54 protein-coding genes and 1 tRNA gene (1 of these 55 running past the window's edge) are annotated in these 55,850 nt (G+C 73.6%); 19 read left to right on the top strand and 36 right to left on the bottom strand.

Annotation, left to right across the window (positions count from 1 at the left end):
- From ACFWBY_RS24030 to ACFWBY_RS24015, 4 genes are all read right to left on the bottom strand, one after another.
- Positions 1-308 carry the start of a DEAD/DEAH box helicase gene (locus tag ACFWBY_RS24030; RefSeq protein ID WP_385339535.1) on the bottom strand. 1,393 nt of this gene lie to the left of the window's left edge, so the window shows 308 of its 1,701 coding nt (coding positions 1-308); its start codon is at positions 306-308; its stop codon lies beyond the left edge, outside the window.
- 117 nt (positions 309-425) lie between these two features.
- A complete protein-coding gene (locus ACFWBY_RS24025; RefSeq protein WP_112447913.1) occupies positions 426-629 on the bottom strand; it encodes a cold-shock protein in 204 nt (67 codons plus the stop codon).
- A 390-nt stretch (positions 630-1,019) separates the two neighbouring features.
- On the bottom strand, positions 1,020-2,003 hold the full coding sequence (locus ACFWBY_RS24020) for an acyl-CoA dehydrogenase family protein (RefSeq protein WP_385339538.1): 984 nt from the start codon (positions 2,001-2,003) through the stop codon (positions 1,020-1,022).
- A complete protein-coding gene (locus ACFWBY_RS24015) occupies positions 2,003-3,148 on the bottom strand; it encodes an acyl-CoA dehydrogenase family protein (RefSeq protein ID WP_385339541.1) in 1,146 nt (381 codons plus the stop codon). The genes ACFWBY_RS24020 and ACFWBY_RS24015 overlap by 1 nt, the downstream gene beginning before the upstream one ends.
- A 163-nt stretch (positions 3,149-3,311) precedes the next feature.
- Between ACFWBY_RS24015 and ACFWBY_RS24010 the strand changes: the two genes are divergently transcribed.
- From ACFWBY_RS24010 to ACFWBY_RS24000, 3 genes are all read left to right on the top strand, one after another.
- Positions 3,312-4,097, top strand: a complete 786-nt coding sequence (locus ACFWBY_RS24010) for an SDR family oxidoreductase (RefSeq protein ID WP_385339544.1) — start codon at positions 3,312-3,314, stop codon at positions 4,095-4,097.
- A 70-nt stretch (positions 4,098-4,167) separates the two neighbouring features.
- Positions 4,168-4,755 (top strand): TetR/AcrR family transcriptional regulator, encoded by a 588-nt coding sequence (locus ACFWBY_RS24005; protein WP_385339604.1) that lies wholly within the window; start codon positions 4,168-4,170, stop codon positions 4,753-4,755.
- A gap of 17 nt (positions 4,756-4,772) precedes the next feature.
- Positions 4,773-5,930 carry an acetyl-CoA C-acetyltransferase gene (locus ACFWBY_RS24000; protein ID WP_385339547.1) on the top strand — a complete coding sequence of 386 codons (1,158 nt, stop codon included), beginning with the start codon at positions 4,773-4,775 and terminating at the stop codon, positions 5,928-5,930.
- A gap of 73 nt (positions 5,931-6,003) precedes the next feature.
- Here ACFWBY_RS24000 and ACFWBY_RS23995 read toward each other — a convergent pair whose 3' ends face one another.
- Positions 6,004-6,510: a hypothetical protein gene (locus ACFWBY_RS23995; protein WP_385339550.1), complete on the bottom strand. Its 507-nt coding sequence runs from the start codon at positions 6,508-6,510 to the stop codon at positions 6,004-6,006.
- Between the two features lie 67 nt (positions 6,511-6,577).
- Between ACFWBY_RS23995 and ACFWBY_RS23990 the strand changes: the two genes are divergently transcribed.
- A tRNA-Val gene (locus tag ACFWBY_RS23990) sits at positions 6,578-6,652 on the top strand.
- Positions 6,653-6,715: 63 nt separating this feature from the next.
- Here ACFWBY_RS23990 and ACFWBY_RS23985 read toward each other — a convergent pair.
- Entirely contained in the window at positions 6,716-7,447 is a 732-nt protein-coding gene (locus ACFWBY_RS23985; protein WP_385339553.1) for an SDR family NAD(P)-dependent oxidoreductase, read from the bottom strand.
- A 192-nt stretch (positions 7,448-7,639) separates the two neighbouring features.
- Between ACFWBY_RS23985 and ACFWBY_RS23980 the strand changes: the two genes are divergently transcribed.
- From ACFWBY_RS23980 to ACFWBY_RS23970, 3 genes are all read left to right on the top strand, one after another.
- A complete protein-coding gene (locus ACFWBY_RS23980) occupies positions 7,640-8,269 on the top strand; it encodes a PadR family transcriptional regulator (RefSeq protein ID WP_385339556.1) in 630 nt (209 codons plus the stop codon).
- Positions 8,270-8,352: 83 nt separating this feature from the next.
- Positions 8,353-9,087: a VWA domain-containing protein gene (locus ACFWBY_RS23975; RefSeq protein WP_385339559.1), complete on the top strand. Its 735-nt coding sequence runs from the start codon at positions 8,353-8,355 to the stop codon at positions 9,085-9,087.
- Positions 9,088-9,123: 36 nt separating this feature from the next.
- A complete protein-coding gene (locus ACFWBY_RS23970) occupies positions 9,124-9,648 on the top strand; it encodes a pyridoxamine 5'-phosphate oxidase family protein (RefSeq protein WP_385339562.1) in 525 nt (174 codons plus the stop codon).
- A gap of 29 nt (positions 9,649-9,677) precedes the next feature.
- Here the strand turns inward: ACFWBY_RS23970 and ACFWBY_RS23965 are convergent, their stop codons facing one another.
- The 6 genes from ACFWBY_RS23965 to ACFWBY_RS23940 all read right to left on the bottom strand — a co-directional run bounded on the left by ACFWBY_RS23965 (position 9,678) and on the right by ACFWBY_RS23940 (position 22,366).
- Entirely contained in the window at positions 9,678-11,003 is a 1,326-nt protein-coding gene (locus tag ACFWBY_RS23965) for a DUF1906 domain-containing protein (protein ID WP_385339565.1), read from the bottom strand.
- Positions 11,004-11,468: 465 nt separating this feature from the next.
- Positions 11,469-12,431, bottom strand: coding sequence for an FAD binding domain-containing protein (locus ACFWBY_RS23960; RefSeq protein ID WP_385339568.1), 963 nt, complete (start codon positions 12,429-12,431; stop codon positions 11,469-11,471).
- Positions 12,428-14,992, bottom strand: coding sequence for a molybdopterin-dependent oxidoreductase (locus ACFWBY_RS23955; RefSeq protein ID WP_385339571.1), 2,565 nt, complete (start codon positions 14,990-14,992; stop codon positions 12,428-12,430). The genes ACFWBY_RS23960 and ACFWBY_RS23955 overlap by 4 nt, the downstream gene beginning before the upstream one ends.
- 269 nt (positions 14,993-15,261) lie before the next feature.
- Positions 15,262-16,722: a glutamate synthase subunit beta gene (locus ACFWBY_RS23950; RefSeq protein ID WP_385339574.1), complete on the bottom strand. Its 1,461-nt coding sequence runs from the start codon at positions 16,720-16,722 to the stop codon at positions 15,262-15,264.
- Entirely contained in the window at positions 16,715-21,259 is a 4,545-nt protein-coding gene (gene gltB / locus ACFWBY_RS23945; protein ID WP_385339606.1) for a glutamate synthase large subunit, read from the bottom strand. The genes ACFWBY_RS23950 and gltB overlap by 8 nt, the downstream gene beginning before the upstream one ends.
- Before the next feature lie 375 nt (positions 21,260-21,634).
- Positions 21,635-22,366 carry a VIT1/CCC1 transporter family protein gene (locus tag ACFWBY_RS23940; RefSeq protein WP_385339577.1) on the bottom strand — a complete coding sequence of 244 codons (732 nt, stop codon included), beginning with the start codon at positions 22,364-22,366 and terminating at the stop codon, positions 21,635-21,637.
- Positions 22,367-22,634: 268 nt separating this feature from the next.
- On the opposite strand from ACFWBY_RS23940, the gene ACFWBY_RS23935 reads away from it, so the two are divergent.
- The 7 genes from ACFWBY_RS23935 to ACFWBY_RS23905 are packed head-to-tail and all read left to right on the top strand — an operon-like array spanning position 22,635 to position 30,941.
- The gene (locus tag ACFWBY_RS23935) at positions 22,635-23,621 is read left to right on the top strand and encodes an ADP-ribosylglycohydrolase family protein (protein ID WP_385339580.1); all 987 of its coding nucleotides are present in this window, start codon (positions 22,635-22,637) and stop codon (positions 23,619-23,621) included.
- Complete coding sequence (locus ACFWBY_RS23930; protein ID WP_385409697.1) at positions 23,618-25,186, top strand: ADP-ribosylglycohydrolase family protein; 1,569 nt, start codon at positions 23,618-23,620, stop codon at positions 25,184-25,186. Before ACFWBY_RS23935 ends, ACFWBY_RS23930 begins: the two co-directional genes overlap by 4 nt.
- A complete protein-coding gene (locus tag ACFWBY_RS23925) occupies positions 25,183-26,340 on the top strand; it encodes an ADP-ribosylglycohydrolase family protein (RefSeq protein WP_385339586.1) in 1,158 nt (385 codons plus the stop codon). The genes ACFWBY_RS23930 and ACFWBY_RS23925 overlap by 4 nt, the downstream gene beginning before the upstream one ends.
- Positions 26,337-27,983: an ADP-ribosylglycohydrolase family protein gene (locus tag ACFWBY_RS23920; RefSeq protein ID WP_385339589.1), complete on the top strand. Its 1,647-nt coding sequence runs from the start codon at positions 26,337-26,339 to the stop codon at positions 27,981-27,983. The genes ACFWBY_RS23925 and ACFWBY_RS23920 overlap by 4 nt, the downstream gene beginning before the upstream one ends.
- Positions 27,980-28,933 carry a ribokinase gene (gene rbsK / locus ACFWBY_RS23915; RefSeq protein ID WP_385339592.1) on the top strand — a complete coding sequence of 318 codons (954 nt, stop codon included), beginning with the start codon at positions 27,980-27,982 and terminating at the stop codon, positions 28,931-28,933. Before ACFWBY_RS23920 ends, rbsK begins: the two co-directional genes overlap by 4 nt.
- On the top strand, positions 28,930-30,123 hold the full coding sequence (locus tag ACFWBY_RS23910) for a CaiB/BaiF CoA transferase family protein (RefSeq protein ID WP_385339595.1): 1,194 nt from the start codon (positions 28,930-28,932) through the stop codon (positions 30,121-30,123). Before rbsK ends, ACFWBY_RS23910 begins: the two co-directional genes overlap by 4 nt.
- Positions 30,120-30,941 carry an HpcH/HpaI aldolase/citrate lyase family protein gene (locus tag ACFWBY_RS23905; protein WP_385339598.1) on the top strand — a complete coding sequence of 274 codons (822 nt, stop codon included), beginning with the start codon at positions 30,120-30,122 and terminating at the stop codon, positions 30,939-30,941. The genes ACFWBY_RS23910 and ACFWBY_RS23905 overlap by 4 nt, the downstream gene beginning before the upstream one ends.
- Positions 30,942-31,146: 205 nt before the next feature.
- On the opposite strand, the gene lgt is transcribed toward ACFWBY_RS23905, so the two are convergent.
- The 11 genes from lgt to hisI all read right to left on the bottom strand — a co-directional run bounded on the left by lgt (position 31,147) and on the right by hisI (position 40,470).
- Positions 31,147-32,244, bottom strand: coding sequence for a prolipoprotein diacylglyceryl transferase (gene lgt, locus ACFWBY_RS23900; protein WP_385342972.1), 1,098 nt, complete (start codon positions 32,242-32,244; stop codon positions 31,147-31,149).
- Positions 32,245-32,322: 78 nt separating this feature from the next.
- Positions 32,323-33,321, bottom strand: coding sequence for a DsbA family protein (locus ACFWBY_RS23895; protein WP_385342970.1), 999 nt, complete (start codon positions 33,319-33,321; stop codon positions 32,323-32,325).
- A gap of 132 nt (positions 33,322-33,453) precedes the next feature.
- A complete protein-coding gene (gene trpA / locus ACFWBY_RS23890) occupies positions 33,454-34,266 on the bottom strand; it encodes a tryptophan synthase subunit alpha (RefSeq protein WP_385342968.1) in 813 nt (270 codons plus the stop codon).
- Complete coding sequence (trpB, locus tag ACFWBY_RS23885) at positions 34,263-35,510, bottom strand: tryptophan synthase subunit beta (protein ID WP_385342967.1); 1,248 nt, start codon at positions 35,508-35,510, stop codon at positions 34,263-34,265. Before trpB ends, trpA begins: the two co-directional genes overlap by 4 nt.
- A 193-nt stretch (positions 35,511-35,703) precedes the next feature.
- A complete protein-coding gene (gene trpM / locus ACFWBY_RS23880) occupies positions 35,704-35,913 on the bottom strand; it encodes a tryptophan biosynthesis modulator TrpM (RefSeq protein ID WP_385342965.1) in 210 nt (69 codons plus the stop codon).
- Between the two features lie 7 nt (positions 35,914-35,920).
- Complete coding sequence (gene trpC, locus ACFWBY_RS23875) at positions 35,921-36,730, bottom strand: indole-3-glycerol phosphate synthase TrpC (RefSeq protein WP_385342963.1); 810 nt, start codon at positions 36,728-36,730, stop codon at positions 35,921-35,923.
- Between the two features lie 162 nt (positions 36,731-36,892).
- Positions 36,893-37,423: a DUF2752 domain-containing protein gene (locus tag ACFWBY_RS23870; protein WP_385342961.1), complete on the bottom strand. Its 531-nt coding sequence runs from the start codon at positions 37,421-37,423 to the stop codon at positions 36,893-36,895.
- Between the two features lie 51 nt (positions 37,424-37,474).
- Entirely contained in the window at positions 37,475-37,726 is a 252-nt protein-coding gene (locus ACFWBY_RS23865) for an HGxxPAAW family protein (protein WP_385342959.1), read from the bottom strand.
- 141 nt (positions 37,727-37,867) lie between these two features.
- Positions 37,868-38,545 (bottom strand): TIGR02234 family membrane protein, encoded by a 678-nt coding sequence (locus ACFWBY_RS23860; RefSeq protein WP_385342958.1) that lies wholly within the window; start codon positions 38,543-38,545, stop codon positions 37,868-37,870.
- Positions 38,546-38,559: 14 nt separating this feature from the next.
- Positions 38,560-40,065, bottom strand: coding sequence for an anthranilate synthase component I (locus ACFWBY_RS23855; protein ID WP_385342956.1), 1,506 nt, complete (start codon positions 40,063-40,065; stop codon positions 38,560-38,562).
- A gap of 15 nt (positions 40,066-40,080) precedes the next feature.
- On the bottom strand, positions 40,081-40,470 hold the full coding sequence (hisI, locus tag ACFWBY_RS23850) for a phosphoribosyl-AMP cyclohydrolase (protein ID WP_385342954.1): 390 nt from the start codon (positions 40,468-40,470) through the stop codon (positions 40,081-40,083).
- Positions 40,471-40,554: 84 nt separating this feature from the next.
- Here hisI and ACFWBY_RS23845 point away from each other — a divergent pair, with 84 nt between their 5' ends.
- Complete coding sequence (locus ACFWBY_RS23845; RefSeq protein ID WP_385342952.1) at positions 40,555-41,187, top strand: TIGR03085 family metal-binding protein; 633 nt, start codon at positions 40,555-40,557, stop codon at positions 41,185-41,187.
- A gap of 55 nt (positions 41,188-41,242) precedes the next feature.
- On the opposite strand, the gene ACFWBY_RS23840 is transcribed toward ACFWBY_RS23845, so the two are convergent.
- The 9 genes from ACFWBY_RS23840 to hisD are packed head-to-tail and all read right to left on the bottom strand — an operon-like array spanning position 41,243 to position 48,309.
- Positions 41,243-42,532 carry an MFS transporter gene (locus ACFWBY_RS23840; protein WP_385342950.1) on the bottom strand — a complete coding sequence of 430 codons (1,290 nt, stop codon included), beginning with the start codon at positions 42,530-42,532 and terminating at the stop codon, positions 41,243-41,245.
- 19 nt (positions 42,533-42,551) lie between these two features.
- The gene (hisF, locus tag ACFWBY_RS23835; RefSeq protein ID WP_385342948.1) at positions 42,552-43,307 is read right to left on the bottom strand and encodes an imidazole glycerol phosphate synthase subunit HisF; all 756 of its coding nucleotides are present in this window, start codon (positions 43,305-43,307) and stop codon (positions 42,552-42,554) included.
- The gene (locus ACFWBY_RS23830) at positions 43,304-43,732 is read right to left on the bottom strand and encodes a RidA family protein (protein WP_385342947.1); all 429 of its coding nucleotides are present in this window, start codon (positions 43,730-43,732) and stop codon (positions 43,304-43,306) included. The genes hisF and ACFWBY_RS23830 overlap by 4 nt, the downstream gene beginning before the upstream one ends.
- Positions 43,729-44,463 (bottom strand): bifunctional 1-(5-phosphoribosyl)-5-((5-phosphoribosylamino)methylideneamino)imidazole-4-carboxamide isomerase/phosphoribosylanthranilate isomerase PriA, encoded by a 735-nt coding sequence (gene priA, locus ACFWBY_RS23825; protein ID WP_385342945.1) that lies wholly within the window; start codon positions 44,461-44,463, stop codon positions 43,729-43,731. The genes ACFWBY_RS23830 and priA overlap by 4 nt, the downstream gene beginning before the upstream one ends.
- Complete coding sequence (gene hisH, locus ACFWBY_RS23820; RefSeq protein WP_385342975.1) at positions 44,463-45,104, bottom strand: imidazole glycerol phosphate synthase subunit HisH; 642 nt, start codon at positions 45,102-45,104, stop codon at positions 44,463-44,465. Before hisH ends, priA begins: the two co-directional genes overlap by 1 nt.
- Before the next feature lie 5 nt (positions 45,105-45,109).
- Positions 45,110-45,277: a hypothetical protein gene (locus ACFWBY_RS23815; RefSeq protein WP_385342943.1), complete on the bottom strand. Its 168-nt coding sequence runs from the start codon at positions 45,275-45,277 to the stop codon at positions 45,110-45,112.
- Position 45,278: 1 nt separating this feature from the next.
- Positions 45,279-45,872, bottom strand: coding sequence for an imidazoleglycerol-phosphate dehydratase HisB (hisB, locus tag ACFWBY_RS23810; RefSeq protein WP_385342941.1), 594 nt, complete (start codon positions 45,870-45,872; stop codon positions 45,279-45,281).
- Positions 45,869-46,990 carry a histidinol-phosphate transaminase gene (locus ACFWBY_RS23805; RefSeq protein ID WP_385342939.1) on the bottom strand — a complete coding sequence of 374 codons (1,122 nt, stop codon included), beginning with the start codon at positions 46,988-46,990 and terminating at the stop codon, positions 45,869-45,871. Before ACFWBY_RS23805 ends, hisB begins: the two co-directional genes overlap by 4 nt.
- Positions 46,987-48,309, bottom strand: a complete 1,323-nt coding sequence (gene hisD / locus ACFWBY_RS23800; RefSeq protein ID WP_385342938.1) for a histidinol dehydrogenase — start codon at positions 48,307-48,309, stop codon at positions 46,987-46,989. Before hisD ends, ACFWBY_RS23805 begins: the two co-directional genes overlap by 4 nt.
- A 147-nt stretch (positions 48,310-48,456) precedes the next feature.
- Between hisD and ACFWBY_RS23795 the strand changes: the two genes are divergently transcribed.
- The 3 genes from ACFWBY_RS23795 to ybaK all read left to right on the top strand — a co-directional run bounded on the left by ACFWBY_RS23795 (position 48,457) and on the right by ybaK (position 51,391).
- Entirely contained in the window at positions 48,457-50,058 is a 1,602-nt protein-coding gene (locus ACFWBY_RS23795) for an oxidoreductase (protein WP_385342936.1), read from the top strand.
- 96 nt (positions 50,059-50,154) lie between these two features.
- Complete coding sequence (locus ACFWBY_RS23790) at positions 50,155-50,892, top strand: LON peptidase substrate-binding domain-containing protein (RefSeq protein WP_385342934.1); 738 nt, start codon at positions 50,155-50,157, stop codon at positions 50,890-50,892.
- Positions 50,893-50,902: 10 nt separating this feature from the next.
- A complete protein-coding gene (ybaK, locus tag ACFWBY_RS23785) occupies positions 50,903-51,391 on the top strand; it encodes a Cys-tRNA(Pro) deacylase (protein ID WP_385342932.1) in 489 nt (162 codons plus the stop codon).
- Between the two features lie 27 nt (positions 51,392-51,418).
- Here ybaK and ACFWBY_RS23780 read toward each other — a convergent pair whose 3' ends face one another.
- From ACFWBY_RS23780 to ACFWBY_RS23765, 4 genes are all read right to left on the bottom strand, one after another.
- Positions 51,419-52,105: a hypothetical protein gene (locus ACFWBY_RS23780; protein WP_385342930.1), complete on the bottom strand. Its 687-nt coding sequence runs from the start codon at positions 52,103-52,105 to the stop codon at positions 51,419-51,421.
- A gap of 50 nt (positions 52,106-52,155) precedes the next feature.
- On the bottom strand, positions 52,156-52,911 hold the full coding sequence (locus ACFWBY_RS23775; RefSeq protein WP_385342974.1) for an ABC transporter permease: 756 nt from the start codon (positions 52,909-52,911) through the stop codon (positions 52,156-52,158).
- An 80-nt stretch (positions 52,912-52,991) separates the two neighbouring features.
- Positions 52,992-54,032: an ABC transporter ATP-binding protein gene (locus ACFWBY_RS23770; RefSeq protein WP_385342928.1), complete on the bottom strand. Its 1,041-nt coding sequence runs from the start codon at positions 54,030-54,032 to the stop codon at positions 52,992-52,994.
- 28 nt (positions 54,033-54,060) lie between these two features.
- Positions 54,061-55,413 (bottom strand): NYN domain-containing protein, encoded by a 1,353-nt coding sequence (locus ACFWBY_RS23765; protein ID WP_385342926.1) that lies wholly within the window; start codon positions 55,411-55,413, stop codon positions 54,061-54,063.
- A gap of 222 nt (positions 55,414-55,635) precedes the next feature.
- Here ACFWBY_RS23765 and ACFWBY_RS23760 point away from each other — a divergent pair, with 222 nt between their 5' ends.
- Positions 55,636-55,800: a hypothetical protein gene (locus ACFWBY_RS23760; RefSeq protein ID WP_385342924.1), complete on the top strand. Its 165-nt coding sequence runs from the start codon at positions 55,636-55,638 to the stop codon at positions 55,798-55,800.
- Positions 55,801-55,850 lie beyond the last annotated feature (50 nt).

Here is a 55,850-nt window from a genome sequence, read left to right as displayed (position 1 = left end):
CCGGTGCGGCCGCGGCCGAGCAGGTCGCGGCCGGCCAGCGAGTTCGGCAGGGTCGCGGCCTGGATCGGGAACGGCTCGGTGACGCCCTGGGCGGCGAGGGTCTTCAGCAGCGCCTCGGGCATGTCCATGTCCTCGAACGCGGCCACCGGCTCCAGGGCCGGGGTCAGCGGGTCGGGCATGGTGAATTCTTGGGGCCTGGCTACGGGGGCGGACTTCTGCCGTCCCGCACCAGCCTTCGGACGTCCCTGGGCCGCACCTCGGCCCCGGGTGGGGCGGCGGCTGGGTCGTGCGGAGCTGGAGCTGGTCATGCGAGAAAGCCCTCCTGAAACCGGCAGGTACTGCATACAAATGCTGCAAACGGGTCGAAACAGCAGACAAGCCGGGGCCCGCACCTACTCGGTGCGGACCCCGGCGTGCTGAATGCGTCAGGCAGGCAGGATGTTCTCGGCCTGCGGGCCCTTCTGGCCCTGGGTGACGTCGAAGGACACGCGCTGGCCCTCGTTGAGCTCACGGAAGCCCTGGGTGGCGATGTTCGAGTAGTGGGCGAAGACGTCCGGGCCGCCACCGTCCTGCTCGATGAAGCCGAAGCCCTTTTCCGAGTTGAACCACTTCACGGTGCCAAGTGCCATTTTTGAATCTCCTGAATAGGCGGCAAAGGGCCCCATCCGGAGATTCCGGCAAAACAATAAAAGCGCCTGTCGGAGCATTCCCGTCAGGCGCACATAAAGTTCATGGGTACCACAACTGCAACGAGCTCTAAGCTAGCACACGTCGGTCGGGGTGTGTCGCGGCGAGCGTGTGACCTCCGTCTTTCGCGGGTCCGGAGCGCGGTCCGCCCGCCCCCTCGGCGAGGGCCTGCCGGAACCCCGGAACCCTTGTCCCGCTTGAGTCGACGATGATCCGCAGCCCCTCCCGGGCGGCGCCCGCGACGTCCGGGCGGACCTCCTGCTCCCCGGTGTACGGATTCATCCGGACGGCGTAGCCCGGGGCGCACCGGGCGTCCGGGCCGCCTCCTTCACCTAGAGCCCGCGTCGCTGGAGCACCGCCGCCCGGCACTGCGAGGGCGTCCCCCACGCGTCGCGCAGCGGGCGGGCCTTGCGCAGCCACAGCGAGAGGTCGAGCTCCTCGGTGTAGCCGACCGCGCCGTGCAGCTGGAGCGCCGTCATGGCCGCCGCGTACGCCGCCTCGCCCGCGGTCAGCTTCGCCGCCGCGACCTCGTCCGGGGCGAGGGACAGTGCGGCCGCCCACAGCAGCGGCCGGGCGAACTCCAGGCCGATGAGGGTGTCGGCGAGCCGGTGCTTGACCGCCTGGAACCCGCCGATCGCGGTGCCGAACTGGGTGCGCTGCTTCGCGTAGTCCACCGTGCGTGCGAGCAGTGCCTCGCCGGTACCCAGGCACTGGGCCGCGGTCAGCAGCCGCGCCCAGTGCCCGGCGTCCCGCGCGGCCGCGGTGACGGCCGGGCCGGCCGCCAGCAGCTCGCCGCCACCGTCCGGCAGGGTCAGGCGCCGGGCGGGGTCGATGGAGGTGCGCGGCGGCGCGACGGCGGCGGACAGGCGCAGCTCCCCGGCCGGCGACACCGTGAAGAGGTGCGTGGCCGCGTCCCCGTCCAGGGCGTACGGCCCCCCGTCCGGCAGGGTCAGCGTGGCCGAGGACTCCCCCTCCGCAAGGGCGGGCAGGAACCGCTTGGCGAGCGTCTCGTCCCCGAGCCGGGCCAGGAGCACGGCGGCGGTCGCCGTCTCCACGACCGGGCCCGGCATCCCGGCCCGGCCCAACTCGACGAACCCGAGGGCCAGTTCCAGAGGGAGCGGGCCGGCTCCGCCGTAGGCCTCGTCCACCGCGAGCGCGAACAGGCCGCTTTGGGCGAGGCGCGTCCACAGCGCCCGGCCCGGAGCGTGGTCGCCCGCGCCCCAGGCCCGTACCGCCGCGGGGACGTCCGAGGCGCCGAGCAGGCGGTGCAGGGTGCGGGCGAAGTCCGTCTGCTCCTCGGTCGGCAGGAAGCGCATCAGCGGCGGCCCTTCGGGAGGCCGAGCAGCCGCTCGGCGATGATGTCGCGCTGGATCTCGTTGGTGCCCGCGTAGATGGGTCCGGCGAGGGAGAAGACCCACGGTTCGGCCCAGGCGCCGTCCGCGAGCTCCGCCTCGGGGCCGAGCAGGTCCAGGGCCGTCTCGTGCACGGCGATGTCGTATTGGGACCAGAACACCTTGTTCAGGCTGGACTCGGCGCCGATCGTCTCGCCGGCGGCGAAGCGGGAGGCGTTGGCCCAGGTGAACAGCTGGTAGGCGCGGGCGCCGACCACCGCGTCGGCGACCCGGTCGCGCAGCGCGGTGTCCGCCGGGTCGCCGGCGCCGTGCCACAGCTCGACGAGGCGGTCGGCGGCGGCGAGGAAGCGGCCCGGGGCGCGCAGGGTGAGTCCGCGTTCGTTGCCGGTGGTCGACATGGCGATGCGCCAGCCCTGCCCGGGCTCGCCGATCACGTCCGCGTCCGGGACGAAGACCTCGTCGAGGAAGAGCTCCGCGAAGGCGGGCTTGCCGTCGAGCCGGCCGATGGGCCGCACGGTGACGCCGGGGGCCCGCAGGTCGAACATCAGGTACGTGAGTCCCTGGTGCGGCTTGGGGGCGTGCGGGTCGGTGCGGAAGATGCCGAAGGCGCGGTCGGCGAAGGCGGCGCGGGAGGACCAGGTCTTCTGTCCGGAGAGCAGCCAGCCGCCGTCGGTGCGGACGGCCCTGGACCGGAGGGAGGCGAGGTCGGAGCCGGATTCCGGTTCGGACCAGGCCTGGGCCCAGATGGTCTCCCCGCTCGCCATGGAGGGCAGGACGCGGGCGCGCTGCTCGTCCGTCGCGTGGTCGAAGAGGGTGGGGGCGAGCAGGTTGATGCCGTTCTGGGAGACCCTGCCGGGCGCGCCCGCGGCCCAGTACTCCTCCTCGAAGACCAGCCAGTGCTCGATGCCGACGCCCCGGCCGCCGTGCTCCTCGGGCCAGGAGACCACCGACCAGCGATCGGCGTGCAGGAGCGCCTCCCACGCCCGGTGCGCGGTGAAGCCCTCCTCCGTCTCCAGGGAGGGCAGGGAGGTGGCGGGTACGTGGGCGGCCAGCCAGGCGCGCGCCTCGGCGCGGAAGGCCCGTACGTCCGGGGAGTGGTTCAGGTCCATCAGGTGTTCGCCTCCTTGATGGCGGGGCCCTTCACGGGCATCCGGCTTCCCCCCTTCAGAGGACAACCTTCCCTAACAAGTGTTTGGTAGGTTAACGTACGGCCATGAGCAGCGTCGAGGAGTTCCGCACGGGGCTTCGAAGTGGGCCGAAGGGGGTACCGGCGTGAACGCACCCGAGTACGTGTCCGGACACGGGCTGCTGGCCGGCCGGACGGCCGTCGTCACCGCCGCCGCCGGAGCCGGTATCGGCGGGGCCACCGCCCGCCGGTTCCTGGAGGAGGGCGCCCGCGTCCTCATCAGCGACGCCCACGCCCGGCGACTGAAGGAGAGCCAGGACGCGCTGGCCGCGGAGTTCGGCGCGGACCGCGTCGCCTCCCTGCCCTGCGACGTCACCGACGAGGAGCAGGTCCAGGCCCTCTTCGCGCTCGCCGAACGGACCCACGGCGGCCTCGACGTCGTCGTCAACAACGCGGGTCTCGGCGGGACGGCGCACCTCGTGGACATGACCGACGAGCAGTGGTCGCGGGTCCTCGACGTGACCCTGAACGGCACCTTCCGCTGCACGCGCGCCGCGATGCGCTCGATGCGGGCGGCCGGCACCGGACGGGGGGTCATCGTCAACAACTCCTCGGTCGTCGGCTGGCGCGCGCAGACGGGGCAGGCCCACTACGCCGCCGCCAAGGCGGCAGTGATGGCACTGACCCGCTGCGCGGCCCTGGAGGCGGCGGAGTTCGGCGTACGGATCAACGCGGTCGCGCCGAGCCTGGCCATGCACCCCCACCTGGTGAAGGTCACCAGCGAGGAGCTGCTCACCGAACTCACCTCCCGGGAGGCCTTCGGCCGCTACGCCGAGCCGTGGGAGGTCGCCAACGTCATCGTCTTCCTGGCCAGCGGCTACTCGTCGTACATGACGGGCGAGACCGTGTCGGTCAGCAGTCAGCACGCGTAAGCCGGTCCCGGCGTATGACCAGAATGGGAACGTGCCAACGAAGAAGCCGACACTCCAGAAGAAGCCCCAGATGACGGCGTCGCCCGAGCGCCGCCGCGAACTCCTCGACATCGCCGCCGAGGTCTTCGCCGCTCAGGGCTACAACGCCACCACCGTCCGCAAGATCGCCGACGCCGCCGGCATGCTCGCCGGCAGCCTCTACTACCACTTCGATTCCAAGGAATCGATGCTCGACGAGATCCTCTCCGCCTTCCTGACCGAGCTGTGGGAGGGGTACGACACCGTCCTCGCCGCCGGTCTCGGACCCCGCCAGACCATCGAGGCCCTCGTCACCGAATCGTTCCGGGAGATCGACCGGCACCGCGCCGCCGTCGCGATCTACCAGAAGGAATCCCGGCACCTGTCGGCCCAGCCGCGCTTCCACTACCTCTCCGACTCGCAGGTCAAGTTCGAGAAGGCATGGCTCGGGACGCTGGAGCGCGGGGTCGCCGCCGAGGTCTTCCGGGCCGACCTGGACATCCGCCTCACCTACCGCTTCGTACGCGACACGGTGTGGGTGGCGGCGTCCTGGTACCGGCCGGGCGGCCAGCACAGTCCCGAGGAGATCGCCCGCCAGTACCTCTCGATGGTGCTGGACGGCATCGCCACCCGCGCGTGAACACCTGAGGAGTTCTGATGCCCGAGGCCTACATAGTCGAAGCGGTGCGCACCCCCGTGGGCCGGCGCAAGGGAGGCCTGTCCGAGGTCCACCCGGCCGACCTGGGGGCGCACGTCCTCAAAGCCCTCGTCGAACGGTCCGGGATCGACCCGGCGGCCGTGGAGGACGTGGTGTTCGGCTGCCTCGACACGGTGGGACCGCAGGCGGGCGACATCGCGCGGACCGCCTGGCTGGCGGCCGGACTCCCCGAGGAGGTCCCGGGCGTCACCATCGACCGCCAGTGCGGATCGTCGCAGCAGGCGGTGCACTTCGCGGCGCAGGGCGTCATGTCCGGCACCCAGGACCTGGTGGTCGCGGGCGGCACCCAGAACATGTCGATGGTCCCGATCGCCTTCGCCTCGCGGCAGGCCGGGGAGCCGCTGGGCTTCACCGAGGGCCCGTACCTCGGTTCGGCGGGCTGGCGGGACCGGTACGGGGACTCCCCGATCAACCAGTTCTACGGCGCACAGCTGATCGCCGAGAAGTGGGGCATCACGCGCGAGGACATGGAGCGCTTCGCCCTGCGCTCCCACGAGCGGGCGCTGCGGGCCATCGACGAGGGCCGCTTCGAGCGGGAGACCGTGCCGTACGGCTCCGTGGCGGTGGACGAGGGTCCGCGCCGGGACACCACCCTGGAGAAGATGGCGCGCCTGAAGCCGGTCATGGAGGGCGGCACGATCACCGCGGCGGTCTCCTCGCAGGTCTCGGACGGCGCGGCGGCGATGCTGCTGGCCTCCGAGCGGGCGGTTCGGGAGCACGGCCTGCGCCCGCGCGCCCGCATCCACCACCTGTCGGTGCGCGGCGAGGACCCGATCCGCATGCTCTCGGCGCCCATCCCGGCCACGGCCTACGCCCTGAAGAAGACCGGCATGTCCCTCTCGGACATCGACCTGGTCGAGATCAACGAGGCCTTCGCCCCGGTGGTCCTGGCCTGGCTGAAGGAGACCGGCGCCGACCCGGAGCGGGTCAACGCCAATGGCGGCGCGATCGCGCTGGGCCACCCCCTGGGGGCGACGGGCGTCAAGTTGATGACGACGCTGCTGCACGAACTGGAACGCACCGGCGGCCGCTTCGGGCTGCAGACCATGTGCGAGGGCGGCGGACAGGCGAACGTCACCATCATCGAGCGGCTGTAGCCGGCGGGCCCGGGTCCTTTACCGGGGGCCGCTCCCCGGCCCCCGCGGTCCCGCGCGCCGGCGGGGTGGGGACTCAGCCCCGCCAGCGCCTGGACAGCCGGGTGAGGGAGACCGTCTGGGCCAGGACCAGGCCGCCGGTCAGCGCCTCCCAGTACACCGGCTCCGAGGGCCGCTCCCGCCCCCAGGTCCATGCCGGTCCGTGCGGGTCCACGAGGACCGGCCGTCCGGCCGGTCCTCCCGGCGGCATGCCCGTCGGGAGCGGCCCCAGGTCGCGGCCGGAATCCGTCCGCAGGTCCGGCCCGGCCTCGACGACCCGCTCGACCCTGCCGGAAGCGCGCAGCGCGTGGCCGTCCCAGGCGTTGGCGCCGCACAGCGCGATGAGCACCGCGCCGACCGCGAGCAGGGTCCGGTGTACGAAGCCGGCATCGGTGCCGTTCGGCAGCCCTGACACCAGGGCGAAGAGCGCCAGCATGACCGGCAGCCAGTGCGGCTGGGAGCCCCGCATGAGCAGCACGGCGGCGAACTCCGCGGAAAGGGCGAGGGAGTTGCGCACCAGCACACCCGGAACCGATATCGACATGAACACATCATGCCGGTGATATTCGCGTGCGCGGCCGCGGGGACGGCCCTTAAGATCCCGATCAAGGGCTGGGTCGTAGCACAGAGGCAGTGCGCCTACACGACATGGAGGAGGACGCCGGTTCGAATCCGGCCGCCCAGCCCCCTCGCTCCGCGCCGCACCACCGCGCCCGACCGCGTCCGGCGCCGGACCGCGAGCTCCGGACTCATCGCGCCGTCAGCCCTCCGTCGACGGTGAACTCCGCCCCCGTGATGTACGAGGACGCGTCCGAGCAGAGGAAGAGGACCAGCTCCGCGACCTCCTCGGGCCGCCCGATCCGCCCCAGCGGCACGTGCGACCAGTCCCGCCCGGCGACCGCCCCGCTGACCATCGGGGTGTCGATCGCCCCCGGATGCACCGAGTTGATCCTGATCCGGTCCCCGGCCAGGTCCAGCGCCGCCGACTTCGTCAGCCCGCGCAGCGCGAACTTGCTCGACCCGTAGGCCGCGTGGCCCGGGATGCCGGTCAGTCCGGCGGTCGAGGAGACGTTGACGATCGAGCCGCCTCCGCCGGCGCGCAGCAGCGGGGCCAGCGCCTGGATGCCGAGGAAGGGGCCGAGCAGGTTGACCCGCAGCAGGGTCTCGAAGTCTTCGAGGCCCTGCCGCTCGACGTGCGCCGTGCGCCATACCGCCGCGTTGTTGACGAGGGCCGAGACGGTGCCGAAGGCGCGCACGGCCTCGCGGACCACCTCCGCCCAGCTGTCGGCGTCGGCCACGTCGTGCCGGACGTAGAGCCCCCGGTCGCCGAGCGGGGCGGCGACCGCGCGGCCCTCCTCCTCCCGGATGTCGGTGACCACGACCCGCGCGCCGGCCCGCGCGCACATCCGCGCCTCGGCGGCGCCCTGACCGCGTCCGGCGCCGGTGATGACGACGACCTTGCCGTCGAGGGCGGCGGACACGGCTCAGCGCTCCCGTCGGGGGGTCGGGCCGACGGACCGGGCCTCGAAGGTCATCGAGAACTCCACGGAGATCCTCCAAGCCGTGTAGGAGCACGGCACGCGATGGGCGATGTGCTTCGAACAGGAATACTTCTAGCAGGCATGCCTTTTCAGGGGAAGGCCGCCTCGGAGACCGGTCGTAGACTGCGCTGCGTGGCGAACCAGGCGGCAGACGAGACGAACGAGCGCGCGCTCCCCGCGACCGGCTGGGCGGTGCTCGGGCTGCTGTCCTTCGGAGAGGAGCTCTCCGGCTACGACCTGAAGAAGTGGTCGGACCGGTCGCTGCGCTTCTTCTACTGGAGCCCGTCCTTCAGCCAGATCTACAGCGAGCTCAAGCGGCTGGAGAAGGTTGGCTACGCCTCCTCGCGGATGGTCGCCCAGGAGACCGGCACCCGCGACAAGCGGGTGTACCGGATCACCGGCGAAGGCATGGCGGCCGTACGGCAATGGGCGCGCGAAGCGCCCGTCGACCCGCCGGTCCTCAAGCACGGGCCGATGCTGCGGCTGTGGCTCGGCCACCTGCTGGAGCCGGAGCAGATGCGCGAAGTCCTCGTACAGCACCAGGAGTTCGCGGAGGAGATGCGCCGGCGCGCGGTGGCCGACGCGGACGCGGCCCAGGACGAGGCCTCATGGGCGTACCCGGCGCTCACCCTCAAGTGGGCGGAGCGCTACTACACCTCCGAGCGCGAGCTCGCGGCCGCCATGCTCGACGACATCGAGGCACTGGCCGCGGACCGGGACCCGGACGCCGGGGCCGGCGCCTCCGGCAAGCGCCGCCCCTAGGCCGGCGGAAGGAGAGCAGCGGCGCTCTCCCGGCGGGTCGGCGGGGCGGTCGGGCCGGCGGGTGCTGCCGTACCCTCGGGCCCATGACGGGGACGGGCAGTGCGGTAGACCTCCGCAAGATCGAGGAGAGCGCGCCGGCTCTGGTGAACCTCTACAAGGAGGCCGGGCACTCGCTGCGCAAACACGGCATGGCGGGCGGTCGCGCTGCGGTCTACCTGGTCCTGGACCACTCCGGGTCGATGCGCCCGTACTACGAGGACGGCAGCGTGCAGGCCCTCGCGGACAGGGTGCTGGGGCTCTCGGCGCACCTGGACGACAACGCCCGCGTGCCGGTCGTGTTCTTCTCCACGGAGGTCGACGCGGTGGAGGAGATCTCCCTCGCGGGCCACGAGGGGCGGGTCGCCGCGATTGCCGCCGGGCTCGGCCACATGGGCAAGACGGCCTACCACGCGGCGATGGACGCGGTGATCGACCACTACCTGGATTCGGGCACGGCCGCGCCCGCGCTCGTCGTCTTCCAGACCGACGGCGGGCCCGTCAACAAGCTCGCCGCCGAGAGGTACCTGTGCAAGGCGGCGCGGCTGCCGCTCTTCTGGCAGTTCGTCGGCTTCGGGAACACGCGCAGCTCACAGTTCGACTTCCTGCGACGGCTCGACGAACTGCCCGTCCCGGCCAAACGGGCCGTGGACAACGCCGGCTACTTCCACGCCGGTCTCGACCCCCGGACCGTCGCGGACGCGGAGCTCTACGACCGGCTGGTCGGGGAGTTCCCGGCGTGGCTGGCCGACGCCCGGGCGGCGGGCATCGTGCGCGCCTGAGCGACGCCCGTCGCCACCTCGCGCTTTGATGGACGCATGACGACGAACAACTGGGCCGCGTTCGAGAAGGCGGAGCCGGACTTCGCGGCGGCCGTCAAGGCTCGCTTCGCACAGTTCCCGCACCACGTCCTCGCGACCCTGCGCAAAGACGGCTCGCCCCGCGCGACCGGGCTGAATGTCGACATCCGCGGCGGTGAACTGTGGCTGGGCATGATGCCGGGCTCGATGAAGGGCAAGGACCTGCGGCGCGACCCGCGCTTCTCCCTGCACACGAATCCGGGCGAGGGCGAGACCATGCCCGACGGCGACGTACGGATCTCCGGGCGCGCCGTGGAGATCGTGGAACAGCCCGAGCTCCACCGGTACGCGGAGGAGACCGAGTCCCCGCACCCCTTCGACCTCTTCCGCTCCGACCTGACGGAGGTCGTCCACGTCGGCGTCGAGGGCAACGACCTCGTCGTGCGCTCGTGGACCCCGGAGCACGGCCTGCGCACCCAGCGCCGGGGCGATGACGACGAGCCGGTCCGCGAGGAGCCGGCGGCTGACGGGCTGACGGGCTGACGGGGGAACCGGCCGCCCCGGGGACCGTACTAGCCGAGGGCCGGGCGGCCCTTCTTGGGAGTCTGGACGCCGACGTCCACCCAGTTCCGGTCGATGTTGATCGTCACGTCGCCGTACGTGGCGTCGTGGTCCCCCCGGAACTGGTGGGCCCGGCGCGCCCCGGCCCACTGGCGGGTCCCCGCGGGCAGTCCGAGGTCTGCGTCGGTGACGGACGCCGCACCGTTCCAGCGGGCCACCCACAGCACGTCGGGCATGGCGTCGGGGGCCTGGGCGTAGTGGGCGCTCAGCGCCTTGGCCCCGGAGCTGGCCGCGACGTAGGCGGCCGCCCGGTAGCCCAGCTCGTGCAGGCGGACCGTCCAGGCGGTGAGGTAGGCGACGACCGGGGCGTCCCAGGTGGCCCGGTCCGTGTAGTTCTCCAGGTCGTTGTAGAGGACCGTGCCCTCGGCCAGCCCCAGGGACCCGGCCGCCTGGGCGGCGCCGTCGGCGGCGGCCATGCCCTGCTCGTTGGCCTCGGAGGGGTCGGTGGACAGGCCGGTGGACGCGCTGTGCCAGGGCTGGGGGCCGACCCAGATCGGCATCAGGTGCCAGCCCGCCCCGGTCTGCCGGCTCACCCACTCGGCGGTGAGCTGCGGCTGGGCGCAGGCGCGGGCGCGCCCGCCGATGTACACGCCGACCGCACCGAAGGGGGAATCGGCCCGCCATGCGTTCATGGCCTTCTGGGTGGGGGCGGTACAGGCGTCGAAGCCCTCGCCGGTGAAGGGCTCCTGGACGGCGCTGCGGGGACCCCCGCCGACGGCGACGGCCGGCTGGACGGCGGCCGGGCCGGGGCCCGGGGCCGCGGGCGGTGCGAGCGCGCGGGCCCGGGCGAGTACCCCCCGTACCGACTCGGGCGTGGTCCCGTAGGAGACGGTGGCCATCAGCCCGGCGCGGCGCAGGGCGTAGCGGATCTCGTTGCTGTCTCCGCGGACCTTGGGCAGGGGGTCGCCCCCGTCCCCGCCGACGGTCGGGATGTCGGCGCGCGGCGGGGCCCCGTCGAGGGGTTCCAGGTGCAGGGTGTCGGCGCGCGGGGCGGCCGCGCGGGCGGCCGCGCATTCGCCCTGGGTGCCGGCGTGCCCGAGGTAGAGGGTGGGGAGGTCGAGCCGCAGGCAGGCTTCCGGGTTCCGGTCGAGGTCGACGACCCGCCAGCCGGCGGGGACGGTGAGCCGCAGCCCGCGGTAGTCGACCGTAGGGCCGTCGTGGGCGCGGGCTCCGCCGGTCCCGCCGTCGCCGGCGGGGGCTTCGCCGGTTCCGAGGGGGACGGGGGCGAGCAGGGCGGCGCCCAGCAAGCAGCTCAACATCATCTGAGAGGGCAGCATGTGACCCACTGTTACCAGACGGCGGGGCGCCTCCTCGGAGGGGAGAAGCCCCGCGACTGGCCCGTCCGGCCCAGCGGCCGTCCCCGACCCGGCGCGGCCACCACCGTGCGGGCGCGCTCGGGCAGCGCCCCGGCCCGGGGCGGAACGCGCGCCGCGGCGCGGTCGCCGCGACGCCCGTACCAGTGCGGCCAGGACCCGCGGATCACGCGGGGAGTCCAGCCGGGCCACGGCGGGCCGGTCGTGCGCACCGAGCGGCGCGACGAGCGGGAGCAGGGACTCCCGCAGCCCCTTCGGCGGGCGTCACCCTGACGAGCGAATCGACCTCGGCCCCGTCGAGGCGGGCGGTGAGCTCGGCGATCCGCGGCTGCTGGTCACCTCCGACCACGGCGGCGGTGCCGAGGCCGTTTTCCAGAACGCCGGGCCGCTCGACGACGTCGGCGGCCCGGGTCGGCGTCGGCCGGCGACCTAACCGTCAGCGAGCGGGGCGGCGGCCTGTTCCAGGACCTCCAGGACCGTGTCGCGCAACAGCGTGGCCTTGTAGGCGGTCTGCGGCAGCGGCCGGCAGCGGGCGAGTACCGTCGCGGCCGCCGCGGCGAGGGCCGCGGGGGTGGCCTCCCGGCCGATCAGGGCGGCCTCGACCTCCGTCAGCCGCAGCGGAACCCGCGCCACCCCGCCCGCCGCGACGGCGGCGTGCGTGACGGTGGACCCGTCCAGGGCGAGCCGGGCGGTGGCCTCGACCAGGGGCCATTCGGCGTGGGCCCGGCTGGTGGCCCGGTGGCAGGCGGCGCGTTCGCCCGGCAGGGACGGCGGCAACAGGATCGCGGTGAGGATGCGGTCCGGCGCCAGCAGGTGATCGGCGTGGTGGAGCCGGTCGCCGTCCCCGTACAAGGCGGCCACGGTGCGCGGCGGTTCCCCGTGGATCTCGGCCTCGGCGTCGTAGGTGAGCAGGGCCATCGCGAGGGTCGACGGGTGCGGGGTGACGCAGGGGCCGTCGCCGCTGACCACGCCGAAGTGGTGGTCGCCCTCGCGCGCGGGGCAGCCGGCGCCGCCCTTCTGGAGGCAGCTGAAGTGTGGATTGCGGAAGTACCAACAGCGGTTGCGCTGGAGCAGGTTGCCGCCCAGGGTGCCGACGGTGCGGATCTGCGGGGTCGCCGCGGTCCCGGCCGACACCGCCAGGGCCGGCCAGCCGGCGCGCACCACCGGATCGGAGGCCAGCGCGGCGAGCGTGGTCAGGGCGCCGATCCGCAACCCGCCACCGGGCAGCGGTGTGCGGCCACGCAGGTCGCCGGCGGCGTCGAGGTCGGTGAACGGCCCCGGGGAGACGCCGCTGCGCTGTCGGGCGGTGGTGTCGGTGCCCCCGGCGCGCAGCTCGCCGCCGCGGGCCAGGACGGCGGCCGAGAGGTCGGTGAGAGTGGTCTCGGTGCTCACGTACCCAGTCCTTCCAGGAGCCGGTCGGGTCGGATGGGCATGTCGTAGGGTCGCCAACCGGTCGCGTCGTGTACCGCGTTGGCCAGGCAGGCCGCGGTGGGCAGGGTGGCGATCTCGCCGAGGCCGACACCGCCGCCGGGGACGTGTTCGAAGCCCTCCTGGTGGAAGTGGATGGTGATCTCGGGGGTGTCGCCGATGCCCGGGATGCGGTAGTCCTCCAGGTTGTCGGTCAGCACCCGACCCGTGGCCGGGTCGACGCGCCGCTCCTCGAACAGGGCGTAGCCGACGCCCTGGACGACGGCGCCCTCGCACTGGCTCCGGGCGAGGCGGTCCTCGTGGATGCGGCCCGCGGCGATACCGCTCCACACGCGCAGCGGGCGGATCCGGCCGAGCCGCGTGTCCACCTCGACCTCGGCGACCTGCACCGATCCGGTGAAGCCGCGGCCGATCGCCACGCCCCCCATGGTCAGGTTGAAGGGGGTCACGAAGCCCCGGCGGTCGCGGGGGCGCCGGCCCGTCACCCGTACGCCGTGCGCCCCGTCGAGCCGGGCGGCCACGTCACCGCCGCCGAGCGCGTCGCGCAGCCGGTCGGCGGCGTCCGCGGCGGCGGGCGCGAGGGAGGGCGTGGTGCGGCTGCCGCCGGAGGTGGGGCCGTGAACGGCATCACTTCGGCCGACCTCGGCGCGCACCCGGCCTTCCGGCACGCCGAGTCCTTCGGCGACGGCCCGGCGCAGCACGGTGCGCGAGCCCGTGCCCATGTCCTGCACGGCGCAGCGGGCGACGACGACCCCGTCCTCGACGGTGAGCTCGACCTCGGTGACGGGATCGAGGAAGTACAGCCAGTTGGCCGCCGCGACGCCGACGCCGCGGCGGAACCGCCCGGTGCCGCCACGGGGGCCGGACCAGACCGGAAGGGCGGCGGCCCGGTCGTACAGGGCGTGCCGCTTGGGGTTGCCGTCCCAGCGGCGGCGCAGTGCGATGGGGTCCCGGCCGAGCCGGTGGGCCATCTCGTCGACGGCCTGCTCCAGGGCCCAGCACATCGTGGGTCCGCCCGGGCCGCGGAACGGGGCGCCCGGAGGCCGGTGGGTGAGCGTGTCGAAGTCGCGGAGCCGGCGCGGGGCCTTGCCGTACATGAACCGGGCCAGCGCCGCCACGGTGCCGCCCACCGCGACCCCGCCGTCGGTGTCCACGTCCATGGCCAGCGCGCTCAGATCGCCCGCGGCGTCCGCGGCCATCGCCAGCCGGATCCGGGTGCCGGGCCGGTATCCGCCGTCGATGAGCTCCTCGTCCCGGTCCAGCACCACCCGCACCGGGGCGCCGTGCAGCCGGGCCAGCTCCGCCGCGGCGACGATGTCGGAGGTCAGCCCCATCTTGCAGCCGAAGCCGCCGCCCACGTGGACGGCCCGCGCCACCACCCGGTCGACGGGCACGCCGAAGCGTTCGGCGGCGAGCTCGGCCACCTGCTTGACCGACTGCGTGGAGACCTCGAGGTGGAGGGTGCCGTCGACCCACCGGGCCAGGCAGGCGTGCGGTTCGAGCGGGGTATGGGTCTGCGCGGCGGTCGTGAACACGCCCTCGACCACCCGCTCGGGGCTGCTGCCGCGGGCCTCGGTGATGCGGCGCACGGCCGTGGCGGGCCGCTTGCTCATGGCGGAGGGGCCCCGCAGGTTGCCGCGCCAGCGGGCGGGCACCAGCTGGGGGGTCTCGCCGGACCCGGGCGCCCGCTTGCGCGCCTCCTTGTCCTCGTAGACCAGCGGGCCCTCGCCGGCCCGGGCGCGGTTCGCGTCGAGGGCGGCCGGCAGTACCTCGTAGTCCACCCTGACCCGCGCCGCGGCCGCCCGCGCGGAGGCCCGGTCGGGCGCCGCGACTGCGGCCACCGGCTGGCCGACGTACCGCACCACGCCGTCGGGAGGCAGCAGCGGCACCAGAGGGAGGTCTCCGGCCTCCAGCGACCGTACGTGCGCGTGCGCGTGCGGCGAGCGGATGATCACCCCTTCCAGCAGCCCCTCGGCCCGCTGGTCGGTGGTGTACCTGGCCGATCCGTCGATCTTCTCGGGGGCCTCTGCGCGCGGGACCGCCTCCCCGCCGGCCGGCGCCGTGTCGTAGTCGCCCGCGCAGGCGGCGGCCACCGCGCTGAAGATCCCCTCGTACGCTCCGCAGCGGCACAGGTGGCCCGCCAGCGCGTCGGCCATCTGGTCCCGCCCCGGCCGGGTGCGGCCGTGCGCGGCCCGCCAGCGTTCGAAGAACGCCGCCGCCTCGACCACGAACCCGGGGGTGCAGTAGCCGCACTGGAGGGCGTCCTCGCCGGCGAAGGCCCGTCCCACCGGGTGGCCGGACAGGCCCTCCACCGTCGTCACCCGCCGACCGGCCAGCCGGGCCGCCGGCGTCAGGCACGACACCCGGGGCTCACCGTCGACCTGGATGGTGCAGGCCCCGCACACCCCGCCCGCGCAGACCAGTTTGGTGCCCGTCAGGCCCAACCGGTCGCGCACCACCTCGACGGCGGCCGGGTCGTCCTCCACGTCCACCGCGTACCGGGTGCCATTGACCTCGAACTCCACGAGACGTACTCCTCAGCGTGGGGTGGCGACCGCAGAGCCTCGCGCGCCCGCCTTCACCCCCCTTGATATCCCGCTCCCGCCCCCGGCGCAGTTCGGCACCCGTCCGGCACCGCCCGAAGGAGCACCGGACGCGCCTCACGCCCCCAAACGCCACCGCGCCCGCCACCCCTGGTCGGGGACGTGGCGGGCGCGGTGTCGGAGTGCCGCACTTCGTTGTGCGGACCGTATGAGGGGTCCTCCCGGAGGAGGGGTACTACCGGTACCGCGTGTTACACCGTGATCGAGCGGTCCGTCGGCTTGACCGGGTACGGGAGGGCGCTGGTGCCGGTCAGGAAGCGGTCCACGCCGCGGGCGGCCGAGCGGCCTTCCGCGATGGCCCAGACGATCAGCGACTGGCCGCGACCGGCGTCGCCGGCGACGAAGACGCCGTCGACGTTGGTCGCGTACGAGGCGTCGCGCTCGATGTTGCCGCGCGCGTCCATCGCCAGGCCGAACTGCGCGACCAGGCCGTTCTCCTGGTCCGTGCCGGTGAAGCCCATCGCCAGGGTGACCAGCTGCGCGGGGAGGACGCGCTCGGTGCCGGGCTTCTGGGTGAGCTTGCCGTCGACGAACTCGACCTCGACCAGGTGGAGTTCCTGGACGTTGCCGTCCTCGTCGCCCGCGAAGTGGGTGGTGGAGACGGAGTAGATCCGCTCGCCGCCCTCCTCGTGGGCCGAGGTGACCTTGTACAGCATGGGGAACGTCGGCCAGGGCTGGTTGGCGTTGCGGTCCTCGCCGGGCTTCGGCATGATCTCCAGCTGCGTGACCGAGGCCGCGCCCTGGCGGTGGGCGGTGCCCACGCAGTCGGCGCCGGTGTCCCCGCCGCCGATGACGACCACGTGCTTGCCCTCGGCCGTGATGGGGGGCGCCATGAAGTCGCCCTCCTGGACCTTGTTCGCGAGGGGGAGGTACTCCATCGCGAAGTGGATGCCCTTGAGTTCGCGGCCCGGGACCGGGAGGTCGCGGGAGACCGTGGCGCCCGCCGCGATGACCACCGCGTCGAACCGCTTGCGCAGGCCGGTGGCCGTGACGTCGCGGCCGACCTCGACGCCGGTACGGAACTTGGTGCCCTCCGCGCGCATCTGCTCGATGCGGCGGTTGATGTGCACCTTCTCCATCTTGAACTCGGGGATGCCGTAGCGCAGCAGGCCGCCGACGCGGTCGGCGCGCTCGTACACCACGACGGTGTGCCCGGCCCGGGTCAGCTGCTGGGCCGCGGCGAGACCCGCCGGGCCGGAGCCGATGACCGCGGCCGTCTTGCCGGACAGGCGCTCCGGCGGCTGCGGGGTGACGTCGCCGTTGTCCCACGCCTTGTCGATGATCGAGACTTCGACGTTCTTGATCGTGACGGCCGGCTGGTTGATGCCCAGCACACAGGCGGACTCGCACGGCGCCGGGCACAGCCGCCCGGTGAACTCCGGGAAGTTGTTCGTCGCGTGCAGGCGCTCGGAGGCGGCGGTCCAGTCCTCGCGGTACGCGAAGTCGTTCCACTCGGGGATCAGGTTTCCGAGCGGGCACCCGTTGTGGCAGAACGGGATGCCGCAGTCCATGCAGCGGCCGGCCTGCTTGCTGATGATCGGGAGCAGCGAGCCCGGAACGTAGACCTCGTTCCAGTCCTTCAGCCGTTCGGCCACCGGACGGGTGCAGGCGGTCTCGCGCGGGGTGGTGAGGAAGCCCTTCGGGTCAGCCATTGGTCGCCGCCTCCATCATCTTCTCAGTGGTCTCGGACTCGGAGAGTCCGGCCAGCTCAGCGGCGTCCTTGGCGGCGAGCACTGCCTTGTAGGTGGTCGGGATGATCTTGCTGAAGCGGTCCGCCGCGGCGGTCCAGTCAGCCAGGAGCCTCGCGGCCACGGTCGAGCCGGTCTCCTCCTCGTGGCGGCGCACCACGTCGTGCAGCCACTGCTTGTCGGCGTCGGAGGGGGTTTCGACCGCGCCGGCGTTGCCGACGTTGACGTTGTCCGCGTCGAGGTCGATGACGTACGCGACGCCGCCCGACATGCCGGCCGCGAAGTTGCGGCCCGTCTCGCCGAGGACGACCGCCGTGCCGCCGGTCATGTACTCGCAGCCGTGGTCGCCCACGCCTTCCGAGACGACCAGGGCGCCGGAGTTGCGGACGCAGAAGCGCTCGCCGGTGCGGCCGCGCAGGAAGAGCTCGCCGCCGGTGGCGCCGTAGCCGATCGTGTTGCCCGCGATGGTCGAGTACTCGGCCAGGTGGTCGGCGCCGCGGTCCGGACGGACGATGACACGGCCGCCGGAGAGGCCCTTGCCGACGTAGTCGTTGGCGTCGCCTTCCAGGCGGAGGGTGACCCCCCTCGGCAGGAAGGCTCCGAAGGACTGGCCGGCGGAGCCGGTGAAGGTCAGGTCGATGGTGTCGTCGGGCAGGCCCGCGCCGCCGAACCTCTTCGTGACCTCGTGGCCGAGCATGGTGCCGACCGTCCGGTTGATGTTGCGGATCGCGACCTGGGCGCGGACGGGCTGGGCCGTCTGCGCGGAGTCGGCGTTCAGCGCCTCGGCGGCGAGTTCGATGAGCTCGTTGTCGAGTGCCTTCTCCAGGCCGTGGTCCTGCTCGACCAGGGCGTGGCGGACCGCGCCGTCGGGCAGCTCCGGCACGTAGAAGAGCGGCTCCAGGTCGAGACCCTGCGCCTTCCAGTGCGTGACGGCCTTGCTCGTGTCGAGGAGCTCGGCGTGGCCGACGGCCTCCTCGATCGTGCGGAAGCCCAGCTCGGCGAGGATCTCGCGCACCTCCTCCGCGATGAACTCGAAGAAGTTGACGACGAACTCGGGCTTGCCGGAGAAGCGCTCGCGCAGGACCGGGTTCTGGGTGGCGATGCCGACCGGGCAGGTGTCCAGGTGGCAGACGCGCATCATGACGCAGCCGGAGACGACGAGCGGCGCGGTCGCGAAACCGAACTCCTCGGCGCCGAGCAGCGCGGCGATGACGACGTCGCGGCCGGTCTTGAGCTGGCCGTCCGTCTGGACCACGATGCGGTCGCGCAGACCGTTGAGCAGCAGCGTCTGCTGGGTCTCGGCGAGGCCGAGCTCCCAGGGGCCGCCCGCGTGCTTCAGGGACGTCAGCGGGGAGGCGCCCGTACCGCCGTCGTGGCCGGAGATGAGGACGACGTCCGCGTGGGCCTTGGAGACACCCGCGGCGACCGTGCCGACACCGACCTCGGAGACCAGCTTCACGTGGATGCGGGCCGCCGGGTTGGCGTTCTTGAGGTCGTGGATCAGCTGAGCCAGGTCCTCGATGGAGTAGATGTCGTGGTGCGGCGGCGGGGAGATCAGACCGACACCCGGGGTGGAGTGACGGGTCTTGGCGACCCACGGGTAGACCTTGTGGCCGGGCAGCTGGCCGCCCTCGCCGGGCTTGGCGCCCTGCGCCATCTTGATCTGGATGTCGTCCGCGTTGACCAGGTATTCGCTCGTGACACCGAAGCGGCCGGAGGCGACCTGCTTGATGGAGGAGCGTCGCGCCGGGTCGTACAGGCGGTCCGGGTCCTCGCCGCCCTCGCCGGTGTTGGACTTGGCGCCCAGCTGGTTCATGGCGACGGCGAGGGTCTCGTGCGCCTCCTTGGAGATGGAGCCGTACGACATGGCGCCGGTGGAGAAGCGCTTGACGATGTCGGCGACCGACTCGACCTCGTCGAGGGAGATCGACGGGCGGTCCTCGCTCTTGAAGCCGAAGAGGCCGCGCAGCGTCATGAGGCGCTCGGACTGCTCGTTCACCCGGTCGGTGTACTGCTTGAAGATGTCGTACCGGCGGTTGCGGGTGGCGTGCTGGAGGCGGAAGACCGTGTCCGGGTCGAACAGGTGCGGCTCGCCCTCGCGGCGCCACTGGTACTCACCGCCGATCTCCAGCGCGCGGTGCGTGGCCGCGATGCCGGAGGCCGGGTACGCCTTGGCGTGGCGCGCGGCCACCTCCTGGGCGATGACGTCCAGGCCGGCGCCGCCGATCTTGGTGGCGGTGCCCTCGAAGTACGCCTGGACGAACTCCTCGTTCAGGCCGACGGCCTCGAAGACCTGGGCGCCGCGGTAGGAGGCGACGGTGGAGATGCCCATCTTGGACATGACCTTCAGGACGCCCTTGCCGAGCGCGTAGATCAGGTTCTTGATGGCCTGCTCCGGCTCCAGGCCGGACAGGAAGGTACCGGCGCGCAGCAGGTCCTCGACGGACTCCATGGCGAGGTACGGGTTGACCGCGGCGGCGCCGTAGCCGATGAGCAGCGCGACGTGGTGGACCTCGCGGACGTCGCCGGCCTCGACCAGCAGGCCCACCTGGGTGCGCTGCTTGGTGGCGATGAGGTGGTGGTGCACGGCGGAGGTGAGCAACAGCGACGGGATCGGCGCGTGCTCGGCGTCGGAGTGACGGTCCGAGAGGACGATCAGGTGCGCGCCGTTCTCGATGGCCGCGTCGACCTCGCCGCGGATCTCCTCGAGGCGGGCGGCCAGCGCCTCGCCGCCGCCCGAGACCCGGTACAGGCCCGAGAGGGTGGCGGCCTTCATGCCCGGCATGTCGCCGTCGGCGTTGACGTGTATCAGCTTGGCGAGCTCGTCGTTGTCGATCACCGGGAACGGCAGCGTGACGCTGCGGCAGGACGCGGAGGTCGGCTCCAGCAGGTTGCCCTGCGGGCCGAGCGAGGAGAGCAGCGAGGTGACGAGCTCCTCGCGGATGGCGTCCAGCGGCGGGTTGGTGACCTGCGCGAAGAGCTGCGTGAAGTAGTCGAAGAGCAGCCGGGGGCGCTCGGACAGGGCCGCGATCGGGGAGTCCGTGCCCATGGAGCCGAGCGGTTCGCCCGCGGTGCGGGCCATCGGCGCGAGGATGACCCGGAGCTCTTCCTCGGTGTAGCCGAAGGTCTGCTGGCGGCGGGTGACCGAGGCGTGGGTGTGGACGATGTGCTCGCGCTCGGGCAGATCCGTCAGCTCGATCTCGCCGGTTTCCAGCCATTCGGCGTAGGGGTGCTCGGCGGCCAGCGCGTCCTTGATCTCGTCGTCTTCGATGATCCGCTTCTGGGCGGTGTCGACGAGGAACATCTTGCCGGGCTGCAGGCGGCCCTTGCGGACGACCTTGGCCGGGTCGATGTCCAGGACGCCGACCTCGGAGGAGAGCACGACGAAGTCGTCGTCGGTGACCCAGTAGCGGCCGGGGCGCAGGCCGTTGCGGTCGAGGACCGCGCCGACCTGGGTGCCGTCGGTGAAGGTGACGCAGGCGGGGCCGTCCCACGGCTCCATCTGCGTGGAGTGGTACTTGTAGAACGCGCGGCGGGCCGGAGCCATGGAGGTGTGGTTCTCCCACGCCTCCGGGATCATCATCAGCACGCTGTGCGGCAGGGAGCGGCCGCCGAGGTGGAGCAGCTCCAAGACCTCGTCGAAGGAGGCGGAGTCGGAGGCGTCCGGGGTGCAGATCGGGAAGATCCGCTCCAGCGCGCCCTCGCCGAAGAGGCCGGAGGCCAGCTGGGACTCGCGGGCCCGCATCCAGTTCCGGTTGCCCTTGACCGTGTTGATCTCGCCGTTGTGCGCGACGAAGCGGTACGGGTGGGCGAGCGGCCACGACGGGAAGGTGTTCGTCGAGAACCGGGAGTGGACCAGGGCGATCGCGGAGGCGAAGCGGCGGTCGGAGAGGTCCGGGAAGAAGGGCTCGAGCTGGCCGGTGGTCAGCATGCCCTTGTAGACGATGGTGCGGGCGGAGAGCGACGGGAAGTAGACCCCGGTCTCGCGCTCGGCGCGCTTGCGCAGGACGAAGGCCTTGCGGTCCAGCTCGATGCCGCTCGCCGCTCCGCCGGTGACGAAGAGCTGCGAGAAGGCCGGCATGGTGGCGCGGGCGCCGTTGCCGAGCAGGTCCGGGGTGACCGGTACCTCGCGCCAGCCGAGGACCGTGAGGTTCTCCTGGGCGGCGATGGCCTCGATCTGCTCCACGGCGACGGCCTGTGCGGTGCCGTCGGCGGGGAGGAAGGCGATGCCGACGGCGTAGGCGCCGGCGGCGGGAAGGTCGAAACCGGTCACCTCGCGCAGGAACGCGTCCGGGACCTGGGAGAGGATGCCGGCGCCGTCGCCCGAGTCGGGCTCGGAGCCGGTGGCGCCTCGGTGCTCGAGGTTCCGCAATACGGTCAGCGCCTGCTCGACCAGCGTGTGGCTGGCCTCGCCGGTGAGGTTGGCCACGAAGCCGACGCCACAGGCGTCGTGCTCGTTGCGCGGGTCGTACATGCCCTGCTGGGCGGGGCGACCGTCCATGGGCGACCAGGCGGTGTTGCTGAGGCCGGTCGCGGAGTGCGTGGATGCGGAACGCATCGGCTCTCCCGTCGTCGTCGTGGCATATGTGCATAGCCGAGGGACGACGTTGGCCCTCTGCGAAATTTCGTGCAGATTACATGATGACGACTATCCCGAGAAGCGGATATGCCATTCCAGCATGCGGACACTGCTCGAAGCAGACAAGAAGGGACTTCCGTAGGGTGCCCGGCGATCGGGGCACGGGACGAAGGTCCCGGGGTGGGCGGGCCTCATTGCCGGCGCCCTGCTGTTGATGCCCGGCGGACATGGGATCGAAACCGCCGAGTAACCGACTACTTATGTTGCCTACTGCATAGTGTCTCACTCCCTGCGCGGTCAGCCTACGGCTCCGCCGATCCAGGTTCCCAGGATGTACGTCACACCCGCGGCCGCGCCACCCAGGACCAGCTGGCGCAGCCCGCTGTACCACCAGGACCGGGCCGTGACCCGGGAGACGACCGCGCCGCAGGCGAAGAGCCCCGCCAGCGCCAGCAGCACCGCGGGCCACAGGGTGGCGGCACCGAGCAGGTACGGCAGTACGGGGACCAGCGCGCCCAGCGCGAAGGCTCCGAAGGAGGACACGGCGGCGACCATCGGCGACGGCAGGTCGTCGGGGTCGATCCCGAGCTCCTCGCGGGCGTGGATCTCCAGCGCCTGCTCCGGGTCGCGGGAGAGCTGCACGGCCACCTCGCGGGCCAGCGCCGGCTCGACGCCGCGCGAGACGTACAGCTCGGCCAGCTCCTCCATCTCGTCGACCGGGTGCTTGCGCAACTGCTGACGCTCTATGTCGAGTTCCGCGAGGACGAGCTCGCGCTGCGAGGCGACCGAGGTGTATTCGCCGGCCGCCATGGAGAAGGCACCGGCGGCGAGGCCGGCCAGGCCCGTGACCACGATGACGTGCGGGGCGACCGCGCCGCCGGCCACACCGGTCATCAGCGCGAGGTTGGAGACGAGCCCGTCCATCGCACCGAAGACCGCCGGGCGCAGCCATCCGCCGTTGACGTCGCGGTGGGTGTGGTTGTCGCGGTGTGCGGTGTGCAGCGGTGCTTGGACATCGATGATGGACATGCCGGCCTTCTCCCCTTTTGTACGAGTGGGTACGCAGAAGTACGCCACGCGCGACGCGCAGGCACCCACTCCCCCTGAACACCTCGAAACTACGCACGAATTTCGGCGCCCGCCAGCAAGGAAGGCCGTACTTACCTGGGGTTTTGGGGATCGGCGACCGGGTGACGGCGGAGCGGGCGGGGTGTTTCGCGACGAGCGACAAACCACATGCCATGGCACAAATCCCCCAAGGGCTCAATATGGGTCCCATCAAGTGGAGAGGCGCGCCATGGAGCTGATTGCATGCAATCCGCAGGTCCTCCTCGAACGGGCCCGGGGCGCTCTTCTCGGACTCGCGGTGGGTGACGCGCTCGGCGCTCCCGCGGAGAACATGAAGCCGTCGCAGATCCGGGCGAAGTGGGGCCGGATCGAGGGCTTCGTCTCGGACGACCCGGCGGGTACGGACGACACCGAGTACGCGATCTTCTCGGGCCTGCTGCTGGCCCGCCACGGATCGGCGCTCACCGTCGCGCACGTCGAACGCGCGTGGCACCACTGGATCGCGGACCTGGACGAGGGCCCGTTCCGCGGCGCGGGCTTCTCGGAACGCGGCACCCTGGAAAACCTGCGCCGGGGCCTGGCGGCCCCCATCTCGGCCCAGCACCGCCACGCCTGGTCGGACGGTCTGGCCATGCGGGCTGCCCCCTTCGGCGTCTTCGCGGCGGGCCGGCCGGCGGAGGCGGCGCGGCTGGTCGCCATCGACGGCTGCGTCAGCCACGACGGCGAGGGCATCTACGGCGGCCAGGCGGTCGCGGCGGGCGTCGCGGCGGCAATGGCCGGAGGCTCCCCGGCCTCGGTGGTCTCCGCGGCCCTGTCGGTCATCCCGTCGGACTCCTGGACGGCGCGCTCCCTGCGCCGGGCGGTGACGGCCGCACCGCGCGGCGAACGGGCCGTGCGCTCGGCGGTGGTCATCGGCGGCTATCCGTGGACGGACCTGGCCCCGGAGGCGGTGGGCCTGGCGTTCGGCGCGTTCGCCGCGTGCGGGGGCGACTTCACGTCCTCGGTCCTGACCGCGGTCAACATGGGCCGGGACGCGGACACCACGGCGGCGGTGGCGGGCGCGCTCGCCGGAGCGATGTCCGGCGCCCCCGCCATCCCGGCCGCCTGGGCATCGGCGATCGGCCCGGTGCGCGGCTCCTGCCTCCCGTCGATGCGCGGTTACCACGTGCTGGACATCGCGGACCTCCTCACCCCGGAAGCCGAGACCCCCCGATGACCCTCACCCCGACCAACACGCCCCGCGCGACCCCCACCGAGCCGACCCCGACCGCAGACCCGTCACCCGAGGCGGCCCACGCCCCGTCCGCCCCGGCCCGGCACCCGGGGCCGGAGGGCCCCGCGGCCGACGGCCCCGCTGCCCTCGCGGGGGCGGCGGGGCCGTCGGCCCCCGCCGTGCCGGCCCGGGGATCCGGGGGCCCGCCCCCGGTTTCGGGAAGGGGCGGGTACGCGCAGACACCGCCCCCGCCGGCGACCGCCCCCGCCCCCGCCCCCGCCGCGCAAGGCGGCGCCGACCCGCGCACGCAGACCCGTACCGCCCCGGCGACGACCGCACCCGGCCGACGACCCGTGAGCGCGGCCGCGCACACCGACGCCGAAGCGGCGCCCGAACCGCGGCAGCGCCCCGCGGAGAACCGGCGGATCGAGGGGCTGCTCCTCGGACTCGCCGCCGGCGACGCCGCCGGGTGGCCCGCCGCGCGGCACCGCGCCAGCCGGATGCCCGAGTGGACCCGCCGGCTCACCCGCGAGCTCGACACCTTCGCCGAGCAGAACGCCACCACCACCCTCCCCGTCCCCATCGCCCTCAACCAGCCCCCCGAACCCCTGCGGCTCGGCCCGAGCGACGACGCCGAATGGGCCGCCTTCGCCGCCGAGTCCGTCCTCAGCGCCGCCGGGGTCCTGCTCAGCGACCTCTCCCGGTCCAGGAGGATGCGCGCCGCCATCGACCTCGCCTGGAACGCCCTGGCCAGCGAGGTCGCGGCGGCCGCGGAGCGCGCGCCCGAGGTCGAGTCCGCCGTCCTGCCCCTGCGCGCCCGGATCTCCGTCCGCGCCGGCCTCGGCAACCTCGCCGCCGGCCTGCGCCCGCCCGCCACCGGCCACGACAACCCGCACTACTTCGACGACGCCGCCTGCATCCGCGCCTGCGTGCTCGCCGTCGTCCACCCCGGCGACCCCCACGCCGCCGCCGACCTCGCCGAGTTCGACGCCCGGTACACCCAGGACGGCGACGGGGTGCACGGCGCCCGCGCCATGGCCGCCGCCATCGCCACCGCCCTCGCCGGCGCGGGCACCGACGCCGCCGTCGACGCCGCCCTCGAACAGCTGCCGGAGGCCACCGAGATCGGCCGCAACGCCCGGCACGCCGTCGAGCTCGCCCGCGCGGAACCGGACGGCGGCGCCTTCGCCATCGTCCCGCTCCTGGAGCACCAGATCGTCGACCACGTCTACAGCTACGGCATCGCCGCCGCCGAGACCGTCCCCGTGGCCCTCGCCCTCGCCACCGCCGCCCGCGGCCGGGTGGGCGAGGCCGTCCCGGCCGCCGCCTGCCTGTCGCGCGTCGCGGACTCCGCCCCCGCCCTGGCCGGCGCGCTGACCGGCGCGCTCGGCGGCGGCGACTCGCTCCCCGACGCCTGGCGCGAGGCCTGCCGCACCCTCTCCGGTTGCGCCCTCCCCCGCCTGGCGGGCACCGATCTCGTCGAACTCGCCGCGCTGCTCACCCGTACGGAACTCACCTCCCCGAAGCCCCAGCCCCAGCCCCAGCCCCGAGGAACGGCCCGACCATGACGATCGACCCCACTCTCACCCTGGACGACAGGATCACCGGCGCACTCGTCGGAGCCGCCGTCGGCGACGCGCTGGGCGGCCCGGTGGAGGGCTGGACCCCGGAACAGATCGTGGATCGCCACGGCGGCCGCGTGCGCGGCATCGTAGGACCGTGGCACGAGGACTGGCGCACGGCCCGGCCGATCGCCCCCTACCACAAGGGCGACGGCCACGTCACCGACGACACCCTCATGACGCACGCCCTGGTACGGGTCTACGAGGCGGTCCGGGACCATCTGGACGCCTACGCGGTCTGCGACCACCTCGTCCCCGACCTCATGACCACCCCCCGCTGGATCCCCGAACTGGAAGCGGACGCCCTCCCCCTCCAGCGGATCTTCCTCGCCGAGAAGTGGATCGTGGCCCGGCTGCACTACGGGCACGTGGACCCGCGCGAGGCGGGCAGCGGCAACATCGTCAACTGCGGCGCCGCGATGTACATGGCTCCGGTCGGCCTCGTCAACGCGGGCAACCCGGCCGCGGCGTACGCGGAGGCGCTGGACGTCACCGGCGCGCACCAGTCCTCGTACGGCCGGGAGGCGGCGGGCGTCTTCGCGGCGGCGGTGGCGGCGGCCTGCGTGCCGGGCGCCACGGCCGCCACGGTCGTCGACACCGCCCTGTCCCTGGCCAAGGACGGCACCCGTTCGGCCATCGCGGCGGTCTGCGAGGTCGCCGCAGGCCACCGGGACTTCGAGTCGGCCCTGACGCCGCTGCGCGCGGCGGTCGCCCCGTACGACTCGGTGGGCCCCGACTACCGCAAGCCGTCCCTGGGCGCGCGCCGGCCGTCTCGCCTGCACTCGATCGAGGAGCTGCCGATCGCGCTGGGCATGCTGCTCATCGCCGACGGGGCGTACGAGGGTTCCGTGCTCGGGGCGGTCAACTACGGCCGGGACTGCGACTCCATCGCCACCATGGCGGGGGCGGTCGCCGGCGCCCTGTCCGGCGAGGCCGCCATCCCGCCGGCCTGGTCCAAGCAGGTCGCGGAGGCCAGCCGCCTCGACCTGCACGCCCCGGCCGCGGCGCTTGCCGCGGTGGCCCGGGAGGTCTTCGCCCGTGACCGCTCCCGCCGCCGGGCCCACGAGTCGGCCTTCGCCGCCCTGACGGCTCCCCGGTGACGGCCGCCTGCGCGGGCCCGGCCGGCGGTGTCGCCGGGCCGCCGGCCGCCGACGGCGACCGCGTCCGGCTGACCTGGGTCCAGCCGGAGGACCTGGTCGGCCACGAGTTCCGGCAGGCTGCCGAGGACGGCCGCGGCGAGGCGGTCCGGCCGCTGCTGCGCGTCTGGCTCGCGGCGGGCGGCCACACCGCCCCGGCCCGGGCGGGTGCCTCCCCCGCGCCGGCCCCGCCGGAACTGCGCGCCTTGGCGGCCGACGTCCTGACGGCCCTCGCGGCCCTCCCCCGCCCCGAGGCGGCCACGGAACCGGACTCATGGCCCGCCATCACCGCCACCTGGAACACCCGGCCGACACGACCGGCCGCAGCCGCCCGTACGGGCACGACCCCGGCAGCGGGCTCGGGCGGCCCGGCGTCCTGGGGCTTGCCCCTGGTTCCGGGAAGGGCTGGGGTGGGGGAACCCTCCCCCGCCCCCGCGGTCGGCCCGCGGACCGCCGCTCCCGGAACCCCGTACCCGCCCCGGGCCGCGGCCACCGCCTCCCGGCCCGGCGGCGCCACCGGCCCGCACGCCACCGCCCCCGAGGTCGACGACCCGCTGCGCCGCAGGCTGGAGGCGGCCTGGGTGGGCCGCGCCGTCGGGTGCGTGCTCGGCAAGCCCGTCGAGAAGCTGCCGCTCGACGGGATCCGGGCGCTGGCCCGGGCCGCCGGGAACTGGCCGCTGGACGACTGGTTCACCGCCGAGGGGGTCCCCGCGGAGCTCCTCGCGGCCCACCCCTGGAACCGCCGCTCCGCCCCCACCTCCCTCGCCGAGAACATCGACGGCGCCCCCGAGGACGACGACCTCAACTACCCCCTGCTCGGCCTGCTCCTCCTCCAGCGCCACGGCAAGCGGTTCACCACCGCCGACGTGGGCCGGCTCTGGCTCGACGAGCTCCCCGCCGGCCGCACCTTCACCGCCGAGCGGGTCGCGTACCGCAATCTGCTCCAAGGGCTGGAGCCGCCGCTCACCGCCACGCACCACAACCCCTTCCGCGAGTGGATCGGCGCCCTCATCCGCGCCGACGTGCACGGCTGGACCAACCCGGGCGACCCGGCCGGCGCCGCGGCCCAGGCGTACCGGGACGCCGCCCTCACCCACACCGGCAACGGCGTCTACGCGGCCCTGTTCGTCGCCGCCGCCACCGCCGCCGCGGCCACCGGCCGGGCCGACGTGCACACCGCGCTGCGGGCCGGGCTGGCCGTCGTACCGCCCGGCTCGCGCCTCGCCGAAGCCGTCCGCTTCGGGATCCGGACGGCCGCCCGGGAGATCGATTTCGATACCGTCGTGGACCGGCTGCACGCCCGCTTCGGCCACTACCACTGGGTCCACGCCGTCCCCAACACCGCCCTGACCGCCGCCGCCCTCACCCATGCCGACGGCGACTTCACCCACTCCATCTGCCGCGCGGTGTCCGGCGGTTGGGACACCGACTCCAACGGCGCGACCGCCGGCGCCCTCGCCGGACTGCTCGCCGGGGACCCCGGGAACATCGCGCACCGGTGGACCGCCCCGCTGAAGAACCGCCTCGCCACCACCGTCACCGGCTTCGACGGCACCGGCTTCGACACCCTCGCCCACCTCACCGCACAGGAGGCAGCACGCTCATGACGGCCATCGCCGTGCTCGGCAGTACCAACATGGACCTCGTCGCCTATGTCACCAAGGCTCCCCGGCTCGGGGAGACCGTCACCGGCCGCGCCTTCCGCACGGTCCCCGGCGGCAAGGGGGCCAACCAGGCCGTCGCCGCCGCCCGCGCCGGCGCGGAGGTGGTGATGATCGGCGCGGTCGGGACCGACGAGTTCGGCGTACGGCTGCGCTCCGCGCTCGCCGCGGCCGGGGTGGAGACCGCGGCCCTGCGCACCGTCGAGGGCGCCAGCGGCACCGCGCACATCACCGTGGACGACGAGGGCGGCAACAGCATCGTCGTCATCCCCGGCGCCAACGCCCGCGTCACCGGCCTGGAGGCGGGCGACGCCTCCCGCATCGGCGCCGCCGACTCCCTCCTCCTCCAGCTCGAACTCCCCCTGGAGGCCGTGCTCGCCGGCGCCCTCGCCGCCCGCGCCCAGGGCGTCCGTACGATCCTCACCCCGGCCCCGGTCCAGCCGCTGCCTCCCGAACTCCTGGCCGTGACCGACCTGTTGGTGGCCAACGAGCACGAGGCGGCCGCTCTCACCGGGCTCACCGACCACCGCCGGGCGACCGAAGCGCTGCTGCACCTCGTGCCCGAGGTGGTCGTCACCCTCGGTGCGGCCGGGTCCCTGTACGCCGCCCGCGGCCGGGAGCCGCTGGCCGTGCCGGCCGCCCGCGCGCGGGCCGTGGACACCACGGCCGCCGGGGACACCTTCGTCGGCGCGCTCGCCGTGGCGCTGGGCGAGGGCCGGCCGGTGCCGGAGTCCCTGCGCTGGGCCTCGGCGGCGGCCGCGCTGTCCGTGCAGCGCCCCGGCGCGCAGGACTCGATGCCGACCCGCGCGGAGACCGACGCCGCTTTCGAGGACCTCGCGGAGCCGGCGGAGTCCGCGGAGCCGTCGGATCTCCTGGAGCGGGAGGCCCAGGCGTGAAGGGCCCCGCTCCGCTGCGAGGGCTCCGCGTCCTCGACCTCGCCACCCTCTTCGCCGGCCCGCTCGCCGCCACCCTCCTCGGCGACTTCGGCGCCGAGGTCGTCAAGATCGAGCACCCGCTCCGCCCCGACCCCTCCCGCGGCCACGGCCCCGCCAAGGACGGCGTCGGCCTCTGGTGGAAGCTGCTGGGCCGCAACAAGCGGACGATGACCCTCGACCTGTCCACCCCCGGCGGCCGGGACACGCTGCTGCGGCTGGCCGCCACCGCCGACGTCGTCATCGAGAACTTCCGCCCCGGCACCCTGGAGCGCTGGGGCCTCGGCTGGCCCGAGCTGTCCGCCGCCAACCCCCGGCTGGTCCTGACCCGCGTGACGGCCTTCGGCCAGGAGGGCCCGTACGCCCACCGGCCCGGCTTCGGCACCCTCGCGGAGGCGATGAGCGGCTTCGCGGCGATCACCGGGGACCCGGACGGGCCGCCGACGCTGCCGCCGTTCGGGCTCGCGGACTCGATCGCCGCGCTGACCACCGCGTACGCCGTGATGACGGCGCTCGCCGGCCGTGACCGCACCGGGCACGGGCAGGTGGTGGACCTCGCGATCATCGAGCCGATCCTGACGGTCCTGGGACCGCACCCGCTCTGGTACGACCAGCTCGGCTACGTGCAGCAGCGCACCGGGAACCGTTCCACCAACAACGCCCCGCGCAACACCTACCGCAGCGCGGACGGGCGCTGGCTGGCGGTCTCCGCCTCCGCGCAGTCGATCGCCGAGCGCGTGATGCGGCTCGTGGGCCGGCCCGAGCTGATCCGCGAGCCCTGGTTCGCGGAGGGGTCCGGGCGGGCCGCCCACGCGGACGTCCTCGACGACGCGGTCGGCGGCTGGATCGCCCGGCACAAGGCGGACGAGGTGATGGCGGCGTTCGAGGACGCAGAGGCGGCCGTCGCGCTGGTCTACGACGTACGGGACGTGATGGCCGATCCGCAGTACGCGGCCCTGGACACGCTCACCGAGGTCGAGGATCCGGAACTCGGCCCGATCCGCATGCAGAACGTCCTCTTCCGGCTCTCCGGGACCCCCGGCTCCATCCGCTGGGCGGGCCGCCCGCACGGCGCGGACACCGACGACGTCCTCAGCGAACTCGGCCTGTCCGCCGTCGAGATCGCCGCTCTCCGCACCGAGGGAGCCTTGTGATCCTGACCTGGCTCTACGTCCCCGGCGACCGCCCGGAAGTGGTCGCCAAGGCCCTGCGCGCCGGAGCCGACGCCGTCATCGTGGACCTGGAGGACGCGGTGTCGGCCTCCCGCAAGGAGTACGCCCGTCGCGCCACCGTCGAACTGCTCGGCACCGGGCATCCGGTACCGGTCCACGTCCGCGTCAACGCCCTGGACTCCCCCTGGGGCGGCGCCGACCTCAGCGCCCTCGCCGGGCTCCGGGGCCTCGCCGGACTGCGGCTCCCGAAGATCTCCGCGCCCGGGCAGATCGCCGCCACCGCCGAACGCGTCGCCGGGGTGGCCCTGTACGCCCTGCTGGAATCGGCGATCGGTGTGGAACGGGCCTACGAGATCGCCCGCGCGCACCCCGCCCTGCGCGGGCTGTCCCTGGGCGAGGCGGACCTGCGGGCCGATCTCGGTGTCACCTCGGAGGCGGGCCTGGACTGGCCGCGCTCGCGGGTGGTGGTCGCGGCCCGCGCGGCCGGGCTCGCGCCTCCGGCCCAGTCGGTGTTCCCCGATATCCGGGACGTGGAGGCGCTGGCCGCCTCCTGCGCACGGGGCCGCTCGCTGGGCTTCCTGGGGCGCGCGGCGATCCATCCGCGCCAGCTCCCGGTGATCGAGCGGGCCTATCTGCCGGGCCCGGCGGAGGTCGCGGCGGCCGAGGAGATCCTGGCCGCGGCCCGCCGCACCCCGGGCGCGGTGGCCCTCCCCGACGGCCGTTTCGTCGACCCGGCGATGCTGGCAGGCGCGGAACGGGTCGTCGCCCTGTCCCGCCGGGACGCTCCCGTACCGTCCTGAGCGGGTGCGCGGGCCGCGCGGACGGGAAACGGGAGGGGCGGGGCCCCGGGGGGGGGCGCCCCACCCGCGGCCGCCCGCCCCCCCAACGAGCCTGATATGGCGCGTGGGGGAGGCCGGGTTCGGTGGCGGGGGGGCCGCGCGGACGGGACTCGGGAGGGGCGCCGCGCGGTGCGCGGCGCCCCTCCCGTCGGGACCGGAAACCCAGTCAGAGCTTCTTGGCCTCGGTGGCTCCGGCCTTGTCCTTGCCGTCGGCTTCGGCGCCACCGTCCCCGGCTTCGGCGTCCTCCGGCTCGTGTTCGGCTCCGTCCCCGGACCGGCCGCCCTTGGACTCGCCGTCCTTGGCCAGGCCGTCCTTCGCCAGGCCGTCCTTGGCCAGGCCGTCCTTCGCCAGGCCGTCCTTGGCCAGGCCGTCCTTCGCCAGGCCGTCCTTGGCCTCGGCTGCGGCGTCCTCGGCCGGGGCGTCCCCGTCCTCGGCTCCGGCCACGGCGTCGGTGTCCGGCTCGACGACCTCCTCGCGGCCCGGCCGCAGCTTCGCCGACAGGACCAGGTAGACCACGGCCAGCACGAAGACCACGATCGAGGTCCACACGTTGAGCCTCAGGCCCAGGATGAGGTGGGCCTCGTCGACCCGCAGGTACTCGGTCCAGACACGGCCCAGGCAGTACGCGGCGACGTACAGCGCGAACGCCCGGCCGTGTCCGAGCCTGAAGCGGCGGTCGGCCCAGATGACGAGCAGGGCGACACCGACGCACCAGAGCGATTCGTAGAGGAAGGTCGGGTGGTAGGTGCCCGCGGCCCGGTTCGGGCCTTCGGTGATCTCCACCGCCCACGGCAGGTCGGTGGCGCGGCCGTAGAGCTCCTGGTTGAACCAGTTGCCCCAGCGCCCGCAGGCCTGGGCCAGCGCGATGCCGGGGGCCAGGGCGTCCGCCCAGGCCGGCAGCGGGATGCCGCGCAGCCGGCAGCCGATCCAGGCGCCGACCGCGCCCAGCGCGATCGCGCCCCAGATGCCGAGGCCGCCCTCCCAGATCTTGAGGGCGTCGACCCAGTTCCGGCCTTCGCCGAAGTAGAGCTGGTAGTCGGTGATCACGTGGTAGAGGCGACCGCCGACCAGGCCGAACGGCACCGCCCACACGGCGATGTCCGCGACCGTGCCCGGCTTACCGCCGCGGGCTACCCAGCGCTTGTTGCCGAGCCAGACGGCGACGAAGACGCCGATGATGATGCAGAACGCGTAGCCGCGCAGCGGGATCGGTCCGAGATGGAGCACGCCCGTCGACGGACTGGGAATGAAGGCAAGGTTCATGGCAAGACCCGACGCTACCTTGCCGGACGGTGGGGAGGGCAACCCGTCCGGCAAGCTGCTGCCGAATCGAGACGGCCCTCAGTGGTCCATGGGCATCCCGGAGTGCGCCGGGGAGCGATCGGCGGAGCCCGCCGAGCCCGTGGACGTACGCCCGGCCGAGCGCGCCGGTGCGGAGGAGGACGGGGCCGCGGAAGAGGCCGAGCGGCCGGACGAGGCCTTCGTCGAGCCCGACAAGGGCGGCGCCGAAGAGGCGGACGGGGACGGGGACGCGGAGGTTTTCGCGCCGCCGGGGGTCTTGCCCGCGGCCTCCACCTTCTCCTTCAGCTTCTGCGGGGTCAGCGGGTTGGCCTGGTCGCCGAAGATGTCCTTGCCGTCGAGCAGCACGGTCGGGGTCCCGCGGAACTTCCCGGTGCGGAAGGCCTCCTGCGACTTCTTCACCCAGCTGTCGTGCGTGCCGTCCTCGACGCACGCGCGGAACGCCGGGGTGTCCAGCCCGTCGACCTTGCCGGCCAGCTCCAGCAGCTTCGCGTTCTTCGCGTAGGCGTCGTTCGTCTCCTCGGGCTGGTTCTCGAAGAGCAGGTCGTGGTACGGGGAGAACTTGCCGGCGTCCTGCGCGCAGGCCGCCGCGTTCGCGCTCCTCAGGGAGCCGCTGCCGCCCATGTTCCCGTCGATCAGGGTGACCAGGTGGTAATCGACCTTGAGGAGCCCCTTGCCCTCCAGCTCGTGGACGGTGTCCCGGTAGTTGGTCTCGAAGGACTTGCAGGCCGGGCAGCGGAAGTCCTCCCACACGGTCAGGGTGGAGGGGGCCTCGCCCTTGCCCGTCCGGATGGCGAGCGCGTCGGTGCCGGTGGCCCCCGACGGGGCGACCAGCGGGCCGCCCTTGGCGGACGAGCCGCCCTTGCCCGTGTTCGCCGCGATCAGGCCGACGACGGCCGCCAGGCCGAGTACGCCGACCACCGCCGCCGACACGATGAGGGTCCGCCGGCGCTTGTCCTTGGCCTTCTGCCTCTCGCGCTCCAGCTGGAGTCGTTCGCGGGCCGATCGTTTCGTCGCATCGCGGTTCGCACCGTCGTTCATGTCGCTCACGTTCGGCCAAACGAAGCGGGGAGGCACTCTCGTGCCTCCCCGCCCCCACTTCCACCCGATCGGGCTACAGAACCCGCTCAGGGGTCCGTGTCCGTGCTCGAACGCGCCGCGATCGGACGCGCGTCAGCTCCGGCGGACGCCTTGCGCGAGCTCGCCCGCCAGCGCCCGCACGGCGGCCAGCCCGGCCGCCTGGTCGGGCGCGTCCAGCAGCAGCTTCACGAAGGCCGAGCCGACGATCACCCCGTCGGCGAAGCCGGCGACCTCCTTGGCCTGGGCGGCGTTGGAGACGCCGAGGCCGACGCAGACCGGGAGTTCGCTGGTGGCGCGGGTGCGGCGCACCAGCTCGGCGGCCTGGTCGCCGACCGACTCCCGGGTGCCGGTGACGCCCATGAGCGAAGCCGCGTAGACGAATCCGGAGCCGGCCGCCGTGATGGTGGCGAGGCGCTCGTCCTTGCTGCTGGGGGCCACGACGAAGACGGTCGCGAGACCGTGCTCGGCCGCGTGCTCCCGCCACAGCGCGGACTCCTGGACCGGCAGGTCGGGCAGGATGCAGCCCGCGCCGCCGGCCGCGGCGAGCTCGGCCGTGAACCGCTCGACGCCGTAGCGGTCGATCGGGTTCCAGTAGGTCATGACCAGGATCGGGGCGCCGGTGGCCTCGTGCGCCTCGCGGACGGTCCGGATCGTGTCCGCGATCTTGACCCCGCCGCGCAGGGCGATGTCGTCGGCGGTCTGGATGATCGCGCCGTCCAGGACGGGGTCGCTGTGCGGGAGGCCGATCTCGACCACGTCCGCGCCGCCGGCGATGACGGCCTTGACGGCTTCGATGGCACCGTCCACCGTCGGGAAGCCGGCCGGGAGGTAGGCGACGAGGGCCGCGCGGTCCTCGGACTTCGCCTTCGCCAGGGTGGCCGAGAGGAGTTCGATGTTGCCGCTCACTTGGTCTCCCCCGAGGTGTCGTACAGGTCGAAGTAGCGGGCGGCGGTGTCCATGTCCTTGTCGCCGCGGCCGGACAGGTTGACGACGAGCAGCCCGTCCTTGCCGAGCTCCTTGCCGAGGTCCAGCGCGCCCGCGAGGGCGTGCGCCGACTCGATCGCCGGGATGATGCCCTCGGTGCGCGAGAGCAGCCGCAGCGCCTGCATCGCCTGGTCGTCGGTGACCGCGCGGTACTCGGCGCGGCCCGCGTCCTTGAGGTAGGAGTGCTCCGGGCCGATGCCCGGGTAGTCCAGGCCGGCCGAGATCGAGTACGGCTCGGTGATCTGGCCCTCCTCGTCCTGCAGGACGTAGGAGCGGGAGCCGTGCAGGATCCCGGGCTCGCCGACGGTCAGGGTGGCCGCGTGCTCGCCGCTCTCCACGCCGTGCCCGGCGGGCTCGAAGCCGACCAGGCGGACGTCGGAGTCCGGGATGAAGGCGTGGAAGAGGCCGATGGCGTTGGAGCCGCCGCCGACGCAGGCCGCGACGGCGTCGGGCAGGCGCCCGGCCCGCTCCAGGATCTGGCGGCGGGCCTCGACCCCGATGACCCGGTGGAAGTCGCGGACCATGGCGGGGAAGGGGTGGGGGCCGGCGACCGTGCCGAAGAGGTAGTGGGTGCGGTCCACGTTGGCGACCCAGTCGCGGAACGCCTCGTTGATGGCGTCCTTGAGGGTGCGGGAGCCCGACTTCACGGCGATGACCTCGGCGCCCAGCATGCGCATGCGGGCCACGTTGAGGGCCTGGCGCCGGGTGTCGACCTCGCCCATGTAGATGACGCACTCGAGGCCGAAGAGGGCGCAGGCGGTGGCGGTGGCCACGCCGTGCTGGCCGGCTCCGGTCTCGGCGATGACGCGGGTCTTGCCCATGCGCTTGGTGAGCAGCGCCTGGCCCAGCACGTTGTTGATCTTGTGTGAGCCGGTGTGGTTCAGGTCCTCGCGCTTGAGGAAGATCCGTGCGCCGCCGGCGTGCTCGGCGAACCGGGGCACCTCGGTGAGGGAGCTGGGGCGGCCGGTGTAGTTGACCATCAGGTCGTTGAGCTCGGCCGCGAAGGCCGGGTCGCCCTTGGCCTTCTCGTACTCGACGGCGACCTCGTCCACGGCGGCGACGAGCGCCTCCGGGATGAACTTGCCGCCGAAGTCGCCGAAGTAGCCCTCGGCGTTGGGGGTGTGACCCTCGGGGTCCGGGATGAAGAAACTGCTGGCGCTGGACATGCCCAGGTACTCCTACGGATGCGACGCGGATGTCTTCACCGTATTGCGCCGCCCGCCCCGGGCGCGCACACCCCGCTGGGGCGTGCAGAACGTACGGGACGGGGCGGTCCGCGCCGGAGCCGGCGGCTCGGGCGCGGGACCGCAAGGGGACGCCGGCGGAGCGGTGCGCACTGCACCGTCCGGGGCTGCCTCGTTACGACGCGGCTCCGGGTCGCCATCGCATGCCGTTGACCTGACCGGGCTCGGAGCCGATCACGTACCGGACCCGCCGCCCGTGGACGCGCCGGGCCGGGGCGCGGCAGCCGCGGGGGCGGCAGCCGCGCGCCAGGGGCGCGTGCACCGTCGGCACCGCGGCCAGGCGGGAGCCGGGCCGGGTGCGGACGCTGGGGCGGTCGTCGGTCACGGGTGGGTCAGCTCCGCCCGTGGCGCAGGGCGGGGTGGGCGCCGGCGGCGACGAGGTCGGCCACGGCCGCCTTCGGGTCGCGGCCGGTCACCAGGGACTCCCCGACGAGGACGGCGTCCGCGCCCTCGTTGGCGTAGGCGATCAGGTCGTGCGGCCCGCGGACGCCGGATTCGGCGACCTTGACGATGTGGGCCGGGATCTCGCCGACGATCCGCTCGAAGGTGGAGCGGTCGACCTTGAGGTCCTTCAGGTTGCGGGCGTTGACGCCGATGATCTTGGCGCCTGCCGCTACCGCACGCTCGATCTCCTCCTCGTCGTGGACCTCGACGAGCGGGGTGAGGCCGATGGACTCGGCCCGCTCGATGAGGGAGACGAGGGCCTCCTGCTCCAGGGCCGCGACGATCAGCAGCACGAGGTCGGCGCCGTAGGCGCGGGCCTCCCACAGCTGGTACGCCGTGACGATGAAGTCCTTGCGCAGGATCGGGATGTCCACGCGGGCGCGGACGGCCTCCAGGTCGGCCAGCGAGCCGCCGAAACGGCGCTGTTCGGTGAGGACGGAGATGATCGCCGCACCGCCCGCCTCGTAGTCGGCGGCGAGCCCGGCCGGATCGGCGATGGCGGCCAGCGCGCCCTTCGACGGGCTGGAGCGCTTGACCTCGCAGATCACCTTGACGCTGTCGCCGCGCAGGGCAGCGACGCCGTCCTTGGCCTGGGGCGCCTTGGCGGCACGCTCCTTGAGCTCGTCGAGGCTGACGCGCGCCTGCCGTTCGGCAAGGTCTTCGCGGACCCCTTCGATGATCTCGTCGAGCACACTCACGCGAGCGGCCCCCTTCCGGGTCGATGGCGGTCGGCCGCCTTGCAGACACGTACAACTGCAAGGTCAGCACTTCAAATGGTATCCGCAGGAGGCCTCGCCCTCCGCACGGGAGGGACGGCGTCCCATCAAGTGGACATCCGGAATCTGACCCTCACCCGCAGGTCAGGGCGCCAGGAAGGACCCTGCGGGCAGGTTCCGGACAACCGCGAAGACGAGCGCCGCCGCACCGATTCCCCACCAGTACGGCGGCCTCACGACGAGCCTCGGGGCCGGTCCGCCGCGATAGGCGCGAACCAGCCACAGGGCCATGAAGCCCGCGAAGACGAAGTAGCCGACGACCGCCAGGGCATTTGCCCCGAAAGCTGTCGCGAGATCGCCTTGGGCGAACGCGTGTGCGCTGCGCAGCCCGCCGCATCCGGGGCACAGGACCCCGGTCAGGCGGAACAGCGGGCAGACCGGGTAGTGGCCGGGCTCGTTCGGGTCCACGGTGCCCACGTACGCGAGCGCCGCGGCGGCCGCGGCCAGTGTGAGCGCCGGGGCCGCGAGGCGCCGGGCCCGGGAGGCGGGCACGGCGGGGGGACCGCCCCGGGGTGGCGCCGCGGGTACGGCGGGCTCCGCGGGCGCCGGTGACGGCGCGGACGGCGCGAGTTCGGGAGTGCGTGAGGCGTCCACCCGCTGATTCTCTCCGCTCATGACAAAAGGCGCAGCCCGACGGGCCGCGCCTTTCGGTGCCTTCGGTCCGACTCAGACCTTGGCGGCGATGCGGTTGGCGGCGATGACCTCGGCGAGGTCGGTGCGCGTGGCCTTCGGCCCGCCCATGCCCGCCGCCTTCATCGCCATGCCCACGACACCGCCGAGCGCGACGATGACGAGGCCGGCCCAGAAGCCCAGCGGGTTCGCCAGCACCATGAAGGCGCCGGAGACGCAGAAACCGATGAAGGCGATGATGACACCGGTCCAGGCGGCCGGGGTGTGTCCGTGGCTAGTGCCCGCCATGAGTTGCTCCTCGTTGCTCTGTCGCACGTCGCACGTGCTGTGTCGAACGCTCGGTGGTCATTGTCCCGCACCAGTCGGCAGCGGTGGTAACGGGGTCCGCCCGGCCGCCGCGGTGGGGCTCCCGGCGGGCCAGGTCGGGCCCTAGGGGGCCTTGTCCCGGCCGGTCGGGTCCTCGCCCCGGTCCAGGGCCTTCCACAGGTCCTCGGGCCGGTCGGGGTCCACCACGGGCGCCTTGCGGGGCCTCGGGCTGCCGTCACGCTCGTAGCGGCCACCCATGGCGGGCCAGGCGTGGCCGAACCGCAGGGCCAGCAGCCCCGCCACCAGGATCAGGGCCGCGGCGGCGGCCGTCACGTAGGGCCAGGCCGTCTGTGTCAGACCGGCCACGCGCGCCGCGGTGTCCGCCGTCGTACGGGCCGCCTCCGCGTCCAGGGCCCGGCGGCCGTCGGAGCGGGCCAGCGCGGCCACCGCGGCGCCCAGGCCGCTCAGCGCGAGCAGCGCCGACACCAGCAGCCGGCTCTTGCCGCGCACGGCGAAGACGGCCACCAGGGCGGCGAGGCCCACGATGGCCAGCGCGGCCGGCAGGCCGGTGACGGCCCGGCCGTCGGCGCTCAGCGGCAGCGAGCCGCCGCCGACGGCGGCGACGCCCCGGGCCCACACGCGGCCGGAGGCGAGCAGGACGACGGTGGCGCCGAGCGTGCCGAGCAGCAGGGCGACGGCCACGCTGCGGCGGCCGCCGCCCTGTTCTCTCCCGGCCTCGGGCTCGGGGGCGTCGTCGGCGCGGTCGGTTCGGGGTGGGGGTACGGCACTCACGTACCCCACTATCCCCTACGGGCTCAGGCGCCGTGGAGGCGGTTCGCCGCTCCCACCGCGCGCAGCACCGCGGCGGCCTTGTTGCGGCACTCGGCGTCCTCCAGTTCGGGCACCGAGTCCGCGACGACCCCGGCGCCCGCCTGGACGTACGCCTTCCCGTCGCGCAGCAGCGCGGTGCGGATGGCGATGGCGGTGTCGGAGTCCCCGGCGAAGTCGAGGTAGCCGACGCAGCCCCCGTACAGGCCGCGGCGGGTGGGCTCCAGCTCCTCGATGATCTGCATGGCGCGCGGCTTGGGCGCGCCGGACAGGGTGCCGGCCGGGAAGCAGGCGGTGAGGACGTCGAAGGCGGTCTTGCCCTCGGCGACGCGGCCGGTCACGGTCGAGACGATGTGCATGACGTGCGAGTAGCGCTCGATGTTCATGAAGTCGACGACCTCGACGGAGCCCGGCTCGCAGACCCGGCCCAGGTCGTTGCGGCCCAGGTCGACGAGCATGAGGTGCTCGGCGCGTTCCTTGGGGTCGGCCAGCAGCTCCTCGGCGAGCTCGTGGTCCTGCTGCGGGGTGGCGCCGCGGTGCCGGGTTCCGGCGATGGGGTGGACCATGGCCCGGCCGTCCTCGACCTTGACCAGGGCCTCGGGGCTGGACCCGACCACGTCGAAGCCGTTCTCGAAGCGGAAGAGGTACATGTACGGCGACGGGTTGGTGGCCCGCAGCACCCGGTAGACGTCGAGCGCGGAGGCCCGGCAGGGGGTCTCGAACCGCTGCGAGGGCACCACCTGGAAGGCCTCGCCGGCCCGGATCCGCTCCTTCACGTCCTCGACGGCGGCCTGGTACTTCTCTCCGCCCCAGAGGACCGAGACCGTGCCGTCCTCGAAACTCGGCATCTCGGAGGCGGGCAGCGGCATCGGGGCGTACGGGGCGGGCCGCGCGAGGTCGGCCTCCATCGCGTCGAGACGGGTGACGGCGTCCGCGTAGGCCTCGTCCACGCCGGCGGCGAGGTCGTTGTGGTTGATCGCGTTGGCGATGAGGAGGACCGTGCCGTCCCAGTGGTCCAGGACCGCCAGGTCGGAGGTGAGGAGCATCGTCAGCTCGGGCAGCCGCAGGTCGTCCTCGGTGTGCTCGCCGATGCGCTCCAGGCGGCGCACGATGTCGTAGCCGAGGTAGCCGACCATGCCTCCGGTGAAGGGCGGCATGCCGGAGGCCAGGTCGCGGGGCGTGTGCAGGGCCTCCACGGTCTGGCGCAGGGCTTCGAGGGGGTCGCCGCAGGTGGGGACGCCGACGGGCGGGGTGCCGATCCAGTGCGCCTGGCCGTCCCGGACGGTCAGGGTCGAGGCGCTGCGGACGCCGACGAAGGAGTAGCGCGACCAGGAGCGGCCGTTCTCCGCGGACTCCAGCAGAAACGTCCCGGGACGTTCGGCGGCCAGCTTGCGGTAGAGCCCGACGGGCGTGTCCCCGTCCGCCAGCAGCTTGCGGCTCACCGGGATGACGCGGCGGTCGGCCGCGAGCTTGCGGAACGTCTCAAGATCCATTGCGTGGCACCTTACCTATTCGGCTTCGGCGGTGGGGCCGGCGGAGCCGGCCAGGGGCAGGACGTCGGCATCGAAACACGTACGGGCACCGGTGTGGCAGGCCGCCCCGACCTGGTCCACCCGAACGAGCACGGTGTCGGCGTCGCAGTCCAGCGCGACGGACTTCACGTGCTGGAAGTGGCCGGAAGTGTCACCCTTCACCCAGTACTCCTGGCGGCTGCGCGACCAGTATGTGCAACGGCCGGTGGTCAGGGTGCGGTGCAGGGCCTCGTCGTCCATCCAGCCGAGCATGAGCACCTCACCGGTGTCGTACTGCTGGGCGATGGCCGGGACCAGACCGTCCGCGGAGCGCTTGAGGCGGGCGGCGATGGCGGGATCGAGGGAGGACGTACTCATGGACGCCATTGTGCCGCGCCGGGGGGACGATCAAGGGCCACTGTCCGCCTGATGGGCAGGCGCGGGGCGGCTTCCAGCCGTAGGCTGGCCGCCATGTCTACCCATGCGAAGCGTGAACGACTGCTGCTGGCCGATCTGTTGGAGTCGGCCGGACCGGAGGCGCCGACGCTGTGCGAAGGCTGGCGGACGCGCGAGCTCGCCGCGCACGTGGTGGTCCGGGAGCGCCGCCCGGACGCGGCGGGCGGGCTGCTGCTGAACGTCCTGAAGACCCGCCTGGACAAGGCGATGGAGGAGTACGGGGCCAAGCCGTACGAGGAGCTCGTCCAGCTGATCCGCACCGGGCCGCCGAGGATGTCGCTGTACTCGGTGAAGCCGATCGACGAACTGACGAACGCGGTGGAGTTCTTCGTGCACTCCGAGGACATCCGGCGCGCGCAGCCGGACTGGTCCCCGCGGACGCTGGACCCGGTCTTCGCCGACTCCCTGTGGGCCCGCCTGGAGAAGCTGGCCCGCCTGACGGGCCGCCGTTCCCCCGTGGGCCTGGTCCTGCGCCGTCCGAACGGCCAGACGGTCGTGGCCCACAAGGGCGCTCCGGTGGTGACGGTGACCGGCGAACCGGGGGAGCTGACGTTGTTCTGCTTCGGCCGCCAGGCCGCTGCCGCGGTGGAACTGGACGGCCCGAAGGAGGCCGTCGCCAAGCTCACGGTCGCCCGCCTGGGCATCTGACGGCGGAAGGCGCCGGGGGACGCCGGCCCCCGCGGGTCCGGCTGCCCCTGGCGCGTCACGCGAAGGCAAGCTCCGCACGGCGGACCGCGGGGGCCGACGTCCCCACGATCGCGCCCGCCATGCTCACCGCCGCGCCCGCCAGGAAGACCGGGGTGACCCCCCACAGCCCCGCCGCGAAGCCGAACACCGGATACGCCAGCGGCGCGAGCCCGACCGCCGTGAAGGCCATCACCGAGCTGACCCGGCCCAGGTACGAGGGGTCCGTGGCCGTCTGGATGAGAGCGACGGCCAGGCCGCCGCAGATCCCGCAGACCAGACCCGTCAGCACGGCCAGCGCGACCGCGACGGGCAGGCTCGGCGCCAGGGCCAGCCCGCCGATGCCCGCGGAGCCGACGATCAGGGTGAGGTTCTGGACCGCCCCGGCCCGGGGGAAGCGGGGGATCAGGGTCAGCAGCAGCGCGCTCGCCGCCGCGCCCAGGCCCATCCCGCCGACGATCCAGCCGACCCCGCCCGGACCCCAGCCCCGGTCCCCCGCGACGAGGATCAGCCCGAGCGTCATCGGCGCGGACGTGCCCAGCTGGCTCAGCGCCCCGGACAGGACCAGGGGTCCTATCAGTCCGTGCCGTCGGATGTACCCGAGCCCCGAGCGCAGCTGCTGCCAGGGCGTCCCGGTGGGGCCGGAGCCCCGGGAGGCCCCGGCTCCCGCCGCACCGCCGGGGGCCCCGGGCGGGGAGATCCGTACCGCCACCAGCAGTGCCAGCGACAGGCCGAACAGCGCCGAGGCCACCCCGAAGGCCGCCGCCGGACCGCCGAGTCCCATCGCCAGGCCCGCCACCGGCGGGCCGGCCGTGTGGCCGACGCGTTCGGCCAGGCTGCGCAGCCCCTGGACCCGTACCAGCTGCTCCGGAGCCGCGATCCGTGGCGGCAGCGCCCCCACGGCCGGCATGAACAGCGCGTCCACGACACCGAACACCAGGGCGACCAGGACCAGCGCCCACAGGCCCGGGGAGGTGAGGGCCGCCAGCAGGGCGAGTGCCAGGACCACCGCGCAGCGCACGGCGTCGGACGAGATGACGACCCGCCGCGGGCCGAAGCGGTCGGCGACGACCCCGCCGCCCAGCATGAGCAGGGCGCGCGGCACCGCGCCGACGGCCATGACGAGGCCGACCTCGGGCGGGCCGACGCTCTGGGCCGCGGTCCAGCCGAGGGCGAGGAAGTAGACCCCGTCACCGATGAGCGACGACCCGTAGGCGGCCAGCCAGCGCAGCACGTTGGCGTCCCGCCAGACGGTGCCGCCCCCGCGGTCGCCCCCGTGCCCGCCCCCGCCCTTGTCTCTCCCGTTCAACCCGCCCCCAGGTGGAACCTCAGCGGACCGGGTGGCCCGCCTCGCGCAGCGCGTCCTTGACCTGCCCGATGCGCAGGTCGCCGAAGTGGAACACGGACGCCGCGAGCACCGCGTCGGCGCCCGCCGCGATCGCCGGCGGGAAGTGCGCGAGGGTGCCCGCGCCGCCCGAGGCGATCACCGGGACCGTGACGTGCTCGCGCACGGCAGCGATCATCTCGGTGTCGTAGCCGTCCTTGGTACCGTCCGCGTCCATCGAGTTCAACAGGATTTCCCCGGCGCCCAGTTCGGCCGCCCGGTGGGCCCACTCGACGGCGTCGATGCCGGCGCTGCGCCGACCGCCGTGGGTGGTCACCTCGAACGAGCCGGACGCCGTGCGGCGCGCGTCCACGGACAGGACGAGCACCTGCCGGCCGAAGCGCTCCGCGATCTCCCGGATGAGTTCGGGCCGCTGGATGGCGGCGGTGTTCACGCCGACCTTGTCGGCCCCGGCCCGCAGCAGCTTGTCCACGTCGTCGGCGGTTCGCACGCCGCCGCCGACGGTCAGCGGGATGAAGACCTGCTCGGCGGTGCGGCGCACCACGTCGTAGGTGGTCTCCCGGTTCCCGGAGGACGCGGTGATGTCGAGGAAGGTCAGCTCGTCGGCGCCTTCGGCGTCGTAGAGCTTGGCCATCTCGACCGGGTCTCCGGCGTCGCGCAGGTTCTGGAAGTTGACGCCCTTGACGACCCGGCCGTTGTCGACGTCCAGGCAGGGGATCACCCGTACGGCGAGGGTCATGCGGTGCCTCCCGCGACGGGACCGAAGGCCTCGACCTCGACCTCGACGACCATGCTCGGGTCGACGAACCCGTTGACGATGAGCAGCGTCGAGGCGGGGCGGACCTTGTCGAAGAGCTCCTTGTGGGCCCGGCCGACCTCGTCGACGTCCCGGGCGTGCGTGAGGTACAGCCGGGTGCGGACCACGTGCTCGGGTCCGAGTCCGGCCTGCTCCAGCGCCTTGAAGGCCACCCCGAAGGCCTTGATCGTCTGGTCGTACGGGCCGCCCGCGTCGGCTCCGGTGCAGCCGGACACCAGGACCAGCCCGTTGGGGAGCTGCACGGCGCGCGAGTAGCCGAGGACGTCCTCGTACGCGCCGCCGGAGGAGATGCGCCGGACGTCGGAGCCCGTCGGGGCGCCGATAGCGGAACTCGTCTCGGAACTCATGCGGAGACCACCTTCAGGGCTTCTTCGAGCGTGAACGCCTTGGCGTACAGGGCCTTGCCTACGATCGCGCCCTCGACGCCGGCCCCGACCAGCCCGGCCAGCGCGCGCAGGTCGTCGAGGCAGGAGATGCCGCCGGAGGCGACGACGGGCCGGTCGGTGGCGGCGCAGACGTTCTTCAGCAGCTCCAGGTTGGGGCCGGTGAGGGTGCCGTCCTTGCCGATGTCGGTCACGACGTAGCGGGCGCAGCCCTCGGAGTCCAGGCGCGCGAGGGTCTCGTAGAGGTCCCCGCCCTCGCTGGTCCAGCCGCGGCCCTTGAGGGTGGTGCCCCGTACGTCGAGGCCGACCGCGATCTTGTCACCGTGCTCGGCGATGGCCTTGGCGGCCCACTCGGGGGTCTCCAGGGCGGCCGTGCCCAGGTTGACGCGGGTGCAGCCGGTGGCGAGGGCCGCGGCGAGCGTGGCGTCGTCGCGGATGCCGCCGGACAGCTCGACCTTGATGTCCATGGCGCCGGTGATCTCGGCGACGAGCGCGCGGTTGTCACCGGTGCCGAAGGCGGCGTCGAGGTCGACCAGGTGCAGCCACTCGGCGCCGGCGGCCTGCCAGGCGAGGGCGGCCTGGAGCGGGGAGCCGTAGGAGGTCTCGCTGCCGGACACGCCGTGGACGAGGCGGACGGCCTGGCCGTCCCGCACGTCTACCGCGGGAAGCAGCTCGAGCTTCTTCGGGGTCGTCATCACAGGGTCTCGATCCAGTTGGTGAGGAGCTGGGCGCCGGCGTCCCCGGACTTCTCCGGGTGGAACTGGGTGGCCCACAGGGCGCCGTTCTCCACTGCCGCGACGAACCGCTCGCCGTGCGTGGCCCAGGTGACCTTGGGGGCGCGGATGAGCGGGTTGGTGACTTCCAGCGACCAGTCGTGGGCCGCGTAGGAGTGCACGAAGTAGAACCGGGCGTCGTCGTCCAGGCCGGCGAAGGCCTGGCTGTCGGCCGGTGCCTCGACTGTGTTCCAGCCCATGTGGGGGACGATGGGCGCCTTGAGCGGGCCGACCGTGCCGGGCCACTCGTCGAGTCCCTCGGTCTCCACGCCGTGCTCGATGCCGCGCTCGAAGAGGATCTGCATGCCGACGCAGATGCCCATGACCGGACGGCCGCCGGAGAGCCGGCGGCCGATGATCCAGTCGCCGCGGGCGTCCTTGAGGCCCTTCATGCAGGCCGAGAAGGCGCCGACACCGGGGACGAGGAGTCCGTCGGCGTCCATGGCCTTGTCGTAGTCGCGGGTGATCTCCACGTCCGCCCCTGCGCGCGCGAGGGCGCGCTCGGCGGAGCGGACGTTGCCGAAGCCGTAGTCGAAGACGACGACCTTCTTGGTGGGGGTCATGGCGCTCATTCCCAGATTCCCTGGATCCGGAGGACCCCGGCGACGAGGCACATCGCGGAGCAGATGGCGAGCAGGATGATGACCGACTTGGGCATCTGCTGCTTTTGGAAGGAGTAGACGCCGCCGGCCAGGAAGAGGCCGAGGACGATCAGGATCGTGTTGAGCCCGTTCACGCTAGAGGGCGCCCTTCGTGGAAGGGAGGATCCCGGCCGCGCGCGGGTCGAACTCGGCGGCGTAGCGCAGGGCCCGGGCCAGCGCCTTGAACTGGCACTCCACGATGTGGTGGGCGTTGCGGCCGTACGGCACGTGGACGTGCAGGGCGATCTGGGCCTGCGCGACGAACGACTCGAAGATGTGCCGGGTCATCGTCGTGTCGTACGCGCCGATCATCGGCGCCATGTTCTCGGGCTCGGTGTGCACGAGGTAGGGGCGGCCGGACAGGTCGACGGTCACCTGGGCGAGGGACTCGTCGAGCGGGACGGTGCAGTTGCCGAAGCGGTAGATGCCCACCTTGTCGCCGAGGGCCTGCTTGAAGGCGGCGCCGAGCGCGAGGGCGCTGTCCTCGATGGTGTGGTGGCTGTCGATGTGCAGGTCGCCCTCGGTCTTGACCGTGAGGTCGAAGAGTCCGTGGCGGCCGAGCTGGTCGAGCATGTGGTCGTAGAAGCCCACGCCCGTCGAGACGTCGACCTTGCCCGTGCCGTCGAGGTTTATCTCGACGAGGACCGAGGTCTCCTTCGTGGTCCGTTCGACCCGTCCGATGCGGCTCATGCGTGCTGCTCCTTCTTCAGTGCGCGAACCGCTTCCAGGAACGCGTCGTTCTCGGCCGGAGTGCCCGCGGTGACCCGCAGCCAGCCCGGTACGCCGTTGTCCCGGACCAGGACGCCCCGGTCGAGGATCTTCTGCCAGGCGGTGTGGGAGTCCGCGAACCTGCCGAACTGCACGAAGTTCGAATCGGACTCGGTGACCTCGAAGCCGATGCCCCGCAGCTCGGCGACCAGCCGGTCTCGTTCGGCCTTGAGCTGCTCGACGTAGCCGAGCAGGGTGTCCGTGTACTCCAGGGCGGCCAGCGCGGTCGCCTGGGTGACGGCCGACAGGTGGTACGGCAGGCGTACGAGCTGCACGGCGTCGACCACGGCCGGGTGCGCGGCCAGGTAGCCCAGGCGCAGGCCGGCGGCGCCGAAGGCCTTCGACATGGTCCGTGAGACCACCAGGTTCGGGCGGCCCTCGATCAGCGGCAGCAGCGATTCCCGGTGGCTGAACTCCACGTAGGCCTCGTCCACGACGACCAGGGAGGGGCCGGCCGCCTGCGCGGCCTCGTAGAGGGCCAGGACCGTCTCCGCCCGGACCGCGGTGCCCGTGGGGTTGTTGGGCGAGGTGATGAAGACGACGTTGGGCTTGTGGGCGGCGATCGCCTGCTCGGCGGCCTCCACGTCCAGGGTGAAGTCCTCGCGGCGCGGACCGGAGATCCACTCCGTGCCGGTGCCGCGCGCGATGAGCGCGTGCATCGAGTACGACGGCTCGAAGCCGATCGCCGTGCGCCCGGGACCGCCGAAGGTCTGCAGCAGCTGCTGGAGGACCTCGTTGGACCCGTTGGCGGCCCATACGTTCTCCCGCGCGACCGGGTGCTTGCCGGTGCGGGTGAGGTAGGCGGCCAGCGCGGTGCGCAGCTCGACCGCGTCGCGGTCGGGGTAGCGGTTGAGGGTGCGGGCGGCCTCGGCGACCCGCTCGGCGATGCGCGCGACGAGTTCTTCGGGGAGCCCGTACGGGTTCTCGTTGGTGTTCAGCTGGACGGACACGTCCAGCTGCGGGGCGCCGTACGGGGTCTTGCCGCGCAGCTCGTCCCGGATGGGGAGGTCGTCGATGCCGATGCCGTCGGCGGAGCTCATGCGGTGGGGACCTTCCATCCGAAGCGCGCCTTGAGGGCGGCGCCGTGCGCGGGCAGGTCCTCGGCCTCGGCCAGCGTCACCACGTGGTGGGTGACCTCGGCGAGGGCGTCGCGCGTGTAGTCGACGATGTGGATGCCGCGCAGGAAGGACTGCACGGACAGGCCCGAGGAGTGGCAGGCGCACCCGCCGGTGGGCAGCACGTGGTTGGAGCCGGCGCAGTAGTCGCCGAGCGAGACCGGGGACCACGGCCCGACGAAGATCGCGCCGGCGTTGCGCACGCGGGCGGCCCAGGCGGCCGCGTCGGCCGTCTGGATCTCCAGGTGTTCGGCGCCGTACGCGTCGACGACCTTGAGGCCGTCCTCCAGGGTGTCGACCAGCACGATCGCGGACTGGCGGCCCGCCAGCGCGGGCTTGATCCGGTCGTCGACGTGCTTGGACGCCGCGACCTGCGGCTCCAGCTCCTTCTCGACGGCGAGGGCGAGCTCCTCGCAGTCCGTCACCAGTACGGCGGCGGCCAGCGGGTCGTGCTCGGCCTGGCTGATCAGGTCCGCGGCGACGTGGACCGGGTCGGCCGTGGAGTCCGCGAGGACCGCGATCTCGGTGGGACCGGCCTCGGTGTCGATGCCGATCTTGCCGGTGAAGTAGCGCTTGGCGGCGGCCACCCAGATGTTGCCGGGGCCCGTCACCATGTTCGCCGGGAGGCACTCCTCGGTGCCGTACGCGAACATCGCGACGGCCTGTGCCCCGCCGGCCGCGTACACCTCGTCGACGCCGAGCAGCGCGCACGCGGCGAGGATCGTCGGGTGCGGCAGGCCGTCGAACTCCTTCTGCGGCGGGGACGCCAGCGCGATGGATCCGACGCCCGCCTCCTGGGCGGGTACGACGTTCATCACGACGGAGGACGGGTACACCGAGCGGCCGCCCGGGGCGTACAGCCCCACGCGCTCCACCGGAACCCACTTCTCGGTCACCGTTCCGCCGGGGACCACCTGGGTGGTGTGGTCGGAGCGGCGCTGGCTCCGGTGCACGATCCGGGCGCGCCGGATCGACTCCTCGAGGGCGGCGCGGACGGCGGGGTCGAGCTCGTCGAGGGCGGTCTTGAGGGCCTCCGCGGGCACCCTGACCTGCTCCAGCTTGACCCCGTCGAACTTCTGCGCGTACTCGATCAGCGCCGCCGTCCCACGATGATGGACGTCCTCGCAGATGGGCCGCACCTTCTCCAGGGCGGCTTCCACGTCGAACTCGGCACGGGGCAGCAGATCGCGCAGGGCGCCACCCTCGGGGAGGGCGTCACCGCGCAGGTCGATACGAGAGATCACCTGCCAATTCTCTCAGACCGTCTCGCGCGACCGTTCGCCTGTATCACTGGCTGATACACGCCCCGGACGTTCCCGGATGTCACACGGGCCCTTTAGCGTTCGTCGTACACGCGGTGGCATCCATCGTGACGGCGGAGGGGGGCCGCGATGGCCGAAGCACGCGCGGGCGAGGAACCGGCCGATCTCACCGATACGGAACGCCGCATGTGGAGCGCGTACCGCACCGGAAGCGTCTGTGATCTCAGCACCCGCGCCGCGGACCGGGACGATCCGCACGCCGACGCGGTCTGGGGCCCCGAGCGCAGCGTCCGCGCCGGGGTGGTGGCGCTGCTGCTGCTCCACGGGCCGGGGCCGGTGCCGGGCCGGGTGGCCTCGCTGAAGCTGCGCGGCGTGCGGATCACCGGCCGACTCGACCTCTCCGGGGGCACGGTCTCCCCGTACGTGGAGCTCCAGTCCTGCCGCTTCGACGGCGAGATCCAGCTCTCCGAGACCCGCTTCGGGACCCTGAGGCTGGTGAACTGCGCGATACCCCGCCTGGACGCGGCCCGCCTGCACACCGAGGGCGACCTGCACCTGCCGCGCTGCCGGGTGGCGCGGGGCATCCGGCTGACCGACGCGCAGATCGGCACGGACCTGCTGATCAGCGAGGCGGTGGTACAGCGCGACAGCAAGGGGCGCGCCGTGGCCGCCGACGGGCTGTCGGTCGCGCAGGACTTCCAGGGGGAGCTGCTCCAGACGTACGGGGAGGTGAGCCTGCGCGGCGCCAAGGTCGGCGTGTCGATGAACCTGCGCGGGGCCCGCCTGCGCAACCCGTACGGGCGGCGCGCGCTCAACGCCCCGCAGCTCACCGTCGAGCGCACCCTGTACCTGACCTCGATCTCCCTGGACTACGCGCAGGGCGAGTCGGACTCCTCCACTCCCCCGTACGGCTTCGGCAGGACCCCGGCCCGGGGCCACCGGGCGCAGCGCTTCGAGTGCCGGGGCGGCCTGCGCCTGGACGACGGCCGCTTCGGCGACGCGATCGACTTCTACGGGGCGAGGTTCACCCTCACGGACGACCAGGAGGTCTCGCTGCGCCGGATCCACACCCCCGAGCTGCGGTTCGTGGGCGAGCGGCCGGAGCTGGGGCGGGTGGTGCTGTCGGGGGCGCGGGTGGTCAAGCTCGTGGACACCTCCACGAGCTGGCCCGGCCCGGGCCGGGTCTCCATGGAAGGCTTCGGTTACGAGAGCCTCGCGCCCCGGGGGCATTTCCCGCTGGCCCGCCGGCTGGAGTGGGTCGAGGCGGCGACGCCCGAGTACTCCCCCGAACCGTACGAGCGGCTGGCCGCCGTGCTGCGCGCCTCGGGAGAGGACGCGGACGCCCGCGAGGTGCTGCTCGCCAAGCAGCGGCGGCGGCGCGCGACGCTGCCCCCGGCGCTGCGCGCCTGGGGCCACCTCCAGGACTGGACGGTGGTCTACGGCTACCGCCCGGGGCGGGCGGCGCTGTGGATGACGGTCCTGTGGGCGGCGGGGGCCGTGCTCTTCCACCTGCACGGCGAGCCCGCTCCGATCAAGGCGGAGGAGCATCCGGCCTGGAACCCCTCGCTGTACGCCCTGGACCTGCTGCTTCCGGTGATCGACCTCGGCCAGCAGGACCAGTGGAGGCTGACGGGCGGCTGGCAGTGGGGCGTGGCGGGGCTGGTCGTCGTGGGCTGGATCCTGGCCACGACGGTGGCGGCGGGCGCGTCGCGCCTGCTGAGGCGGGGGTGACGGCCGGGGTTGCCCCCGGCGGGCCGGCCGGGCCGGGGCGCCCGGCCCTGGTCCCGGGGGCACCTCCCGGGGGCCGCGGCCACTACCCTGTGCCTGGTGACCACCGTTCGCCTGCCACTCTTCCCGCTGAACTCGGTGCTGTTCCCGGGACTCGTCCTCCCGCTGAACATCTTCGAGGAGCGTTATCGCGCCATGATGCGCGAGCTGCTGAAGGCGGGCGAGGACGAACCGCGCCGTTTCGCGGTCGTCGCGATCCGCGACGGCCGGGAGGTCGCCCCGACCGCGCCCGGTCTGCCGGACCAGACCTCCGTTCCCGAGCGCGGCCCGGCCGCCGGCTTCGGCGCGGACCCGGTGCAGGCCTTCCACCGGGTGGGCTGCATCGCGGACGCGGCGTCCATCCGGGAGCGGGAGGACGGCAGCTTCGAGGTGATGGCGACCGGCACGGTCCGCGTCCGCCTGCTGTCGGTCGACGCCTCCGGTCCCTTCCTGGTGGCGGAGCTGGAAGAGCTCCCGGAGGACGCGGGCGACGGCGCGGGCGCGCTCGCCGAGGGCGTACTGCGGGCTTTCCGGAACTACCAGAAGCGCCTGGCGGGAGCCCGCGAGCGGTCTCTGACCAGCGCGGACCTGCCCGATGAGCCGTCCGTGGTCTCCTACCTGGTCGCGGCGGCCGCGGTGCTGGACATCCCGGCGAAGCAGCGCCTGCTCCAGGCCCCGGACACGGCGACCCGCCTCGCGGAGGAGCTGAAGCTGCTGCGCGCGGAGACGGCGGTCATCCGCCACCTCCCGTCGCTCCCGGCCGTGGACCTGACCCGCGCCCCGACCAGCCCCAACTGACGGAGCTCCGATGGCGAAGAAGAAGCCGGCGGGCACCCCGGCGATCGTGGCCCTCACAGCGGCCGGCGCCGATTTCACCGTCCACGCCTACGACCACGACCCGGCGCACCCGTCGTACGGCGAGGAGGCGGCGCAGGCCCTCGGGGTCCCCGCCTCGCGGGTCTTCAAGACACTCCTGGCCGACGTGGACGGCTCGCTGGTGGTGGCGGTGGTGCCGGTCTCGGGCAGCCTCGACCTGAAGGCCCTGGCCTGCGCCGTGGGCGGCAAGCGGGCGGCGATGGCCGACCCGGCCCTGGCGGAGCGCACCACGGGCTACGTGCTGGGCGGCATCTCCCCGCTGGGCCAGCGCAAGCGGCTCCGCACGGTCCTGGACGCCTCGGCCGCGGGGTTCCCCACGATCTGCGTGTCGGCGGGGCGGCGCGGCCTGGAGGTCGAACTCGCCCCCTCGGACCTCACCGGTCTGACGGCCGCCTCCCTGGCCCCGATCGCCCGCGCGTAGACATCCGGGGCCGCCGGCCGGACCGCGTCAGGGGCGCGGGGGCTCGGGGGCGGACGGGCCCGCCGCCGGGTCCGGGGAACCGGGAGCGGAGCCGGGCGCGGCGTAGTAGCCCGCGGCGGGCCAGGGCAGCGCCGGCGCGGGGTCGCGCGGGCCCCACAGAGCCGTCAGCGCCAGGTGGACGATCACCGCGGCCATCGGCCAGACGAGCAGCGTCCCGTGTGCCAGCAGTTCCAGCGGGGCGTCGAAGGGAACTCCCTTGCCCACCCGCCGGGCGACCGCCGCCAGGTCCGACGAGGGGCCCAGCCACAGGCCGACCCGCCAGCCCACAAGCGAGGCGAAGACGGAGCCGACCACGAGCCCGACCACCTGGGCGACTCCTCCCGCCCGGCGCCACAGGAAGGCCGCCACGGCGCTCAGTACGCCGAGCCCGGCCGAGAGCAGGAAGAAGGTCCCGTCCGCCCCGATGCGGGCCTCGCTCTCGGTGTTCCGCAGGAACACCGCCTCCCCGTTCGAGACATACTGCACGCGCGGCGCCAGCCACGCCCACAGCACCCCGAGCAGCACGCCTGCCACGCCCACGACGAGGGTGACGGCGGCGCCGTCACGGACGTCGGTCGGGGAGACGACGGGCTCGGGCGAAGGCGCAGGGAAGGGCGGGGGCAACGGCAGCGGGGGCTGGCCGGCCTTGTCATGAGGGGTCACGGCTTCGGTCACTCCCACATCGTGCCAGTTCTTGGAGGCGTGGACGCCGGGCACCCCCGGCGTCAGCGGACCGCCGCCCGCCGGTAGGCCCAGGTCGCCACGGCCAGGGAAAGGACGCCGACCGCCCCGCACACGCCGAGGTCGAGGAGGACCGCCGCCCAGTCCGGGTGCGGCTCGAAGGTACGGGCGAAGGCCTCGACCCCGTAGGTGGACGGCAGCAGGTCCCGCGCCCACACGACGACGTCCGGCATCCGTTCGGGCGGCAGAACGCCCAGCAGCAGCGCGGCGGACATGCCGAGCTGTCCGGCCAGGGTCGCCAGCTCCTGCCGCGGGGCGAGCAGCCCCAGCGCCGCGCCGAGCCCGGCGAGGGCGGCCCCCGCCAGCGGCACCACGGCGGCCAGGATCCACAGCCCGCTCAGGGGCAGCCCGAACAGCACGCACCCGAAGACGGCCGTGACGAGTGTCCCGGGCAGTGTGAAGGAGGCGTACGCGGCGGCGGCGCCCAGCACCACGGACGCGGGCGGCACCGGCAGGGTGGCGTAGTGGTCGAGCCCGCCGCTCGCCCGGAGCTGTCCGAAGTACTGCGCGAGCAGGTTCAGCGCGACGAAGGCGACGACGAGCACGGAGGAGCCGGCGACGACGGCGCGCGCCTCGGAGCCCCCGTCGACCACGCCCCGCATCAGGATCATGATCCCGACGGACTGGAAGGTGGCCACGAAGAGCAGCGGGATCCGTGAGACCCGGGCGCGGGACAGCTGCGCCCGGTAGACGGCGGCGAGGGCCGGGAAGAACCGGGCGCGCGGAGCCAGTACGCCCACGGCGGCAGCGCCGGCGCCTGCGTCCCCGTCCGTGGCGGCGCTCGCGCCGGCGTCCGTGGCGGCGCTCGTGGCAGTGGAGCTCACGCCTTCACCAGTCCCTTCGACGTACGCCCGCCCAGTGCGAGGTACACGTCCTCCAGGCTCGGCGTCGCCAGCGTGAAGTCGTCGAGGGCGGCGAAGGCCGGGCCGCCGGTCACGGCGGCCACCGCCGTCCGCGCCTCGTCCGGTCCGAGCCGCAGCACCCAGCGCCGCCCCGACGCGGTGGCCGACGCGGCCAGCGCGGCGACCTCGGGGATCTCCAGTGGCGGCACGGTGCGCCAGACGAGCTCCAGACGGACCTCGCCGGAGACCTCGGCCTTCAGTCCGGCCGGGGTGTCGCAGGCGATGACCCGGCCCTGGTCGATGACGGCGACCCGGTCGAGGACGGTCTCCGCCTCGATGACGTTGTGGGTGACCAGGAGCACGGTGGCCCCGGTTTCGGCGCGGCGGCGGTCGACGGCGGTCCAGACGGCCCGCCTGGCCACCGGGTCCATTCCGGTCGTGGGCTCGTCGAGGACGAGCACGGGCCGCTCCCCCACCAGCGCGGCGGCGAAGCACGCGAGCCGCCGCTGTCCGCCGGAGAGCTTCTTCAGGGGCCGCCCGGCGATCTCGGTCAGCCCGAGTTCCTCCAGTACGTCGTCCCGCTCGGCCCGCGCGGCCCGCAGGCCGAGTCCGCGCAGCCGGCCCGTCGTCTCGGCGGCCAGCGACACCGTGAGCTCGTCGAGTGCGGTGGACTCCTGCCCGAGGTAGGACAGCAGCCGGGCCGCCCGCTCCGGGTGGCGTACGAGGTCGTGGCCGAGCAGGGTCACCGAGCCCGCGTCCGGCCGCATCAGCCCGGTGAGCTGGCGGACCAGGGTGGACTTGCCGGCGCCGTTGGGGCCGAGCAGGCCGAAGATCTCGCCGCGCCGCACGTCGAGGGAGATCCCGTCGGTGGCGCGGGTCTCGGGCAGGGCGGGGGCCCCGCGCCGCCCCCGGACCGCGGGGTACGTCTTGACCAGGTCACGCACCGCGCAGACCACGTCGGGGGCCGCTCCCGCGGCCGCTGCCGTGCCCGTATCAGCTTGTGCTGTGCCCGTACTCACGAGGGAGCAGCCTACGGGGTTCCGGCTCCTACTCGGCTGCCGGGGCCGCCGGCGCCGCCGCGGCTTGGGCCGCCGGGCCCGCGGGGGGCGCCGGGACGTGCGCGGCAGCCGCACCGGAGGCGGCCACGTGTTCGGCGGCCGCACGGACGTCGATCTCGCGCCAGAAACCGGCCCGGATGGCGTAGCGGTCGTGCTCGTCGATCTGGTCGTCCTTGTGCGCGAGGAGGCCGAACCGGGCGGCGTAGCGCAGCAGCTCCCCGTCGATCCGGTGCGGGATCCGCGGGTACATCGTGGCGAGCTTCTGCAGGTGCACGGTCTCCGGGAGGCGTTCCATCCAGCGCCGGGCGAACACCTGGCCGACCTCGAACGGGTCGCCGCCGACGGTGGTGATGTCCTCCTCGCGGTCCGCCCAGCGCTGCTCGGCGGAGGTGAGCTGGGCGAGGGTGGGCAGCGAGGCCGTCTCGGCGGGCTCGCCGAGCGGACCGGCGCGGTCGATCCAGCCCTTGTCGGAGGACCAGCGCAGGGCGCTGCCGGCCGGTCCGGCCCCGAGGGCCTGGGCCGCCGTGGACGCGGGTCCGGGGGCGCCGGGGGCGCGCAGGGCGCCGGCGAGGTCCTTCGGCGTGGGGACGGTCTTGCCGTTGGCGGCGGGGGGCGGGGCCGGAGCGGGTACGCCGCCCTCCTCGGGCTCCGCGGGGGCCGGGGGCCGGCTTCCGTTGCCGTTGCCGCGCGCGGCCTCGGCGAGGGCGGCCTCGGGCAGGGGGGCGGAGAGGATGGCGGCGATCTCGGGGCGAGGCGCGGGCGGTGGGGCGCACAGTCCGGTGAGGTCGCGGGCGCGGACGGCGCGGGTGATCCAGTTGCGGTCCAGGACGCGGCGTTCGTCGGCTTCGGCGACGAGGTCCTCGGACTGGTTGTAGTCGCCGTCGGCGGCCTGGACGGCCCACAGGTGGACGGCGACCCCGTGCTCCTTGGCGGACATCAGGCCGGGCAGCAGGTCTCCGTCGCCCGTGACGAGTACGACGTCCGAGCAGGCGCGGTTGCGGGCGAGCTCGGTGAGCTCGGCGTGCATGGCCGCGTCGACGCCCTTCTGGGCCCAGCGGCCGTCGCTGCGGGTCAGGGCGCCGAGCCGGACGGTGACGCGCGGCATGACGCGCAGTCGGCGGTGTTCGGGCTGGGGCACCCGGTCGGGCGCGCCGTCGAACCAGTAGATCCGCAGGAGCGGCTGCGCGGTGTCCGCCTCGGCCCGCTCGCGCAGGCCCTGGATGAGGGCGGCATGGTCCACGGTGATGCGGGAGCGCGAGGGTTCCCCCGCGAGGAGGCTCGCGGCGGCGCCCAGCAGATAGCCGGCGTCCACCAGGACGACGCAGCGGTCCACGCGTACCACCCTCTTCCCTGGGGGTCCTCTGGTGTGTTTCTCGGCGGGTCCCCCGAGTCTGCCCGACCACAAGGGCGTTGACGGCCGGAACTCGATCATCGGCGTGGCGGATCTTCCGGCGGGCGGGGCGAGGCCGCCGACTACGCGGGGTAATGATCCAAAATGCGGTGTATGCAGCGTTGTGTGAGGGTGAAGGCGGCCCTGGCCCCTACACCCCCACGGAGGCTTCCCATGGCCAAGAACAAGACCCGCCAGCAGCCCGCCAAGTCCCAGGACCGCTCGGCTGCGCAGGATCCGACGAAGTCCTCGATGGAATCCGCGCCCACGCCGTCGTCGTCGCCGAGCCCACTGCACATGGCCGGCAAGCGCAAGGAAAAGAAGTTCGGCCACAACTGAGGCCTCCACCGCACGCGCGAGGGCCCGCCCCGGTCGACCCGGGGCGGGCC

The sequence above is a fragment of the Streptomyces sp. NPDC060049 genome, assembly GCF_042736715.1.
Lineage (GTDB): Bacteria > Actinomycetota > Actinomycetes > Streptomycetales > Streptomycetaceae > Streptomyces.
This window is presented reverse-complemented; position numbering and strand designations above follow the sequence as displayed.

Excerpts from the sequence above, each read along its gene's own strand:
- ACFWBY_RS23940 (WP_385339577.1), bottom strand. The coding sequence starts at position 22,366 with ATGTCCATCATCGATGTCCAAGCACCGCTGCACACCGCACACCGCGAC.
- gltB (WP_385339606.1), bottom strand. The coding sequence starts at position 21,259 with ATGGACGGTCGCCCCGCCCAGCAGGGCATGTACGACCCGCGCAACGAG.
- lgt (WP_385342972.1), bottom strand. The coding sequence starts at position 32,244 with ATGAACCTTGCCTTCATTCCCAGTCCGTCGACGGGCGTGCTCCATCTC.
- rbsK (WP_385339592.1), top strand. The coding sequence starts at position 27,980 with ATGACGGCCATCGCCGTGCTCGGCAGTACCAACATGGACCTCGTCGCC.
- ybaK (WP_385342932.1), top strand. The coding sequence starts at position 50,903 with ATGGCGAAGAAGAAGCCGGCGGGCACCCCGGCGATCGTGGCCCTCACA.
- ACFWBY_RS23870 (WP_385342961.1), bottom strand. The coding sequence starts at position 37,423 with ATGAGCGGAGAGAATCAGCGGGTGGACGCCTCACGCACTCCCGAACTC.
- ACFWBY_RS23935 (WP_385339580.1), top strand. The coding sequence starts at position 22,635 with ATGGAGCTGATTGCATGCAATCCGCAGGTCCTCCTCGAACGGGCCCGG.
- ACFWBY_RS23950 (WP_385339574.1), bottom strand. The coding sequence starts at position 16,722 with ATGGCTGACCCGAAGGGCTTCCTCACCACCCCGCGCGAGACCGCCTGC.
- ACFWBY_RS23970 (WP_385339562.1), top strand. The coding sequence starts at position 9,124 with ATGACGACGAACAACTGGGCCGCGTTCGAGAAGGCGGAGCCGGACTTC.
- ACFWBY_RS23855 (WP_385342956.1), bottom strand. The coding sequence starts at position 40,065 with ATGGATCTTGAGACGTTCCGCAAGCTCGCGGCCGACCGCCGCGTCATC.
- ACFWBY_RS23865 (WP_385342959.1), bottom strand. The coding sequence starts at position 37,726 with ATGGCGGGCACTAGCCACGGACACACCCCGGCCGCCTGGACCGGTGTC.
- hisF (WP_385342948.1), bottom strand. The coding sequence starts at position 43,307 with ATGACCCTCGCCGTACGGGTGATCCCCTGCCTGGACGTCGACAACGGC.
- ACFWBY_RS23805 (WP_385342939.1), bottom strand. The coding sequence starts at position 46,990 with ATGAGCTCCGCCGACGGCATCGGCATCGACGACCTCCCCATCCGGGAC.
- ACFWBY_RS24000 (WP_385339547.1), top strand. The coding sequence starts at position 4,773 with ATGCCCGAGGCCTACATAGTCGAAGCGGTGCGCACCCCCGTGGGCCGG.
- ACFWBY_RS23830 (WP_385342947.1), bottom strand. The coding sequence starts at position 43,732 with ATGAGTTCCGAGACGAGTTCCGCTATCGGCGCCCCGACGGGCTCCGAC.
- ACFWBY_RS23925 (WP_385339586.1), top strand. The coding sequence starts at position 25,183 with ATGACGATCGACCCCACTCTCACCCTGGACGACAGGATCACCGGCGCA.
- hisH (WP_385342975.1), bottom strand. The coding sequence starts at position 45,104 with ATGACCCCCACCAAGAAGGTCGTCGTCTTCGACTACGGCTTCGGCAAC.
- trpB (WP_385342967.1), bottom strand. The coding sequence starts at position 35,510 with ATGTCCAGCGCCAGCAGTTTCTTCATCCCGGACCCCGAGGGTCACACC.
- ACFWBY_RS23930 (WP_385409697.1), top strand. The coding sequence starts at position 23,618 with ATGACCCTCACCCCGACCAACACGCCCCGCGCGACCCCCACCGAGCCG.
- ACFWBY_RS23760 (WP_385342924.1), top strand. The coding sequence starts at position 55,636 with ATGGCCAAGAACAAGACCCGCCAGCAGCCCGCCAAGTCCCAGGACCGC.
- ACFWBY_RS23895 (WP_385342970.1), bottom strand. The coding sequence starts at position 33,321 with ATGAACGACGGTGCGAACCGCGATGCGACGAAACGATCGGCCCGCGAA.
- ACFWBY_RS23995 (WP_385339550.1), bottom strand. The coding sequence starts at position 6,510 with ATGTCGATATCGGTTCCGGGTGTGCTGGTGCGCAACTCCCTCGCCCTT.
- ACFWBY_RS24005 (WP_385339604.1), top strand. The coding sequence starts at position 4,168 with ATGACGGCGTCGCCCGAGCGCCGCCGCGAACTCCTCGACATCGCCGCC.
- ACFWBY_RS24025 (WP_112447913.1), bottom strand. The coding sequence starts at position 629 with ATGGCACTTGGCACCGTGAAGTGGTTCAACTCGGAAAAGGGCTTCGGC.
- ACFWBY_RS23845 (WP_385342952.1), top strand. The coding sequence starts at position 40,555 with ATGTCTACCCATGCGAAGCGTGAACGACTGCTGCTGGCCGATCTGTTG.
- ACFWBY_RS23795 (WP_385342936.1), top strand. The coding sequence starts at position 48,457 with ATGGCCGAAGCACGCGCGGGCGAGGAACCGGCCGATCTCACCGATACG.
- hisI (WP_385342954.1), bottom strand. The coding sequence starts at position 40,470 with ATGGCGTCCATGAGTACGTCCTCCCTCGATCCCGCCATCGCCGCCCGC.
- hisB (WP_385342941.1), bottom strand. The coding sequence starts at position 45,872 with ATGAGCCGCATCGGACGGGTCGAACGGACCACGAAGGAGACCTCGGTC.
- ACFWBY_RS24020 (WP_385339538.1), bottom strand. The coding sequence starts at position 2,003 with ATGCGCTTCCTGCCGACCGAGGAGCAGACGGACTTCGCCCGCACCCTG.
- ACFWBY_RS24015 (WP_385339541.1), bottom strand. The coding sequence starts at position 3,148 with ATGGACCTGAACCACTCCCCGGACGTACGGGCCTTCCGCGCCGAGGCG.
- ACFWBY_RS23975 (WP_385339559.1), top strand. The coding sequence starts at position 8,353 with ATGACGGGGACGGGCAGTGCGGTAGACCTCCGCAAGATCGAGGAGAGC.
- ACFWBY_RS23965 (WP_385339565.1), bottom strand. The coding sequence starts at position 11,003 with ATGCTGCCCTCTCAGATGATGTTGAGCTGCTTGCTGGGCGCCGCCCTG.
- priA (WP_385342945.1), bottom strand. The coding sequence starts at position 44,463 with ATGACGACCCCGAAGAAGCTCGAGCTGCTTCCCGCGGTAGACGTGCGG.